This window comes from Streptomyces sp. NPDC014995 (genome assembly GCF_043080745.1).
In the GTDB taxonomy this organism is placed as follows: Bacteria; Actinomycetota; Actinomycetes; order Streptomycetales; family Streptomycetaceae; genus Streptomyces.
In genome coordinates this window covers 895,792-951,986 of the sequence record NZ_JBIBVX010000001.1, presented here as the reverse complement: position 1 = coordinate 951,986, position 56,195 = coordinate 895,792, and the positions used below count along the sequence as shown (strand labels likewise).

Below are 56,195 nucleotides of genomic sequence, written 5' to 3'. Positions count from 1 at the left end.
ACGAGCGCCGCCCCCGTCACCGCGACACGCCGCCGCCGTTCCACCACGCCCCGCCGCCGGATCGCCGGGTAGGGCGCGGGAGAAGGCTGGATGGTGTAAGCGTCGTCCGTCATCAGTTCCCTCACCAGTTCCTCGAAGTCCCGCTCGTCGTCTGCCTCGTGGTTCACTTTCCGCCTCCCCGCCCGGACACGGCGCGGCCCTCGCGGGCCAGCCCCGGGTACGTGCGAAGCTTCGCCAGCCCTTTCGAGGCCTGGCTCTTGACCGTGCCGGGCGAACAGCCGAGCACCTCGGCCACCTCCGCCTCGGAGAGGTCCTCCCAGTACCGCAGGACCACCACCGCCCGCTGCTTGGCGGGCAACAGGGCCAGCCCGGCGAGCAGGGAGCCGCGCTCCTCCACCTGCCCGACCGCCTCGTCGCGCCCCGGCGTCTCGGGCGGCGCCGCGGTCAGCGCCTCCCTGACCCGCCGCTTGCGGAACCGGTCGCTGTTGCAGCTGACCAGCATCCGCCGGACGTAGGCCTCGGGGCTGTCGCTGCGTGCGATCCGCCGCCATGACCGGTACGCCTTCGCCAGTGCCGTCTGCGTCAGGTCCTCCGCGTGATGGGCGTCGCCCGTGAGCAGATACGCGGTGCGGACCAGCCGTGACCACTGTGCCCTGACGAAATCCTGGAACTGGGCCTCAAGTTCGGCCTGCATCAAGCTCCCTCCTCGCCCTCCAGACCACCGGTCCGACGAAATCGGTTGCCCGGAAATCGTGGACGAGTTCGAATGGGGGCATGGAGCGGGAGTCGCAGGGTGATCGGCTGGAGGAGCGGGAGCGGGAGGGGGACGCGTGGGCCTGGCGGCCCGACGGTCCCGGTGTCCTGGCGCTGCCGTCCGGACGGCTGGTGCGCGGGCGCGGCCTGCGCCGTCCCCTGGACCCGGCGGCGCCCGCCCCCTCGTACGGCCTCTACCTCCTCGGCTCGCCGCCCCCGGACACCCCCTGGGAGGCGCGCTGGATCCGCTGGCCCGACTTCCGCCTGCCCCGCGACCGCGCGGACGCCCGCACGGCGCTCGTCGAGGCCTGGCGGCGGGCGGCGGACGAACGCCTGGAGATCGCCTGCGGCGGCGGACGCGGCCGTACGGGGACCGCGCTGGCGTGTCTGGCGGTGCTGGACGGCGTACCGGCGAAGGAGGCGGTCGCGTTCGTGCGCCGGCACTACGACCGGCACGCCGTGGAGACGCCCTGGCAGCGGCGCTACGTACGGGAGTTCACCCGTCAGGACCCCGACGCCGCAGGTCTCACAGACTGAGTGTCATCAGGAGGCGGTGCGCGCCGGGGCCGAAGTAGTCCTTGCGGGGGCCGTCGGGGTCGGGGACGAATCCCAGGGACCGGTAGAGCGCCACGGCCGAGTCGTTGCCCGGTTCCACGGAGAGCGAGACCGAGCGGACGCCGCGCACGCGGAGATGGCCCAGGATCTGCGTCATCAGCCGCCGGCCGAGGCCCTGCCCGCGCAGCTCCGGGGCGATGCCGAGGCTGAGGATCCAGCTCCGCTCCGCGTCCGGCGGGGTCGACAGCACATAGCCGCCCAGCTTCCCGCCGTCCTCCCCGCCGTCCTCCACCACGAACACGAAGTCCGGGAAGGAGGCGAGGAGCTGGCGCAGCACGAAGTAGGGGTACGGGTCGGAGGGGAAGGCCTCCGCGTCGAGCCGGACGATATGGGGGAGATCCTCCTCCGTGGCCGCCCTGATCCGTAAGCGCCTTTCTCCGGACATCTGGCGCACCGTCGAACCGGCGACCGACGGAAAACGATCTCCGGGAAGAGGAGTCATACCGTCCCCTTGTGAAGGATCGACAAAATGAATGGCTCGTGCGCTGGCTCCTGTGCGATATCCATACCTGATCGTCCATCATTGCCCGCTGCATCCGCGCCTTCAAGACCTCCTCGCCCTGCTAGGCTGAACCAATGACCTCGGGATCGCCCACAGCCGACGTAGAGAATGCCGATGTGCCCTGGGACGCCTTCGATCCCGACGAGTACATCAAGCGTAATTACCTCGAGATCCAGCCGGTGGACAGGGAGATCCTGTCCCGGGTGCGCGATCACTTCAGTGATCATTTCGAGGGGCGCGGTGGGCGCGTCGCCTCCGGTATCGACGTCGGTGCGGGGCCCAATCTCTATCCCGCCCTCGCCATGCTGCCCTGGTGCGACGAGATCACCCTGCTGGAGCGGTCCGCGAGCAACTTCACCTACCTCGGCAGTCAGCTCTCCGGCTACGACGCCCACTGGGACCAGTTCTGGGACGTCCTGCGCGAGAAGCCCGGATACGCCGGGATCGAAGAGCCCCGGGTGCGTTTCAAGAAAGCGGTCCAGCCCGTCGAGGGCAGCCTTTTCGAACTCTGCGGAAAGGAACCGGGCTGGGATCTCGGCACCATGTTCTTCGTCGCGGAATCCATCACCACCTCGTTCCGGGAATTCCGTCGCGGCGTGGGCTGTTTCATGAACGCCCTGAAGTCCGGAGCGCCCTTTGCCGCTGCGTTCATGGAGCATTCCGAGGGATATCGGGTCGGCTCCCAGGAATTCCCCGCCCGCGATATCGACGAGGGCGATGTGCGATCCGTGCTGAAGGATTACGCAGAGGGTGTGAAGATTCATCGCATGGCCAATCCGAAGCAGCTGGTGCGCACCGGATACACGGGAATGATCCTGGCCTGCGGGCGACGGAAAGACTGATGTCCGAGCCGTTCTTTTCCGTGGTGGCCTGTGCGAGGGGGAATGGGCATGCAGATCAAGCCGAGACAGAATCTGCTCGAAGTGTGGCAGGCCATCGCCCGCCATTCCTTCGACGGCGGTGAATGGGACTGGGGCGAGTCGGGCGGCCGCAGCAGCGTCGCCGACGCCGAGCGGCTGCTGTGCCTCCTGTACCCCGCCACCGAAATCACCGCGTTCCGTCTCGACGACCCCGACACCACCCAGCGGGACGTGGAGAGGTCACTGCGGAGCGCGGGCGACTCCAGCGAGATCCCCGGGAACCTCGTCAAGGTCCTCTCCGACTTCATGGAGCAGCACCGCGGCGAGGAGAGCCCCACCTTCGCCGGCGGCCACTACTTCGCCCCCGAGGACCCCGACCAGGAACTCTCCAAGGAGCAGCGGGAAGTGGGGGTGGTCGACTCCTACTCCATGTCGGTCACCCTGTGTCTCGCCACCCTCGGCTTCCTCAAGGTCTACCGGGGCAAGACCCAGCGGGCGAGCACCCTCGCCCGGATCGACCGGCTCCGGGAGGCCACCAGCGCCCGGCTGACCGCCGCCATGGTGAGCCTGCTGCGCTCCTTCACCGTCAACGTCGTCGACGTCTCCTCCGACCAGGGCCGGGCCCTCACCCGCCTCCTCGGCCAGGGCCGGCTCTCCGAACGCCAGGTCCTGCACCGCTTCCAGGAGCGCTTCAAGGCCCTGCGCGCCGTCATCAGCGAGAGCGTCACCCTCGGTCTCGACAGCGACGTCACCGACGAACTGCGCAACGAGAACCGCCTCTTCGAGTGCGGCTGGGCCTGGAGCCTGGTCAAGGGCGCCCCCGAGGTCGAGGTGGAGCCGCAGACCGCCGAGGGCATCGGCAAGCAGCCCGCGGGCATCGCCCACCCCACGCCCTACCTGTACTTCACCGTCGTCGCCCTCGACGGCATCCCCGACCTGTTCTCCGAGCGCACCCTCGTCCTCGGTCTGCTCACCGCCGAACAGCAGAAGCTCGCCGACGCGCTGCGGCTGCGCTGGGAGATCACCCAGCAGTACTGGTCGGCCATCGCCCGGTTCGGCGACGGCACCTGGCCGCTGGAGGAGATCCCCTGGCGCACCACCCTCCAGCAACTGGAGTCGGAGTACTTCTCCCTCTGCGTGGCCTCCATCCTCGTCCACGACCTGGTGCGCCGCCGCGCCACCGACGACGACCTCACCCGCACCGTCAGGGTCATGGAACGCCTCGCCGAACGCGGCCGGATCACCAGCGGCATGACCCGTGACGACCCGGCGATCGGCCTGCACGACCCCGGCGTCACCCTCCCCCTGCTGGGCAGCGAGGCCCTCGGCCCCGCCATGACGTGGACGATGGCGGACTTCTCCGCACAGCTGCTCAAGCGGACCATCCAACTGTGCGCGCTGTCGCGGAACATCACGTCCCAGGACCGGCTGCGGGGGCTCGCCGAGGACATCCTCGACCACCTCTGGCAGCGCCGCATCGGCGAGGGCGTGGGCGTCGGCCTGTGGGACGACGTGCACGCCGTCTACCCCGAAACACCCGCCCGCCGGGGCACGTTGTCCTGGAGCGTCACCGAGCGCGTCACCGAGTGCATGGTCGCCGCGCACGCCCTCTACGACCAGCCACCGATCCGCAGCGCCGAACTCTCCCAACTGGCAAGGGCGTTGATCAGCGAGTCGGCCCACCTCTTCGGCAAGGAGCAGATGGAACAGGCCGCCCCCGCCCCCAAGAGCCCCCAGGGCGAGGAGATCAAGGGAATCGAGGCCGACCTGCGCCGCGCCCGCCTCCTGGTCGACGAACAGCCCGGCACCGCCTACGCGCTGGCCCTCGGCGTCCTCACCCGGCTGGACACCCTCGCCCGCGCCCGGGGCGACTCCGGCTCCCAGGGGGTGTGAGACGTGCTCGTCTTCGCCGCCTCCGACAAGGGGGGCACCGGGCGCTCCGTCACCAGCGCCAACCTCGCCTACCACCGCGCGCTGGACGGGGACGACGTCTGCTACCTGGACTTCGACTTCGGCTCGCCCACCGCCGCCGCCGTGTTCGACCTGCCCGACGTGCTCTCCGAGGCCGAGGGCCGCGGCCTGCACTCGTACCTCAAGGGCAAGACCGGCGAGCCCCTCCGGGTCGACGTCTGGGCCCGCACCGAACACCCCCAACTGCGCAGCAGGCCCGGCGGATCCGGACGGCTGGTGCTGCTGCCCGGAGACCGCACCGGCGGCGAATTCGTCACCGACGAGGAGAACCTGCACCGGTGCGTGGACCTGGTGCTGCGACTGAAACGCGAATTCGACGTCATCATCGTCGACCTGAGCGCCGGACGCAGTTATGCGATGGACCTCGCGCTCGCCGCCACCTCACCGCGCGGCGGACTCGGACGCCTGAAAACCCGTTGGCTCGTCTATCACCGCTGGACCCGTCAGCACGTGATGGCGGCAGCCGAACTCGTGTACGGAAAACAGGGCATTGTGCAGGCCGGCGTCGCCATGGGCCACGACTCCGACACGCTTTCCGCCGCGATCCGCTTCGTCCGGGCCGCCGTACCGAATCTCGAGTCGCCCCTGTGGTCGCAGGTCTCGCCCGCGCAGTACGCGTGGATGCGGCAGTGCGACACCCAACTCGAGGAAATCGCGGCCGGCCGCGGTATCGGCAGGACCCGGGTGCTGTCGGCCATTCCACTGGAACCCGTCCTGCAGTGGCAGGAACGCCTCATCACCGACGAGGACGTGCACGACCGCCGGATCGCCCATGTCGAGACCTGGCAGAAGATGGGCGAACTCGCACAGCGCCTCACCGACGACAAGTACTGGGGGCAGCTGTGAGCGGACCGGGAACCGTCTTCCGGGAGACCAGCGCGCAGCCACGCACCGAATCCGTGCCCTTCTCCCATCTCTCCCTGGAACTGGGCCACTTGTACATGGAGGACTTCGTCGAGGGCCCCGACCGGCTGCGCCGCCACTTCGCCGCCGTACGGCCCTGGGTGGAGGCCGCCCGGGCCGGCGTCGGCCCGCTGCCGGCGGGCCGACGGCCCCGGATCAGCACCTGCTTCCTGATCGACGACTACTTCAGCCGCCTGTCCACCCCCGCCGAGCTGATACCCCCGCTGCTGGAGGCGGCCGCCGCGGCGGGCCTCACCATCGACTACCTGGCCCGTGAGTCCGGCTGCGCCGTCGCCGAGCCGAGCCGCCGGGACCGCGCCGAACTCGCCGAGTCCGTCCTGCACCGGCTGGTGGAGTCCCCGCCGCCCGGCAGCAACGGCTTCCGCCCGCCCGTCAGCCGCACCGGCTGGCTCACCAACGGCCGGCGCGCACCCACCCACCGCACCTCCGCCGCCCTGGACGCCACCGGCGTCGTCTGGGAACCGCCCAGCGAGACCGGCGCCCGCGGCCACTCCGTCTTCATGGACGTCGAGCTGTGGAGCGGACCCGAGGACGAGCGCACCTGGTCCTGCGCCTTCCTCGCCTCCGTGTGGCAGCTGGTCCGGCTCGGCCTGCTGCGCGACAACGGCCGCGCCGTGCTCACGCCCGCCCCGTGGGACGCCAAGGAGTTCCCCGCCGAGTGGGACGCCCTGCCGCCCGTCGTCCGCCTCAACCCGCTGGCGGCGCCCTTCACCGCGTACGCCACGTGCAGCATCCTCCCGGCCCGGTTCCTGCCCGTGGAGCACGCCGTCCGCGTCATCCTCGACCAGGTCCACGTCGAGGCCGAGGCGTTACGGCAGGTCGCCGAGCGCTCCGCCGGCGAGGGCCTACCCGTCCCCGCGGGCGTCGTGGACCGCACCTCCTACGTGTTCCCGCCGGGGCTGTGACATGGGCGCCCCGGAGACGGCCACCGACGCCCTCCTCGCCTGCGGGGAGGTCCGCACCTGCCTGCTGCCCACCCGGGACGCCGTGGACGAGCAGGCCGCCGAACGGCTGCTGCGGCTGCGCGCCGACGAACGCGTCCGGCTCTCCCGGCGCCCCAACCGGTACGCCGTCTCCCCGGACGTCCTCACCGGCGTCGACTGCCGCCTGCCCACCGGGGGAGGCCCCAAGGCCCGCGCGGTCGGCACGGTGACCGCCCGGGCGGCCCTCGTCGAGGGCCGGGTGCTCCAGGCCACCGCCTACTTCTCCGCCCCCGCCACCGGCCCGGACCGACGCCGGTCCTGGGGCTACTACCTGGTCCGGCCCGGTGTCCTGGTCCCGGTCGGCTCCGTGTCCCTGGAGGCGCTCGCCGAAGGCTTCCTGGCCGGCCATCAGCAGGACGAGCTGGACGTCGGCTCGATCGCCGAGGGCCAGCTGTCGCGCGTCTCGCGCCTGCTGCTGGACTCCTTCGACCCGCCGCTCACCACCCTCGACACCCGGCTGCGCTGGGCCGCGTCACCCGCCTCCGGCGGCACGGAGCCGCCCCTGCGCTTCACCGTCGCCGACGACGGCCTGCGCACTCTCGAACTGCGGCTGCCGCCCGGCACCGCACCGGCCGCGGCGGCCGCGCTGTGTGAGGACCTCGCCCTGCACGACTGGCTGCTGACCACCGTCGTCGACAAGCTCGACGGACTCCGGCTCGGCTCGGCGGACGGCAGGGCCGCCCTGAAGGTCCTGCGCCCGCTCGTCGACCACCTGCTGCACCTGTGGCTGCCCAAGGCCCGCGTCGAGCGGCCCCTGGAGCCCCTGTGGGACCTGCTGGAGAAGGAGCCGGGGTTCAGCCGCCAGTGGGAGACCCAGGTGCGGCGCGTCCGCGACCAGCTGCTCCTCCAGGCCATCCTCACCCAGCGCGACGCCCTCGGCGCCTCGCTGACGACGTCCTGACGACGTGCCCGACGAACACGTACGACATCGGTCCGCGCACAATCCCGACGGGGGGAGAAAGAGAGATGAGTGCACCGACGCGATCCAGCGGTGACAGCGCACGGCAGTTGACCCTGAAGCTCCTGGTCACGGTAGTGGTGGGCGGTGTCGTCTACGTCCTCACCAACGTCCTGCTGCGGGAGGAGGAGGGGCCGTGGGAGCTGCTGCTGTCGGCGCTGTGCGGCGGCACCGTGCTGATCGTGCAGTTCATGGCGTCCTTCGTGAACCAGCTCAGCGAACTGAAGGACGTGGTGGAGAAGCGCTTCGCCGACATAGGCGAGGCGACCAAGCTCTTCAACGAGGTGGAGAAGCTGCGCGGCGACGGGGTGCCCCGGCTCGCCGAGCACGCCACCAAGGTCGTCTCCATGGGGCCGGAGATCCTGCACGAGTTCGCGCACGAGGAGATCAACCGCCTCGCCAGTCAGATGGAGAAGCTGACCAAACTCAGCGCCGACTGCGCCGGGGAGAACCACGACTGGCTCATCAACCTCACCAAGGGCACCAGAAGCAGCATCGACGCCGTCAGCACCACCGTGGTCGACGACGGCTTCTGGAACAGTGAGCCGGCGGGCCGCTACATCACCGCCCAGCGCGAGGCGATCGACGACCGGCACGTCGCGGTCCGGCGGGTGTTCATCATGAAGGAGGGCCAGGACCGCGACTCACTCGCGGCCCTCGCCGCGATCTGCAAGGAGCAGGGAGAGATGGGCATCCAGGTCAGGGTGGTGCCCCAGGAGAAGATCGCCCGCCGGATCGGCCGGGGCAAGATGATCGACTTCATCCTGTTCGACCGGGCGATGTCCTACGAGATCAAGGCGGACCTGGACGGAGGCATCTCGTCGACCACGGTGAACGCCGGCCTGAGCGAGGTCCAGACCCTGATCCGCCGGTTCGGCATGATCTGGGAGGCCGCCAAGGACCCCAACGACGAGCCCGCTCTGAACGGCCTGCCGGACGGCGTGCCCGACGGCGTCCCCGTGCTCACCAACGGGACCGACCCGGACGCCGCGTGACACGTCCGGGCCGGGACGGGCCGGGACGGACACGGGTGCCCCGGCCGAGCGTCGCCGCCGGCAGCGCGGCCGTCCCGGCGATCAGGTCGTGGCCGCAGGCCGCTTCCCGGTCCGCCCGGCGAGCGACGCCTCGTCCCCGCGCCCGGCGGCGAGCAGCAGCAGCGGCGTCGCCAGCAGCAGCGCGCCCGCCAGGGCGATGGCGGTGCGGGCGCCGGTGAGGGCCGCCAGGACGCCCCACAGGGCCGTCAGGGCCGCGATGGAGCCCCTGTTGGAGACCGACCACGCCGACAGGGTGCGGGTGACCCGGTCCGCCGGGGTCAGCTCCAGCCGGCAGGTGGCGAGGACCGGGTTGTACACGCCCACGCACGTGATCAGCCCGAACTCGACGGCCATGACGAGCGCCAGCCCGCCGGCGCCCGGCCGGACGAAGGCCAGCCCGAGCGGCCAGCACGCGCGCAGCGTCCCCGACACCCGAAGGACCCGGCGCCGCCCGTACCGGGTGACCAGCCGCGGCGCCAGCCGGGAGCCGAGCAGACCGCCGGCGCAGGGCACGGCGAAGGCGAGGCCGTACTGCCAGGGCGCGAAGCCGAGCGGGCCCAGCATCAGGACGGCCAGCGGCGGGGACGCGGCCAGGATCAGACCGTTGACCAGGACCGTGTTGAGGAACAGGGGACGCAGGGTGCGGTGGGTGAGGAGATGGCGCCAGCCTTCCAGCAGGTCGCCGGCGCGGAGCCGGCCCGTCGCGGGCTCGCGCACCGGCCGCTGCTCCCGTCCGCCGACCGCGCGCAGGCCCGCCGCCGACAGCAGATAGCTGACCGCGTCCGCCACCACCGTCACCACCGGCCCGAACAGGCCGACCGCGGCCCCGCCCAGCGGCGGCCCGAGCATGGTGGCCGTCCAGGTCGTCGACTCCAGACGGCCGTTCGCCACCATCAGGTCCTCCGGCGGCACCAGCGCCTTCAGGAAGGCCCCGCTCGCCGCCGTGAACGTGATGTCGGCCGCGGCGACGACCACCGACACCAGCAGCAGCTGCCACAGCCCGAGCCCGCCGAGCGCGAACACCGCCGGCACGCTCAGCAGGGCGGCGCACCGCACCAGGTCCGCCGCGACCATCACCGGCCGCTTGCGCCGGAACTCCACCCACGGCCCCAGCGGCACCGCCAGCAGCGCCCCCACCGCGGGGCCCACGGCCGCCAGCGCCGCCACCTCGGCCGGCCCCGCGTGCAGCACGACCACCGCGATCAGCGGAAACGCGTCGAAGGCCAGCCGCGTCCCGAACGCACTGACCGCGTACGCCCCCCACAGCCACCCGAACGCCCGCCCCAGCGACCGCCTCGCCACCGCCCCTCCTCCCGGTTCCCGCCGCCCGGGGGAACCGGGCGATCGTAGTGGGTGCCGCACGCGGCCCCCTCCGCGTAGGCGAGAATGGCCCCATGAGCCTGTTCCGCGACGACGGCATCGTGCTGCGCACCCAGAAGCTGGGTGAAGCGGACCGGATCATCACGCTGCTCACCCGGGGCCACGGGCGCGTGCGGGCCGTGGCCAGGGGCGTACGGCGGACGAAGTCCAAGTTCGGCGCCCGGCTCGAACCCTTCTCCCACGTCGACGTGCAGTTCTTCGCGCGGGGGAGCGAGCTGGTCGGGCGCGGGCTGCCGCTGTGCACGCAGAGCGAGACCATCGCGCCGTACGGCGGCGGGATCGTCAGCGACTACGCCCGCTACACCGCGGGCACGGCCATGCTGGAGACCGCCGAGCGGTTCACCGACCACGAGGGCGAGCCGGCGGTGCAGCAGTACCTGCTGCTCGTCGGGGCGCTCCGGACCCTCGCCCGCGGCGAGCACGCGCCCCACCTCGTCCTCGACGCCTTCCTGCTGCGCTCCCTCGCCGTCAACGGCTACGCGCCCACCTTCGGCGACTGCGCGAAGTGCGGCATGCCCGGACCGAACCGCTTCTTCTCGGTGGCCTCCGGGGGCTCCGTGTGCGTCGACTGCCGGGTGCCCGGCAGCGTCGTACCCTCGCCGCAGACCCTGGAACTCCTCGGGGCACTGCTCACGGGAGACTGGGAGGCCGCGGACGCGTGCGAGGCGCGGTACGTCCGGGAGGGCAGCGGGCTGGTGTCCGCCTACCTGCACTGGCATCTGGAGCGCGGACTGCGCTCCCTTCGGTACGTCGAGAAGTAACACGTCGCAAAGGCGAGAAGGAGACGAGAGGCACATGGTCGTACGCGGGTTCCTGGGGCGGCAGCGTCGGGAGTACAGGGCACCGGAGCCGCACCCGTCCGGCGCCCGCGCGCCGAAGCTCCCCGGCGAACTGGTCCCCGACCACGTGGCGATCGTCATGGACGGCAACGGCCGCTGGGCCAAGGAGCGCGGGCTGCCGCGCACCGAGGGGCACAAGGTCGGCGCCGAGCGCGTCCTCGACGTGCTCCAGGGCGCGGTCGAGATCGGCGTGCGGAACATCTCCCTGTACGCCTTCTCCACCGAGAACTGGAAGCGCTCGCCCGACGAGGTGCGCTTCCTGATGAACTTCAACCGCGACTTCATCCGCAAGACCCGCGACCAGCTCGACGCGCTGGGCATCCGGGTGCGCTGGGTGGGCCGTATGCCCAAGCTGTGGAAGTCGGTCGCCAAGGAGCTCCAGATCGCCCAGGAGCAGACGAAGGACAACGACCTGCTCACGCTGTACTTCTGCATGAACTACGGCGGCCGCGCGGAGATCGCCGACGCGGCGCAGGCGCTGGCGGAGGACGTGAGGGCCGGGCGGCTGGACCCGTCGAAGGTGACGGAGAAGACGTTCGCGAAGTACCTGTACTACCCGGACATGCCGGACGTCGACCTCTTCCTGCGGCCCAGCGGCGAGCAGCGCACCTCCAACTACCTGCTCTGGCAGAGCGCCTACGCCGAGATGGTCTTCCAGGACGTCCTGTGGCCGGACTTCGACCGGCGCGACCTGTGGCGGGCGTGCGTGGAGTTCGCCTCGCGCGACCGGCGGTTCGGCGGGGCGATCCCCAACGAGGAGCTGCTGGCGATGGAGGGCGGGCAGGAGTGACTCGGCCCGCCCGGGGGCCGGGGGCTGCCGCCCCCGGGCCGTCGGCGCGGCTCACCCGCACGGCACCCGGCTCAGGCGCCGGGGGAGGCCGCCGCGCACTCCGCGCACGTGCCGAAGATCTCCACCGTGTGCGCCACGTTCACGAAGCCGTGCTCGGCGGCGATGGCCTCGGCCCACTTCTCCACGGCCGGGCCCTCGACCTCGACCGCCTTGCCGCAGGCGCGGCAGACGAGGTGGTGGTGGTGTTCGCCGGTAGAGCAGCGGCGGTAGACGGACTCGCCGTCCGAGGTGCGCAGGACGTCGACCTCGCCGGCGTCGGCGAGGGACTGGAGCGTGCGGTAGACGGTGGTCAGCCCGACGGAGTCGCCCTTGTGCTTGAGCATGTCGTGGAGTTCCTGAGCGCTGCGGAACTCGTCGACCTCGTCGAGTGCCGCCGCCACGGCGGCACGCTGCCGCGTGGCGCGGCCCTTCACGGGCGATCCAGCGGTCGTCACCGTTGCCTCCTCACGTCTGCGCTTGCCGGGCCATTGTGCCAGCCCGGACTGTGCGCGGTCAGACGCCGACCCCTTCGCCCGCCTTGCGCGTGGCCGGAATCGCACACTCCGCGGGGTCCCCGGAGGGATGCGCGGCGGCGAGCGCGCGGGCGCGCCGCCGGGCCAGCGGAGCCGCCAGCGCGGTGAGCGCGATGAACGCGGCGATGGTCAGCAGCACGATCGTCGCCCCGGGCGGGACGTCCTGGTAGTACGAGGTCACCGTGCCGCCGATGGTCACGGTGATGCCGATCGCCACCGCGATCGCGAAGGTCGCCGCGAAGCTGCGGCTGAGCTGCTGGGCCGCCGCCACCGGCACCACCATCAGCGCGGACACCAGCAGCAGGCCCACCACGCGCATCGCCACGGTCACCGTGACCGCCGCCGTGATGGCCGTCAGCAGGTTCAGGGCGCGCACCGGCAGCCCGGTGACGCGCGCGAACTCCTCGTCCTGGCTGACCGCGAACAGTTGCCGGCGCAGGCCCAGGGTGACGAGGACCACGAAGGCGGCGAGCACGCAGATCGCCGTCACGTCCGACTCCGACACCGTCGACAGCGAGCCGAAGAGGTACGAGTTCAGATTGGCGTTGGATCCCGTCGGCGCGAGGTTGATGAACATCACGCCGCCGGCCATGCCGCCGTAGAAGAGCATCGCGAGGGCGATGTCGCCGCGGGTCCTGCCGTACCAGCGGATCAGTTCCATCAGGACCGCGCCGATGACGGAGACGGCCGTCGCCATCCACACCGGGGACCAGGACAGCAGGAAGCCGAGGCCGACGCCGGTCATCGCGACGTGGCCGATGCCGTCGCCCATCAGGGCCTGGCGGCGCTGGACGAGGTAGATGCCGACGGCGGGGGCGGTGATGCCGACCAGGACGGCGGCGAGCAGGGCCCGCTGCATGAAGGCGTAGTCGAGGAAGTCCATCAGCTCAGCAGTCCCGTGCGGATCGGTTCGGCGCCCGCCGGTGCGTGCGGGTGTACGTGGTCGTGGCCGGGCAGCGCGTGCTGGCCGACCGCGCGCGGGGGCGGGCCGTCGTGCGTCACGCAGCCGTCGCGCAGGACGACCGCCCGGTCGATGAGGGGCTCCAGCGGGCCCAGTTCGTGCAGGACGAGCAGGACCGTGGCGCCCTGAGCCACCTGCTCGCGCAGGGTCCGCGCGAGGACCTCCTGGCTGGCCAGGTCGACGCCCGCCATCGGCTCGTCCATGATCAGCAGCTCGGGGTCGGCGGCGAGCGCACGGGCGATGAGCACCCGCTGGTGCTGGCCGCCGGAGAGGGCGTTGACGGAGTCCCTGGCCCGGTCGGCCATGCCGACGAGGTCCAGGGCGCGCCGTACGGCCTCGTGGTCGGCCTTGCGGAGGACGCCGAAACGGGTCCGGGACAGGCGCCCCGAGGAGACGACCTCGGTGACGGTCGCGGGGACGCCGCCGGCGGCGGTGGTGCGCTGCGGTACGTACCCCACGCGCCGCCAGTCCTTGAAGCGCCGGCGGTCCGTGCCGAACAGCTCGATCGTCCCGGCGGTGACCGGGACCTGGCCGATGACGCTGCGTACGGCCGTGGACTTGCCGGAGCCGTTCGCGCCGAGCAGCGCGACGACCTCACCGCGGTGCACGGTGAGGTCGATGCCGCGCAGGACGGGGCGCGAACCCAGCTCGGCGCGGACACCGCGCAGCGAAATGACGGGCTCGCCCTCAGCGTCCATGACGCCCTCCGTAACGATCACTTGGTTCCCAGGGCCGTCTGCAGAGCCTTGAGGTTGGCCTGCTGGACCGCGAAGTAGTCCTGGCCGCGGGACTTGTCCGTGATGCCCTCGATCGGGTCGAGGACGTCCGTCTTGAGCCCCGCGTCCTTGGCGATGGTCTTCGCGGTCTTGTCGCTGACGAGCGTCTCGTAGAACACGGTCGTGACGCCGTCGGCCTTGGCCATCTTCTCAAGGTCCTTGACGCGCGCGGCGCTCGGCTCCGACTCGGGGTCGAGGCCGCTGATGGCCTCCTCGGTCAGGCCGTAGCGCTCGGCGACGTAACCGAAGGCGGCGTGGGTGGTGATGAAGACCTTGGTCCTCGTGTTCGCCAGGCCGGTCCTGAACTGCGTGTCGAGGGCGGTGAGCTTGCTGACCAGGGCGGCGGTGTTCTTCTTGTAGTCGGCCGCGTGGTCCGGGTCGGCCTTCTCGAAGGCCGCGCCGACGCCCTTGGCGACCTCGGCGTACTTGACCGGGTCGAGCCAGACGTGGGGGTCGAGGCCCCCTTCCTCGTGACCGTGCTCGTCGGCGTGCTCCTCCTCGTGCTCGGCCGCGTGGCCGCCGACCTCGCTGCCGTGCTCCTCGAGCGAGGTGAGCTTCGCGGCGTCGATCTTCGTCTTGACGCCGGACTGGGCCACCGTGTCGTCGACGGCGGGCTGGAGCTCCTTGAGGTAGAGCACCGCGTCGGCCTCCTCGACCTGGACGCGCTGCTTGGCGCTGATCTCCAGGTCGTGGGGCTCCTGACCGGGCTGGGTGAGGCTGCTGACCTTCACGTGGTCGCCGCCTATCTGCTCGGCGAGGAAGGCCATCGGGTAGAACGACGCGACGACGTCGAACTTGTCCGAGTTGCCGGCCGCGGCGCTCTCGCCGGAGCAGGCGGTGAGGGCGGAGAGACCGAGGGCGGTGGCCGCCGCGACCGCGGTGCCCGGTATGAGTCGTCGTACGTTCATGACAGTCATTTTCAACAAATATGGAAACCGTTGTCAACAATGCCGGTCGTAGGGCATGGGTAGGGCCCGAGTAGGGCCCGAGGAGGGCCTGAGGCCGCTACCGATTTGGTCGAGGGGGAGGCCTCGCCGGTACGCTGAATCATTCGCTGGAAGCATCTCGCTTCGTCGCCCGTCGTCGTTATGAAGAGAGCACCGTGGCCGCCGACAAGATCGACACCATCGTCAGCCTGAGCAAGCGCCGTGGCTTCGTATTCCCCTGTAGTGAGATCTACGGCGGCCAGAAGGCCGCCTGGGACTACGGACCGCTGGGTGTCGAGCTCAAGGAGAACCTGAAGCGCCAGTGGTGGCGCTACATGGTGACGTCGCGCGAGGACGTGGTGGGCATCGACTCGTCCGTCATCCTGGCCCCCGAGGTCTGGGTCGCCTCCGGCCACGTCGCCACCTTCTCCGACCCGCTCACCGAGTGCACCTCCTGCCACAAGCGGTTCCGCGCGGACCACCTGGAGGAGGCCTACGAGGCCAAGCACCACCGCGCGCCGGAGAACGGCCTGGCGGACATCAACTGCCCCAACTGCGGCAACAAGGGCCAGTTCACCGAGCCCAAGCAGTTCTCGGGTCTGCTCTCCACCCACCTCGGCCCGACCCAGGACACCGGCTCCATCGCCTACCTGCGCCCCGAGACCGCCCAGGGCATCTTCACCAACTTCGCCCAGGTGCAGACCACTTCGCGCAAGAAGCCGCCGTTCGGCATCGCGCAGATGGGCAAGTCCTTCCGCAACGAGATCACGCCCGGCAACTTCATCTTCCGTACCCGTGAGTTCGAGCAGATGGAGATGGAGTTCTTCGTCAAGCCGGGCGAGGACGAGAAGTGGCAGGAGTACTGGATGGAGCAGCGCTGGAACTGGTACACCGGCCTGGGCCTGCGCGAGGAGAACATGCGGTGGTACGAGCACCCGAAGGAGAAGCTCTCCCACTACTCCAAGCGCACCGCCGACATCGAGTACCGCTTCCAGTTCGGCGGCAACGAGTGGGGTGAGCTGGAGGGCGTCGCCAACCGCACCGACTACGACCTCTCGGCCCACGCCAAGGCCTCCGGCCAGGACCTCCTCTACTTCGACCAGGAGGCCGGCGAGCGCTGGACGCCGTACGTCATCGAGCCGGCGGCCGGTGTCGGCCGCGCGATGCTCGCCTTCCTGCTCGACGCCTACGTCGAGGACGAGGCGCCCAACGCCAAGGGCAAGCTGGAGAAGCGCACGGTGCTGCGCCTCGACCACCGTCTGGCCCCGGTGAAGGTCGCGGTGCTCCCGCTGTCGAGGAACGCCGAGCTGTCCCCGAAGGCCAAGGGCCTCGCCCAGGCGCTGCGCCAGAACTGGAACATCGAGTTCGACGACGCCGGCGCGATCGGCCGCCGCTACCGGCGCCAGGACGAGATCGGCACGCCGTACTGCGTGACGGTCGACTTCGACACGCTCGAGGACAACGCGGTGACGGTGCGTGAGCGGGACTCGATGAAGCAGGAGCGTGTGTCGCTGGACCAGATCGAGGGCTACCTCGCCGGGCGGCTCATCGGCTGCTAGGCGCCGGCCGCGGCCGGTGTCCGCCTCGCCCGGGCGGATCTCCGGCCGCGGAGGCGTCGTGGTTGTTCGTGGTTGTGCGCGCGGTTCCCCGCACCCCTCATGGGGTGCGGGGAACTCGGCGTTTACGGGGCACGTCGGCGTGGACGGCCGGGCGCTCCGAGGGCCGGGCAACCCGCGAAGACCAAGGACGGCCGACCCGCGAAAACAAATGACGACTGACAGATATTGAAATCTGTCAGCTGTCCGTGTCAGGCTGGGCGCATGACGATGCCAACCCGATCCCTCGGAACCACCGGCCCCCAGGTCTCCGCCCTCGGCCTCGGCTGCATGGGCATGTCCGCGCTGTACGGCGACGCGGACCGGACCGAGTCGGTCGCCACCCTCCACGCGGCTCTGGAAGCCGGCGTGACCCTGCTGGACACCGGCGACTTCTACGGCATGGGCCACAACGAACTGCTGATCGGCGAAGCCCTGCGCACCGCCCCCGCGGCCCGCCGCGAGCAGGCGCTGGTCAGCGTGAAGTTCGGCGCCCTGCGCGACCCGGACGGCGCCTGGAGCGGCTACGACGGCCGTCCCGCCGCCGTGAAGAACTTCGCCGCCTACTCCCTCCAGCGCCTCGGCACCGACCACATCGACGTCTACCGCATCGCCCGCCTCGACCCGGCCGTCCCCGTCGAGGAGACGGTCGGCGCGATCGCCGAACTCGTCGAGAAGGGCTACGTCCGGCACATCGGCCTCAGCGAGGTCGGCGCCGAGACGATCCGCCGGGCCGCCGCGACCGCGCCGATCAGCGACCTCCAGATCGAGTACTCGCTCGTCTCGCGCGGTATCGAGGAGGAGATCCTGCCGACCACCCGCGAGCTGGGCATCGCCGTCACCGCGTACGGAGTCCTGTCCCGCGGCCTGATCTCCGGCCACTTCACCCCGGACCGGCAGCTCGCCGCGAACGACTTCCGCGCCCACTCGCCCCGCTTCCAGGGCGACAACCTCCGGCACAACCTGAACCTGGTGGAGGCGCTCAGGAAGATCGCCGAGCAGAAGGGCGTCTCGGTCGCGCAGATCGCCATCGCCTGGGTCCTCTCGCGCGGGGAGGACATCGTGCCGCTGGTCGGCGCGCGGACCCGGCAGCGCCTCACGGAATCCCTCGGCGCCCTCGACGTCACGCTGGACGCGGCCGACCTCGCCGCGATCGAGGAGGCGGTGCCGGCCGGTGCCGCCGCGGGCGAACGCTATCCGGCGGCCCAGATGGCGCACGTCGAGCGCTGATCCGTCCGCCGGGTACGGTCTTCCCCATGGCACCGACCAGCGAGATCCTGACCGCCGAGCGCATCCTCGAGGCGACCGAGGAAGTGCTGCGCCGCCACGGCCCCGCCAAGGCCACCGTGGTCGACGTGGCCCGCGCGCTCGGCGTCAGCCACGGCAGCGTCTACCGCCACTTCCGTACGAAGGCGGCGCTGCGGGAGGCGGTGACCAAGCGCTGGCTGGACCGTACGTCGGAGGCGCTCGCCGGCATCGTCTCCGACGAAGGGCGCGACCCGGAGACCCGGCTGCGCGCCTGGCTCGCGACCCTCTTCGACGCCAAGCGCCGCAAGGCCGGCGACGACCCCGAGCTGTTCGCGACGTACATGGTGCTCACGGGCGAGAACGTCGAGGCGGTCGGCGAGCACCTCGCCGACCTCACCGGCCAGCTGACCCGGATCGTCGAGGCGGGCGTGCGGGCGGGCGCCTTCACCACCACCGACCCGGCGGGTACGGCCCGCGCGGTGCTCCAGGCCACCAGCCGCTTCCACGATCCGTACTACGCGCCCAAGTGGCGACAGCCCGGGATCGAGGACGACTTCGCGGCGCTGGTGGACCTGGTTCTGCGGGGGATGCGGGCGGACTAGCCGTACCGTCACCGGCCGCGAGTGCGGCCCGGTCCTGCGCGGGCCGGTGCTGTGCGGGCCGGTGCTGTGCGGCCGGGTGCTGTACCGCCTGGTCCTGCGTGACCCGGTGCTGTGCGGCCAGGTCAGCGCCCTCGGTGTCGCGGACGCAGGGCGCCGAGCAGCTGGGTGAGCACCTTCAGGGCCGCCCGCCGGCGGGCCGGCTTGCGGGACCAGACGGCGGGGAGGACCACGCCGACGTAGACGGCGGCGAAGACGAGCAGGACGAACAGGGCGGGCGCGGCGGGCAGATGGGGCATCGGGAGCGTCATGTGGCTTCCTCCGGGAGCGGTGGCCGACTGGTCGGCACCGACGATCGCCCGCGCCGGCCGTGGTCTGGGCCGGTCCCGACTCACGGCGAACTCCCGACGGAAACCGCAGGTGGAGCCGTACGCTTCGGAGGAGTTCGCCGAACCGCGCCGAAGGGGTGGGGAGTCGGCGCCGCCACCGACGGGACCCGTCGCGGTTCCGCGCCGCGCTGCGGCGGCTCGTACGGGCGTACGGCGTGCCGCGGAAGGAGATCGCCACGACGTCTGCGCCGCACCGGCATGGACCTCTCCGCGGCCGTGCGCGCGTACTGGCGGCCGGGCGTGAGGACGTGAGGACGTGAGGAAGCGGGCCGTGCCGGCACACGGACCGCCGTGCCCCTGTCACCGGCTGCGCCTCCCCGCGCGGCCGGACGTCGTCGTCGCTACGGCCGGTCCGCCGGATCCACCGTCGCCTGGTGCGCCTCGGCGAGGTGCTCCTGCGCCTTCAGCCACGGCAGGAACTGCGCCCCCCTGCGCCACCCGCACGTGTCACATCTGATCGTGCGCTGCACTCCCGCGCGCCGCACCCGGACCACGTGTTCCCGTCCGTGCAGGTCCCAGCGGCTCACCTTGCTCGTGTCCATCCGCGGCACGATGCCTCCTGCTTCCGTCGACTCCGCCCGGGCAGCAAGGAGTGTGCAGCACGTCGAACATCGACAGGGGGCGGTGGACGGCGAGTTCGCCGACCCCGTGTCCTGTCTCGGACGACCCCGCGCGGCAGCCGCGGACTCGGCAGCCCGGTGACCACGACCCCGGCGATCCGTACGGCCGGCGTCGTCACCAGCGCGTCCCGCATGCCCGTCCCCGGTACCAGGGACAGGAACAGCGTGCCCCGCGTGGCCACGCCCAGCGCCGGGGACGCCTGTTGAGTGGTCACCATCACACCGCCGCCGACAGCTGCCCGGGCCGGCGGCACCTCGGACAGCACGATCCGCATCACGACGGGCAGTTGGAGCGCCTGGCCGACGCCGGCGACCGCCGCGCCCGGCGGCAGCTCGACGGCCCAGGTGCGGCCGGCCGCGCCAGAGGGCCACCACGAGGGCGACAGGAGTACCTGGGCGCCGTCGACGACGACTTTCCCCAGGTCCTGGCGGAGGTGCGTGGCGCGGTCCCCGAGGCGGGCCTCCCCACCGTTCTCGCGGCCGCCTTCGGGCGGAAGCCCGACCGCACACCCGTGGACCACGTACCGGCGCCCCGAGCCCGTCCGGCCCGGGCTCCGTCACCGGGCCGACGGCGCCGCGCTCGGCGGCCGTCCCCTCTCACTCCGGTCTCACGCCGTCCCGCCGGCGGGCGTGCCGCTCAGGCGCTGACGCCCGCCGCCGCCCGTACGTCCCTGGCCTCCAGCCGCTCCGCGGTCCGCCGCGCCGTCGACCGGGCCCACCGCCCAGTGGTGACCGCCCCCAGCACCAGCACAGCGAGCCCGCACCCGGCCAGGATCCACCAGCCGGGGACGGCGGCGGCGACGAAGGTGTCGCGGTAGGACGAGGAGCCGATGCCCGCCGCCAGGACCGCGCCGATCACCGCGACGCCGAGGGTCTGGCCCAGCTGACGGCTGGTGGAGGCGACGGCGGCGGCGACGCCGGCCTGGGTGCGGGGCATGCCCGAGACCGCCGTGTTGGTGATCGGCGCGTTCACGAAGCCGAAGCCGACGCCGAAGAGGACGTAGCCGAGGAAGAGCGTGACGTCGGAGGTCTCGGCGTCGAAGGCGGCGAACAGGACGCCGCTCAGCGTCATCGCGAGCCCGGCGACCAGCAGGGGCAGCCGCGGCCCCCGGCTGCCGACGAGCCGCCCGGACAGGGGGGCGCACAGGAAGGTCGGTACGGCCATCGGCAGCATCCACAGGCTCGCGTGGACGGCGTCGAGGCCCCGCACGTTCTGCAGGTACAGCGTGGACAGGAAGAGGAACCCGCCGAGCGCGGCGAACGCGCTGATCGCGATCACGGTGGCCCCGCTGAACGGCGCCGACCGGAAGAACCGCAGGTCGATCAGGGGTTCGTCGCGGCGCGGTTCGTACCACAGCAGGCCCAGCAGCGCGGCCAGCGCCATCGCCGCGAAGGGCCCGCTCGTCGTGAGCCCGGCCTCCGGCGCCTCGATGATCGCGTACGTCAGGGGGGCGAAGAGGGCGATGACCAGCAGCTGTCCGACGGGGTCGGGGCGGCGGGCCCTGGGCGCGCGCGACTCGGGGACGTAGCGCAGGGTCAGCAGGAGCGCGGCGAGACCGACGGGCAGGTTGACCCAGAAGATCGAGCGCCAGCCGACGGACTCCACCAGCAGGCCGCCCAACAGCGGGCCGGCGGCCATCGAGATGCCGACGACGGCGCCCCAGACGCCGATCGCGCGGGCGCGCTCGCGCGGGTCGGTGAAGGTGTTGGTGATGATCGACATGGCGACCGGGTTGAGCATGGAGCCGCCGACCGCCTGCACCGTCCGGGCCGCGATCAGCAGGTCCAGGTCCGGCGCGAGGGAGCACAGCAGGGAGCCGGCCGAGAACACGACCAGGCCCGCCATGAAGACCTTCCTGCGGCCGATGCGGTCGGCGGTGGAGCCCGCGAGCATCAGCAGCGCGGCCAGCACCAGTGTGTAGGCGTCGATCGTCCACTGGAGGCCGGAGGTGGTGGCGTGCAGGTCGCGCTGCATCGAGGGCAGCGCGACATTGAGGATGGTGGTGTCGATGCTCACGATCAGCAGGCTCATACAGCAGATCGCGAGGACGAGCAGACGTCGGCGATGGCTGAGCTCCGGCATGCGCTCCATCGTAGCCGCTGTCGATAGTGCGTCTAACTAATGACTGGGTCAAGGTCCTTGCCCGGTCACCCCTCGGCGTGCGTGACAATGGGGGAATGCCCACGACCGCGCCCACGAACAGGACGGCCCTGCGGATCGGCCCGCACGCCGTCCAGCCGCCCGTCGTCCTCGCCCCCATGGCCGGGATCACCAACGCGCCCTTCCGCACCCTGTGCCGGGAGTTCAGCGGCGGCAAGGGCCTGTTCGTGAGCGAGATGATCACCACCCGGGCGCTGGTCGAGCGCAACGACAAGACCATGCAGCTGATCCGCTTCGACGCGACCGAGCAGCCGCGCTCGATCCAGCTGTACGGCGTCGACCCGGCGACCGTCGGCAAGGCCGTCCGCATGATCGCGGAGGAGGACCTCGCCGACCACATCGACCTGAACTTCGGCTGCCCGGTCCCGAAGGTCACCCGCAAGGGCGGCGGCTCCGCCCTCCCGTACAAGCGCAACCTGCTGCGGGCGATCCTGCGCGAGGCCGTCAGCGGCGCCGGGGACCTCCCCGTCACCATGAAGATGCGCAAGGGCATCGACGACGACCACATCACCTACCTCGACGCCGGCCGCATCGCCGTCGAGGAGGGTGTCACCGCCATCGCGCTGCACGGCCGCACGGCCGCCCAGCACTACGGCGGCACCGCGGACTGGGACGCCATCGCCCGTCTGAAGGAGCACGTCCCGGAGATCCCGGTCCTCGGCAACGGCGACATCTGGTCGGCCGAGGACGCCCTGCGGATGGTGCGGGAGACCGGCTGCGACGGCGTCGTGGTCGGACGCGGCTGCCTGGGACGGCCGTGGCTGTTCGCGGACCTGGTGGCCGCCTTCGAGGGACGCGCCGAGGACCTCGCGCGGCCCGCCCTGCGCGAGGTCGCCGACGTCATGGTCCGGCACGCCACCCTGCTCGGTGAGTGGGCCGGCGACGAGTCCAAGGGCGTCGTCGACTTCCGCAAGCACGTCGCCTGGTACCTGAAGGGCTTCGCGGTCGGTTCCGAGATGCGCAAGCGGCTCGCGATCACCTCCTCCCTGGCGGAACTGCGCGCCGGACTCGACGAACTGGACCTCGGCCAGCCCTGGCCCGCCGGCGCCGACGGGCCCCGCGGCCGTACGTCCGGCAACAACCGGGTGGTGCTGCCGGACGGCTGGCTGAAGGACCCGTACGACTGCGCGGGCGTGAGCGAGGACGCGGAGCTGGACACCTCCGGCGGCTGACCCGTCGGGGCTCAGCCCTTGCTGGGGTGCGGGGTCGAGCCGTACGCCAGCAGGAAGCGGTCGCGGAAGGAGCTCATCTTCCACACCGGGGCGTTCTTCGCGGGCTTCAGCCCCTCCGTCCACTTCCAGCCGGCGATCTTGTCGAGGACCTTCGGATCCTTCGCGACGACGGAGACCGGCACGTCCCGGCTCGCGTTGTTGCCGCTGACGCGGGCGATGGGCTGGTGGTCGCCGAGGAAGACCAGGACGGTGTCGTCGGTGCCGTAGCGCTCCAGCCACTGGGTGAGGGCGGTCACCGAGTACTGGATCGACCTGCCGTACTCCTGGCGGGACTTCGCCGAGTCGTCGATGACGTCGGACGCGTCCTTCCCGGCCTTCCGGATGCCCTGGAAGACCGAGCCGTCGCCCAGCTCGTCCCAGCCGACCATCGTCGGGAGGGGCGCCCAGGGCTGGTGGCTGGAGGTCAGGATGATCTCCGACATCAGCGGCCGGTCGCGCTCCTTGCCGTGCTCCAGCCGCTGGAACGCCTCCAGGGCGTACTGGTCGGGCATGGTCGACCAGCTGAACTTCGGTCCCCGGTAGCCCATCCCGAAGGCGTCGTAGACCTTGTCGAGGCCGTAGAACTCGGCCTCCGGCCAGCCCTTCTGCACACCCGGCATGATGCCGACGGTGTCCCAGGCGCCGGTCTTCCGGAAGGCCTTGGTGAGGCTGAGGTGGTCGCTGGCCATGACGGTGCGGTAGCGCTGCTGGGTGTCGACCCACAGGCCGGACATGGTGGTGGAGTGGCCGAGCCAGCTGCTGCCGCCGAAGGTCGCCGAGGTCAGCCAGCCGCTCCGGGCCTGGAAGCCGGCCTTCGTCAGGGCCTGGGTGCGCGCGTCGAGGGTCCCGTTCACCCCCGGCGCCATCTCCGGGTCCTCGATGGCGCTGCGGCCGTAGCTCTCGATGAAGGCGAAGATCACGTCCTTGCCGCGCAGGTCGGGCACGAGCTGCGCGGGCGGGGTGTTGCCGAAGGTGTCGGTGCGGGCCTCCGCGGCGAACGCGGCCTCGTCCCTGAGGGTGTCCCGCACCCGCCTGGCCTCGGAGGTGAGCGTGCTCGCGACCCGGTCGGAGGCGACCGGCAGCCCGGCGTACTCCAGGCCGAGGACGGAGCAGGTGATCCACGCCGTGCCGGAGACCAGCGTGGCCCGGGTCGCCAGCTGGACGTCGCGCACCAGCAGGCCGGCCAGCCGGACCGTCGCCAGGGCCATGACCGTGCACAGCAGGGCCACGAGCAGCAGCACGCCGATCGTGGCGGCGATCGCCGTCGTGCGGCCCATCGAGTCGGCGACGTAGGACTGGGCGTCGTCGAGCAGCCCCCAGTCCAGGACGAGGTTGAAGTCCCGGCCCAGATACTCCACGAAGCCCATGTCGAGCAGGTTCAGCACGGTCAGCGCGCCGAGGGCCACCCCGGTCAGCGCCGCGACGACCAGCCGTGGCCGGCGGGGCAGCGCCAGCAGCACGGCCGCCCCGACGATCGCCTCCCCGGGCAGCCGCACGAACCGGTCGGGCTGGAGCGCGAAGAGCCGGTTCGGCAGCAGCATGGCCCCGAGCACCAGCACGACCGACAGCACGGTCGCCGTCCACCACAGCACCCGCGCGGCCCGCGGACCACGGGCGCGCCAGGCACGCCAGTGCGCGACCCGGTCCCGCACGGAGCGCGCGGCGGCCCGGGGCTCCGCGGCCTCCTCCACGGTGTCCGGGGCGTCCTCGGGTTCCTTCAGGCCGGGCGGGCCGGGCAGCTGACGCGAGCGAGTGAAGACGGGCACCCGAGGGTCCTTCCGTACGAAGCCGGGCGGATCGGTGGATCCGATGGGGCGAATCGGATCCACCGCCATGTCGTACGGCTTGCTCCCGGCCGGTGTTCACCCCGCTCGGCCAGGGGTCGGCAAACACCGCGCAAACGCCCGGCCAACCACCCGGCTACGCGCCGCCCACCGCCGTGAGCAGTGCCAACGGGGCCGCCGCCGAGCGGGATTCCCGTACGCACGCGTGAGGGTACGGCACCGGCTCGGCGTGCGTGTCACGGCCGTACCCCGCGAGGACCTCGGGCAGCCGGTGGCCGGTCGCGGTGGCCGCGTCGACCAGGCCGTGGGCGACCGTACGGGCCTCGTCGTGCAGGCCGTAGCGGGCCAGACCGAGCGTGATCAGCGCGTTGTCGTGCGGCCAGACCGAGCCGCGGTGGTACGACAGCGGGTGGTACGCCGGCTGCCCGGCCGCCAGCGTGCGCACGCCCCAGCCGGAGAAGAAGTCCGGCTGGAGGAGACGCCGGCCGACCAGTTCCCCGTACTCCTTGTCCAGCAGCCCCGACCAGAGCAGGTGGCCCGCGTCGGAGGCGAGCGCGTCGACCTGGCACCCCTGCCCGTCCAGGGCGAGGGCGGGGAAGGAGTGCTCCGGCATCCAGAAGTCCCGCTGGAAGCGGTCGCGCAGATCGGCGGCGGCCTGCTCCAGCAGGGCCGCGTAGGTCTCGTCCTCCCACACCGCGCGCGCCACCCACGCCGTGCGGCGCAGCGCGTCGTACGCGTAGCCCTGGGCCCCCGCCGCCATCACCGGGCCGCTCGGGCGGGTGCCGTCGGCCGAGCAGATGGCGCCGGGGGAGTCCTTCCAGTTCTGGTTGGCGAGGCCGCCCCGGTCGGCGCGGTAGACCAGGTAGCCGCGCGAGGTGAGCCCGCCGTGGTCGAGCATCCAGCCGACCGCCGCGCGGGCGTGGGGCTCCAGCCGGCGGGCGAGTGCCGCGTCGCCGGTCCGCTCGACGTACGCGCCGAGCAGGACCAGGAAGAGCGGGGTGGCGTCCACCGAGCCGTAGTAGCGGCCGTAGGGGACCTGGCCGAAGTGGGCGAGCTCGCCGTGCCGCACCTCGTGGACGATCTTGCCGGGCTGGGCGACGGACTCCGGGCCGGTCTCGGTGGCCTGGGTCGCGGCCAGCGCCGGGAGCGTGGCGGCGGCCAGGCGGGGGCGGTAGGGGAGGGCGAAGAGGGAGGTGAGCAGGGCGTCGCGGCCCAGCAGGGTCAGGAACCAGGGGGCGCCGGCCGCCGGGACGCGCAGTTCCTCGCCGTCCGGGCCGGTCGCCGGGACCTGGAGCACGGCCAGGTCCGCGAGGCCGCGCGCGCAGGCGGCGGCCAGCTCGGGCCAGCCGGTCGGGAAGGCCACGCCCTCCACGAACTCACCCTCCCGCGCCAGAAGGTGCTCGGTCGACGCGGCCGGGGAACTGGGCACCCGCAGGGCCCGCTTCTCGCCGTGCGGGCGGGCCATCACGCGCAGCGTCAGCTCCGCGGAACCGTGCGGTGCCAGCTCCACCGTCCACACCAGGCGGCGCGCGCCGGTGCCGGTCTCCTCGACGCCGTCCGGCGCGGGGTCGGCGGTCACCGTCGTGACGGACCGCCACTCGCCGCGCCGGTAGGTGAACTCCACGCCGTGGTCGAGCACCTGGCGGCGGCGGACGGCGCCGGTCTTGGCGTAGGTGCGGTGGTCGGAGCGGAGTTCGAACTGGTCGGTGAAGTCGGCGTCGACGGTGAGGGCCAGACGGACCGTCAGCGGCACCGGACGGTTGCTGACGACCCGCAGCAGCTCCACGAACGAGCCGTCACCTACGGCCTGTTCCCGGAAGAGCGTGCACGACGGCGGCTCGGTGCGGCCGCCGCGCGGGACGAGCACACAGCGTGTGGTGTCCCCGTCCGCGACCGGCGCGAGCACCTCGGGCACGGCCCCGTCGACCGTGAGCTGCCAGCGGCTGAGGTGCCGCGCGTCCCTGACGAACAGCCCGTCGGGCGAGCCGGCGCCGCGCACGCCGCTGATGTCCCCGCGGTCACCGACGGCGGCGAACGTCCCGCCGTACACGAGCAGATGATGCCGGTCCGTCATCCCCGGTCCCCTCCCTGGAGTGCGGTGTCGTCCGAGTCGTGCAGGTCGTCCGGGTGGCGCCGGTGGTGCCGGTGGTGCTTTATGTGCGGGTGGTGCGGCTCGTGGGGGTGGCGCAGGTCGTCCGGGTCGTCGTGCGGGGCGTCCCTGTCGTGCAGCAGGTCGAGCGCGAGCGCGGCCGTCCAGCCGAAGCCGGTCGCCCCGCAGGCCTCGCCGGTGTACGGGTCGACGTACTCGGCGAACTCCGAGGTGTCCGCGGCGTCCAGCACGGCCTGGCGCAGGGCGTCCGCCCGTGCCCGCTCGCCGTGCGCCCGCAGGCCCCGCTCCACCAGCCAGCTCGTGTTGAACCAGGCCGGGCCGCGCCAGTAGCGGTGCGGGTCGAAGGCCTCTGCGAGCAGGTCGTAGCTGGGGACCAGGCGGGTGGTGCCGCCCAGCCCGAAGTGCGGTCCGCGCAGGGTCCGTACGAGGGCGGCGGCGACCTCGGGCGGCAGGCCGGGCAGCAGCAGCGGGACCAGGCCGGAGACCCCCCGCTCGTGGATCGGCCCGGCGCCGCGCACGTCCCGGCAGAAGAACAGGCCCTCCGCCGGGTCCCACAGCCGGTCGACGAGCGCCGCCGTCAGCCGCTCCGCGCGCGCGTGCCGGGCCGTACCCGTGGCGCCCAGCTCCCGCGCGATGCGCGCCAGCGCGTGCTCGGAGGCGATGAGCAGGGCGTTGAAGGCGGGGTCCTCGACGGCGAAGTCACCCCCGTCGTCGGCGTACCCGCCGTCCCGGTAGTCCGCCGCCAGCCGCACGTACCGCCCGTAGTCCAGGTCCGTCGGCCGGTCCTCCGCGGCCCCGTGGTCGAGGTCGGCGCGGCGGAAGGAGCGGGCCGGGGCGGGGGTGATCCGGGAGAGCGGGGCGTCCCAGGAGGGGGCGTTGTCCATGCCCTGCTCCCACGGGTGGACGACCGACACCAGCCCGCCGCCGCCCAGGTCCCGCCGGTGCAGCAGGTAGCGGTGCCAGGCGGCCAGCCGGGGATGCACCTGGGCGAGGAAGCCGCGCGCCCGGGACAGTCCCGGGTCGGCGCAGTGCACCAGCCAGGCCGCCAGCGCGTGCACCGGTGGCTGCACGATGCCGGAGGTCTGTACGGTGCGCGGGGCGCCCGCAGCGCGCCCCGCGGTCGAGGAGCGCCAGAAGTCGGGGCTCGGGAAGTACGCGTCGAGCGGCACGGAGGGGTTGAAGACGATGTGCGGGATCCGCCCGTCGCCCCACTGGGCGTCCAGCAGCGTCTCCAGCTCCGTCTGGGCCCGGCGCGGCGAGACGTGCCGCAGCCCGATCGCGATGAAGGCCGAGTCCCAGGACCACTGGTGGGGGTACAGGCCGCGCGAGGGCACCGTCGACGATCCCGTCCAGTTGTCCTCGAGCACCTTCACCGCCCTGAGGTGCAGTGACCCCGTCGGCGTGGCGGGATCGTATACGGCGGTGCACTCCGCGGGGCGGGCGGTGAGCTGGGCGGTGCGATCCACTCGGGGCTCCCCGAAGAACGACGACGACGGCACGGTCGACCCGGTTCGGCAGTGGCTACCGTAGGGTTACGTCTATTTAACACGCAAAACCCAGCATGTAATGCAGGGTTGGGAAACACAAGGGGGTGCGCATGACCGGAAGGCCGGGGCGGACCGGCAGGGGCGGCGGTCAGGCCGGCGCCGGGGATCTGCTCGCACTGGTACGCACGGGGCGGGCGACGACACGCGGTGCCCTCCAGCAGGCCACCGGCCTCTCCCGCGCCACCGTCGGCCAGCGCCTGGACCGTCTCTTCCGCGCGGGCTGGCTGCGCGAGGGCGCCGGCGGACCGGTCGACTCCCCGCTGGGCGGGCGCCCGTCGATCACCCTGGAGTTCGACGACGCGCACGCGGTCGTCCTCGCCGCCGACCTCGACACCCGGCACGCGCGCGCGGCCGTGCTCTCCCTGACCGGCGAGCTCCTCGCCGAACACTCGGGCACGCTGGCCGTGGAGGACGGCCCGGACACCGTCCTCGGCGAGCTGGGCCGCTGGTTCGCCGAGCTCCTGGAGAAGGCCGGCCACGGCGCGGACGAGGTCTGCGGCATCGGCCTCGCCGTCCCCGGCCCGGTCGACAGCGAGACCGGCCGGGTCGTCCAGCCGCCGATCATGCCCGGCTGGGACGGTTACGACATACGCGGCCGCCTCGCCCGGGCGTTCACGGAACGCACCGGCGCGCCGCCGGTCCCGGTCCTCGTCGACAACGACGCCAACCTCATGGCGTACGGCGAACAGCGCACCGCCTACCCGGACTGCTCGGCGTTCGTGCTGGTGAAGGTGTCGACCGGGATCGGCGCGGGCGTGGTGGTCGACGGCACGATCTACCGGGGCGTCGACGGCGGCGCCGGCGACCTCGGGCACATCCGGGTCGGCACGGAGGCACTGTGCCGGTGCGGTTCCCGCGGCTGTCTCGCGGCCGTGGCGAGCGGTGGTGCCGTGGCCCGGAAGCTGGCCGGGGCGGGGGTCCCGGCGGCGTCCGGCTCGGATGTGCGGGACCTGCTCGCCGCCGGCCACCCGGAGGCGGCGGCGCTGGCCCGGGAGGCCGGACGCCAGGTGGGTGACGTGCTGGCGACGGTCGTGACGCTGCTCAACCCCGGGGTGCTGATGATCGCCGGGGACCTGGCCGGCACCCCCTTCCTCACCGGCGTGCGCGAGCTGCTCTACCAGCGGGCGCTGCCGCGCTCCACCGCCCGTCTCGAGGTGGTGACCTCGCGGCTGGGGGAGCGGGCGGGGCTGGTGGGGGCCGGAGCGCTGGTCGTGGAGCACCTGTACGCGCCGGAGCGGGTGGAGCAGCGGTTGCGGGCGCTGGGCGTGTGACGAGCCTGTTTCCCTCCCGAGTCGCGTCCGAATGGTGAAATCGGGCCGGTCGTGGAAGCGTGATTCTCACCACCCTTGATAGGGGTAGCGCTCAGATGAGCGGATCATGGGCGACTGCACTTCCTCAAGGGGTGGCACTCAGTGCCACCCCTTGATCGTTCATCGATCGAAATCAGACGGGCTGTAGCGCGCTCATGTGAGCGAAAAGGGAGCGCTCGTGAGGGCGATTGCGTTCAAGAAGTGAAAACACCAGCTGCTCAGCGCTTGCCAAGCCGTGACTTTCGATCTCCTGGCGGTCGATGGGTTACAGGCGCATGACGCGCAAGTGGACGTACCCAGACGCCTTCGATCTGGGTATGTTCCTCGCCGTCAGGGCAGCCACCGCGTCCTCGAGGAGTCGAGACCCGTGTCGGAAAACAAAGATCCCCACGTAGCTGAGCAGGCGGCGAGCGTTGAGGGTGTGAAGTTCGTTTACGACTTCACCGAGGGCAACAAGGACCTCAAGGACCTCCTCGGCGGCAAGGGCGCGAACCTCGCCGAGATGACCAACCTCGGCCTGCCGGTCCCTCCCGGCTTCACCATCACCACCGAGGCCTGCAAGGTCTACCTCGACAGCGGCGAGGAGCCGGCGGCACTGCGTGACGAGGTGAGTGCGCACCTCGTCGCCCTCGAAGAGAAGATGGGCAAGAAGCTCGGCCAGGCCGACAACCCCCTGCTCGTCTCCGTCCGCTCCGGCGCCAAGTTCTCGATGCCCGGCATGATGGACACCGTCCTGAACATCGGCCTGTCCGACAAGTCGGTCCAGGGTCTGGCCAAGCAGGCCGGCGACGACCGTTTCGCCTGGGACTCCTACCGCCGACTGATCCAGATGTTCGGCAAGACGGTCCTCGGCGTCGACGGCGACCTCTTCGAGGAGGCCCTGGAGGCGGCGAAGGCCGCCAAGAAGGTCACGGTCGACACCGAACTGGAGGCCGCGGACCTCAAGAAGCTGGTCACCAAGTTCAAGAAGATCGTCAAGACCGAGGCCGGCCGGGACTTCCCGCAGGACCCGCGCGAGCAGATGGACCTCGCCATCAAGGCCGTCTTCGACTCCTGGAACGGCGACCGCGCCAAGCTGTACCGGCGGCAGGAACGCATCCCGCACGACCTGGGCACGGCCGTGAACGTCTGCTCGATGGTCTTCGGCAACCTCGGCCCCGACTCCGGCACGGGCGTCGCCTTCACCAGGGACCCGGCCTCGGGCCACCAGGGCGTGTACGGCGACTACCTCCAGAACGCCCAGGGCGAGGACGTCGTCGCGGGCATCCGCAACACCGTCCCGCTCGCGGAACTGGAGCAGATCGACAAGAAGTCGTACGACCAGCTGATGCAGATCATGGAGACGCTGGAGAACCACTACAAGGACCTCTGCGACATCGAGTTCACGATCGAGCGCGGTCAGCTGTGGATGCTCCAGACCCGCGTCGGCAAGCGCACGGCCGGCGCCGCCTTCCGCATCGCCACGCAGCTCGTCGACCAGGGCCTGATCGACGAGACCGAGGCGCTCCAGCGGGTGAACGGCGCCCAGCTCGCCCAGCTGATGTTCCCGCGCTTCGACGAGCACGCGAAGACCGCGCAGGTCGGCCGGGGCATCGCCGCCTCGCCCGGCGCGGCGGTCGGCAAGGCGGTCTTCGACTCGTACACGGCCGTGAAGTGGTCGCGCTCGGGCGAGAAGGTCATCCTGGTCCGCCGTGAGACCAACCCCGACGACCTCGACGGCATGATCGCCGCCGAGGGCATCCTCACCAGCCGGGGCGGCAAGACCTCGCACGCCGCCGTCGTGGCCCGCGGCATGGGCAAGACCTGTGTCTGCGGCGCGGAGGAGCTGGAGGTCGACACCAAGCGCCGCCGTATGACGGTCCCCGGCGGCCACGTGGTGGAGGAGGGCGACCTCATCTCCATCGACGGCTCGACCGGCAAGGTCTACCTGGGCGAGGTCCCGGTGGTCCCCTCCCCGGTGGTGGAGTACTTCGAGGGCCGGATGCACGCGGGCGCCGACGACGCCGACGAACTGGTCGAGGCCGTCCACCGCATCATGGCCTTCGCGGACCGCAAGCGCCGGCTGCGGGTGCGGGCCAACGCCGACAACGCCGAGGACGCGCTGCGCGCCCGCCGCTTCGGCGCCCAGGGCATCGGCCTGTGCCGCACCGAGCACATGTTCCTCGGCGACCGCCGTGAGCTGGTCGAGCGCCTGATCCTCGCGGACACGGAGACCGAGCGGGAGGAGTCCCTGAAGGAGCTGCTCCCCCTCCAGAAGCAGGACTTCGTGGAGCTGTTCGAGGCGATGGACGGCCTCCCGGTGACGATCCGTCTGCTCGACCCGCCGCTTCACGAGTTCCTCCCCGACATCACGGAACTCTCGGTCCGCGTCGCCCTGGCGGAGTCCCGGCAGGAGCCGCACGAGAACGAGCTGCGGCTGCTCCAGGCGGTGCACCGCCTGCACGAGCAGAACCCCATGCTGGGCCTGCGCGGCGTACGGCTCGGTCTGGTGATCCCCGGCCTGTTCACGATGCAGGTCCGTGCCATCGCCGAGGCGGCGGCCGAGCGCAGGAACGCCAAGGGCGACCCGCGCGCCGAGATCATGATCCCGCTCGTCGGCACGGTCCAGGAGCTGGAGATCGTCCGCGAGGAGGCCGACGAGGTCGTCGCGGAGGTCGAGGCGGCGACGGGCACGGAGCTGAAGCTGGCGATCGGCACGATGATCGAGCTGCCGAGGGCCGCGCTGACCGCCGGTCAGATCGCCGAGGCGGCGGAGTTCTTCTCCTTCGGCACGAACGACCTGACGCAGACGGTGTGGGGCTTCAGCCGGGACGACGTGGAGGCCTCCTTCTTCACCGCGTACCTGGAGAAGGGCATCTTCGGCGTCTCCCCGTTCGAGACGATCGACAAGGACGGCGTCGGTTCGCTGGTGAAGGCCGCGGCCGAGGCGGGCCGCCGGACCCGCCCCGACCTGAAGCTCGGCGTGTGCGGTGAGCACGGCGGTGACCCGGAGTCCGTGCACTTCTTCCACGAGGTCGGTCTGGACTACGTCTCCTGCTCGCCGTTCCGGATCCCGGTGGCACGGCTGGAGGCGGGACGGGCCGCCACGCAGTCCGAGGGCAGCGACCACCGCTGAACCTCACTGATCAGCGGTGACCGCGGATCGTCACGTGATCGACGGTCACCCCTGATCACCCTTCGACCCCGGAGCCGCCGCGGTCCCCGACCCTCAGTACCGATCGCGGCGGCTCCGGCACGCAAGGAGAGGGCGACACCCTGTGCGGGGGTGTCGCCCTCTCGCGCGTGATCGGTGGTTCAGGGCGCCGCCCCTTCGCCCGCCGTCACTCGCAGCCCGTCCCGTCCCCGTCCCGGTCGAGGTGACGGCCGTAGCCCGGGTCGCCCGCGTGGACGGGTGCGGCGCCCGCCGCGCGGGCGGCGTCGCAGTTGTCGTAGTAGGCGCTGTCGTCCGAGTCGCTGCCCGAGGTGTCCGTGGTGTCGGAGCCGCTGTCCGCCGCCGCGGTGACCGTCTTCGTGACGGTCACCGTTTCCGTGGCGGTCACCGTCTTCGCCGGTTCCGGGGTCGCCGTCTCGGTCGCGGTGGCCGTGGTCGTCACGGTCACCGTGGGCCGGGGGGTGGCGGAGGCCGGCTTGGCGTCGGTCGTGGGCTTCTCGCCGTCGGCGGCGCCGATGCCGACGCCGAGGAAGAGGGCGAGCGCGAGGGCGGGCAGGACGTAGCGCTTCCGGGCCCACCTGGGCGCGGGCGAAGTGGTGTACGGGTTGCTCATGGTGTCCCCCCAGGGCGCTGTGGCGTGAGGAGACGACGGTAGGGCCGCAGGCTCGGGGGTGGAGAGGGAGTGGCCGTTTCGTGATGGTTCTGTGTGCGGCAGGGTCGGGTCACCAGCCTTCCGCCCCCTCTCCCAGTCGTCGGTGCCACCAGGGGGCCTCGGCCTCCGTCCGGGGGTCCGGCAGCGTGCGGAGGCGGTAGCGGTGGTCCAGGGGGCGTAGCGTGCGGGCCAGTTCGGCGCGGGCCCCCGGCGGGAGGAGGGGCAGGACCTCCGCCAGCGTGTCGCGGGCGGTGCGGACGTCGTCCAGGCCGCAGCCCGGGCAGGCGGGGCATACCGACGTGCGGGGGTAGAGGGGGCGGCGGCCGGGCTGCGCAAGGAACTCGCGGTAGCGGTGCAGGGCGCGTGCCGTGGCGCCGGGGAAGAGGTAGTGGCCGTCTCGTTCGTGTTCCGCGCGGTGGATGGCCAGGCCGGTGCGCGGGGACAGGCCGGGGATGTGTTCCGGCGGGGGCACGGTCCGGGTGCGGGGGATGGGGGTGCGGGGGGCGCGTCGCAGGGCGCCGGGCCGGTTACGCGGCATGTGCCTTTCGGCGGGTGGTGTTCTCGGGCATGGGGTTCATCATGCCCGACGCGGCGGGTCAGGGGCGGCCCCCGGCCGAGCGCGGGTGCCGCCCCGTCCCTCTCTCAGAGCGGTACCGCCACCCCCGTGAACGTCGTCTCCGGCGTCTGCGGGCTCGTGAAGCGGGCGTTGACCAGGTAGAGGCGGCTGCCGTAGCGGGCCGCCGTGGTGGGGACGTCGAAGTGGGGGGACGTGATCGTGCGGGTCAGGGTGGCGGTGGTCGCCGTCCTGTCGAGATCCCAGACGGTGACCTTGTTCAGGCGGTTCTGTACGACGTACAGGGTGCGTCCGATGCGGACCAGACCGTCGCCGTTGGTCACGTCGGTGGCGCCGGCGAGCGTGATCCTGGTGGCGTGGCCGGTCTCGAGGCTCACGTTGTACAACTGGCCCGCGTTGACGACGATCAGGCCGCGGCCGTCGGGGGTGGCGACGAGGCCGTTGGCGCTGTTGGTTCCGGCGGGCGCCTGCACCCACTCACCGGTGAGGCGGAGCGAGCGGACCTCACCGGTGCGGCCGCGCGGGACGCCGTGCAGGACGTCGTCGCGGGAGTCGGTGAACCAGGCCCGGTCCCGGTGCAGGACGACGTCGTTGATGAACGGGGCGGTCTCCCGGGTGAGCCGGTAGGTCGTGAGCAGCTTGCCCGAGCGGGAGTCGATGATCTTCGCGGTCCCGCCGGCGCCGCCGCAGACGTACAGCAGGCCGTCGTCGTCCAGCTTCAGGCCTATGGACGCGAGGCCGGTGCCGCCCTCGTGGAGCACCTTGCCCTCGCCGGTGCGCAGGTCGGTGCGGTAGATGCCGCCGTTGGCGCGGGAGCCCAGGTAGGCGTACGGCCTGCTGCCGATGGTGATGCCCTCGGGGAGCCAGCCGTCGGGGAGGGGGAAGACCGTTGGCCAGGTCGCCGTGCCGGACCGGGACCCGGCCTGCGCGGGGGCTGTCGTGGCGGCCAGGGTCAGGGCGGCCAGGGCGCTGCCGAGGACGGTTCGGCGGGACGGGTCGGGGGTCATGTCGGTGCCTCCGGGGGTGGGGTCGGGCGGCGTACTCGTCATGGTCGACTCTGCTTCCATTGTGTCCTTCGTCGGCGAGTAACGAGCCGCCGCCCGACCGTGTTCCTCCGCTTGCCTGTCAGGTTCCTTTCAAAATGGCTGTCGGGTTCCCGTCGGACGGCGTCGCCCTCGCCACCGACGTCCCTACGCCCGGAACGGGCCCCTCACCTCGTACGTGATCCCGCCCGACGAGCTGCCCGACGTGCCGCGCTGGCTGGAGAAGTACAGGCGGGTGCCGTCGGGGGAGAAGGCCGGGCCGGTGATCTCCGAGCCCGACTGGCCGTCGATCCGGAGGAAGGGGGCGATCACGTCGTCCGGGGTGATCACGCAGATGTCCATGGTGCCGCCGTCCTCCGCGACGAACAGGTCCCCGGAGGAGGAGCCGGTGATGTTGTCGACTCCGGTGAGGGGGGCCGTGCCGGAGGTGACCAGGGAGTCGTCGTACGCCAGCTCGTAGGTGTTGGCCGTGAGGTTGACCTGCCAGACGCGGTTGTCGCCCTTCGTCGTGAACCAGACCGTGTCGTCGGCGTAGTGGCAGCCTTCGCCCCCGTTGAAGGACTTCGAGCCCGACACCTGGGTGCGGGTGGTGGTGGGGGAGCCGTCCGGGTCCGGGACGTTCGCCCAGGTGAAGGAGCCCGAGGTGGCGGTTCCCGCCACCATGACCTGGAGGGTGCCGGAGGACAGGTCGCCCCAGGTCGTCGGCACGAAGCGGTAGAAGCGGCCGTTCGTCTCGTCCTCGGTCAGGTAGATCACCTTGCGTACCGGGTCGGCGGCCGCCGCCTCGTGCTTGAAGCGGCCCATCGCGTCGCGGCGCACCGCCGCCTTCACACCCCAGGGGTCCGTCTCGTAGACGTGGCCCAGGGAGACCTCCTCGCAGGACAGCCAGGTGTTCCACGGCGTCCTGCCGCCCGCGCAGTTGGTGCGGGTGCCGGAGAGGACGCGGTAGGCCGACGTCACCGTGCCCGTCGACGAGAACCGCACCGCGCTCGCGCCGCCGCCCGGGCTGATCTCCGAGTTGGAGACGTAGATCCAGCCGGTGCCGTCCGCGTAACAGGCGCCGCCGTCGGGGGCGTCGTGCCAGGTGTACGAGGTGCCGGGCACCGTCTGCCCGGAGCGGGCGATGATCCGGCTGGTGAAGCCGCTCGGGAGCCGGATGCCGTTGGCGTCCGGTGCGCCGGGCGCCCCGTACGGGCCGGTGCCGGGCTGGGCCGGCGCGGCGTACGCGGCGCCGCGCCACAGGGTTCCGCCGAGCACGGCGGAGGACCCGCCGATGACGGCCGCACGCAGGAGGGTACGACGTTCCACGCTCACTCCCAGGGGGTGTCGTGACCGCCCGCCGCCGGTCGGCCGCGGGGTCGTGCGGTCAGCGAGGCTAGAAGGACCGGGTGGCCGTGTCGTGGACGCGCCGTAACGGGGGAGTGCGGGCCGGGTGGCCGGATCTTCCGGACCGGGCGGCCCGGCGCTCTACGCTGAGGGAAACTGCGGAGGGAGTACGGCCATGTCCGGCTGGAGCGCGCACGACATCCCCGACCAGGGCGGCCGCACCGCCGTCGTCACCGGCGCCAACAGCGGCCTCGGCTACGTCACCGCGCGGGAGCTGGCCCGTAAGGGCGCCCAGGTTGTCCTCGCCTGTCGGAGTGAGGCGCGCGGGAAGGCGGCGGTCGAGCGGCTGGCCGGTGAAGTGCCCGGCGCGGACGTGGAGTTGCGACCGCTGGACCTGGGCGACCTCGGCTCCGTACGGGAGTTCGCGGCCGGGCTGCGCCACGAGCGGCTCGACCTGCTGGTCAACAACGCGGGCGTGATGGCGCTGCCGTACGGCACGACCGCCGACGGGTTCGAGACGCAGTTCGGTGTGAACCACCTGGGGCACTTCGCCCTCACCGGGCTGCTGCTGCCCGCGCTGCTCGCCACGCCCGGCGCCCGGGTGGTGACCGTCTCCAGCATGTTCCACGTCCTCGGGAACATCGACCTGCACGACCTCAACAGCGAACGCCGCTACCGCCGTTGGGTCGCCTACGCCCGCTCCAAGACCGCCAACCTGCTCTTCACTCACGAGCTGGCCCACCGGCTGGCGGCGGCCGGGACCGATGTGGTCGCGGCCGCCGCCCAGCCCGGATACGCGGCGACCAACCTCCAGACGGCCGGGGTGCGCGCGGAGGGGCGCCGGGTCGCCGAACGACTCGTGGAGCTGGGCAACCGCGTCGTCGCCCAGTCCGCCGAGGCCGGCGCGCTGCCCACCCTGTACGCCGCGACCGCGGCCGGCGTGCGCCCCGACTCCTTCACCGGCCCGTCCCTCGCGATGTGGCGGGGGGCGCCCGCCCCGTCCTGGCGGGCGCCGTGGACGGTCGACGACCGTGCGGGCGAACTGCTGTGGGCGGAGTCGGAACGGCTCACCGGGGTGTCGTACGGGGGCATGGCGGCGTAACCGCCGGGTGGCCCGAAGGGTCCTCAGCGCGGCGAGTGCCCCTGCGCGTACTCGTCCGTGTAGCCCTGCGTGAAGCCCTCTGTGTACCGGTCCGGGTATCCCGGGGCGTACTCCTCCGCGTACCTGCGGGCGAAGTCCTCCGGCATCGGCCTGGTGTCCAGGTAGAACCACTCGGCCGTCGGGCCGGGGTTGGCGGAGGGTGCCTGGGCGGTCGGGCGGCGGGGCAGTCGGGTGGACGGGCGGGTCGACGGACTGGAGCCGCCGGCCGTCGCCCGCGCTCCCCCGGCCGCTCCCCCGGCCGGATCCCCGTCCGCATGCCCGGCCGGGTCCCCGTCCGCATGCCTGCCCTGGTCCCCGGCCGGTTGCTTCGCCGGGCCCGGCATCAGCAGTTCCACCCGCAGGCCCTTGCCGCGTTGCTGGGCGACGAACTCCTCCACCTGGCTGCGGCAGGCGTGGTCGAGGTGGGTCACACCGGTGAGGTCCAGTCGGATACGGGGCTTCCCGGCCTCGGCGGCGGACTCCAGGGCCTCGATGACCTGGGGCAGGCGCAGGAAGGTCGCGTTCCCGGCCATCACCACCTTCGCGGTGTCGTCCTCGATGTGCTGCCGGATGACGGTCTGCGACATCCGGACGGCGGCGAGGACGATGCCGGCCGCGAGGCCGATGAGCACACCTTCCAGCAGCGCCGTCGCCACGATGACCAGCGTGGTGAGGGTCATGACCACGAACTCGCCCCGGTCCTGCCGCCACATCTTCGGGAACTCCTCGGGCGCGAAGAGCTTCCAGCCGCTGTGGATGAGCACGCCCGCGAGGACCGAGATCGGGATCAGGGCCAGCACCTGGGGCAGCAGCAGCGCGAAGGCCAGCAGCCACAGGCCGTGCAGCGTGCGCGAGAGCCGGGTCTTGGCGCCCGCCTGGACGTTCGCCGAGCTGCGGGCGACCACCGCCGTGATGGGCAGCGCGCCGAGCAGTCCGGCGACGGTGTTGCCGGCGCCCTGGGCGATCAGTTCGGGGTTGTAGCGGGTGCGCGGACCGTCGTGCATACGGTCCACCGCGGCCGCCGTGAACAGGGACTCGGCGGAGGCGATCACGGTGAAGGTCAGGATCGCGGTGATGATGCCGGCGTCCGCGAGTCCCGCGAACTGCTCCGGGCCGGGCACGTCGACGGAGGCGAGCAGGTTGCCCACCTGGAGGGTCTTCACCTCCACGCCGGGCAGTGCGGCGACCGCGATGCCGATGCCCACCGCCACCAGGGCCGCCGGGACCTTCCGGATCGGGCCGGGCACCTTCTTCCACAGGAAGCTCAGGACGACGGTGACGATGCCGAGACCGGCCGCGATCAGCGTCTGCGGGTCGCTCACCGTGTCGGCGAGCAGGCCGGGGATGCCGGCCATGTTCTCGATCGGGGTGCCGGGGGCCTTGGCGTCGGCCGCCGGGTACGCCTGGCTGAACATCAGCGGCAGGCCGATGCCCGCGAGCATGCCCTGGACGACGGCCAGCGAGATCGCCTGGAAGAACCGGCCGAGCCGCACCAGGCCGAGGACGATCTGGAGGAGTCCGGAGAAGAGCACGATCACGCCGAGCATGGCCACGCCGTGCTCCAGGACGGTCTCCGCGACCAGCGCGGCGAGACCGGCGGCCGGGCCGCTGACCTGGAGGGTGCTGCCGCGGGCCGCGCCCACCACCAGACCGCCGATGACACCCGAGATGATGCCCAGCTCGGCGGGGACCCCGGAGGCGACGGCCACGCCGATGCACAGGGGCAGCGCGACCAGGAAGACGACGAGGGACGCGGTGATCTCGGTGGCCAGGTCGCCCTTCGGCACCCGCGCGGCGGCTGACGTGCCGAACCCGGGCGCCTTGCCGAACGTGGGGGCCTTGCCGAACCTGGGGGCCCGACCGGGCTTGCGGACCCCACCGGGCTTTGGGGCCGTGGCCTCGGACTCCGGGGTACCGGATCCCGCCGTCTCGAACCCCGCAGTCCGGAACCCCACCGCCTGGGAGTCCGCCGTCCGCATGCCCGTCGTCTCGGGTTCCGTCGACAGGAAGTCCTGCGGGGCGGTGGGGGCCTGTGGCGGCCGGGGCGGGAACGGGATCCCGCCGGCCTCCCGGAAGGTGCGTCCCGTGGCCTCCGGTCCCGCGCCCCGGCCCCGGGCGTGCCGGGCGTGCGCGCCGCTCATGCCGCGTGCACCCGGAACAGGCCGTCCTCGTCCAGCTCGTGCACCTGGCCGGTGTCCACCTCGTAGTACCAGCCGTGCAGCCGCAGCCGTCCCTCGTCGAGGCGGCGCCGGGCGGCCGGATAACTGCGCAGCACGTCAAGCTGGTTGACGACGTTCAGCTGGGCGATGTCCGGCAGGCGCGGATCCTCGATGACGCCGTCCAGGACGGGGGCCAGCCTCGGCCGGGCCAGTTGCAGCCAGGCGTCCACACCGGGCAGGGCGGACAGGTCGTCACCGGACTTCAGGGCGCCCATCGCACCGCAGTGGGAATGACCACACACCACGATGTCCTGAACGCCGAGCACCTCCAGTGCGTACTCGATGGTGGCCGCCTCGCCCGAGGCGCCCTGTCGGCCGTGCGGCGGGACGATATTGCCCGCATTGCGCAGCTCGAATATCTCACCGGGCCGTGCGCCCGTGATCAGGGCGGGTATCACCCGTGAGTCCGAGCAGGTGATGAACAATGCCTCGGGATATTGGCCTTCGGCCAGCCTCCGGTATTCGCCGCTTTCGAAGTCCACCCGTCGCTTGAACGAGCGGGCGCGGTCCAGCAATGCCTTCACGGTTCCTCCCGGTGGGGGTTTTCCAGACCGGATCAGTGCAGGTCAGGGCCTGGCCGGAGGGGAGTTCCGACCAGGCCTGCACCACCGTAGAGGAGCGTCTGCCAGGCGAAGGTTAGGGGAAGACTAAAACGCCGACAGAATGCGGACAGTTTTCGTCCCGTGCTGAGCCGCTGATCACATCGGGCGGGATCCGCGCGACGTTTTTCGACCGTTCTTGTAGCGTGTTCGGTCCACGGAACACGCGAATTCGGTTCACGGGAGAGACGGAACCCATGGGCGTACGAGTCCTGCTCATCGAGGACGATCAGACGATCGCCGAACCGCTCGTCGAGGGTCTCGGGCACTTCGGACTGGCGGTGCATCACGTCGCCAGCGGCGGCGAGGGGTTGAGGGGGCCGTACGGCGATGTCGTCCTGCTCGACCTCGGGTTGCCGGACATGGACGGCATCGACGTCTGCCGGGGCATCCGGCAGACCTCCGACGTCCCCATCATCATCCTCAGCGCCCGGGGCGAGGAGGCCGACCGGGTGCTGGGCCTGGAGCTGGGCGCCGACGACTACCTGGCGAAACCGTTCAGCATGCGGGAGCTGGTCGCCCGGGTGCGGGCGGTGACGCGGCGGACCCGGCGAGCGGCACCGGCGGAGACTGAAGGGGCGGTGCCGGGAGGGGACTTCGCGGGGGCCCGGCCGTTCGGCGGCGAGGCCTTCACCTCCTCCGTTCCGCACCCTTCCGTCCCGCACCCCTCCGTCGAGAACGAGGCCTCCGCCCCGCACCCCTCCGCCCCGCACCCCTCCGTCACCACCCCCGGCGCCGCCGCTGCCTTCGGCGCCTCACCACCCCCCGCCCCCTACGACCCCGTCCCCCCGCCGCCCGAGGCCGGGCCCGCCGCCGTGGGTCCCCTGGTCGTCGACCGGCGGACCCGGCAGGTGTGGGTGGGGGAGGAGACGGTGGTGCTGACGCCCAAGGAGTTCGAACTGCTCGCGCTGCTCACCGAGGATCCGGGGGCCGTGTACTCACGGCAGCAGATCCTGGACCGGGTGTGGGACCCGCACTACGAGGGGCCGACGAAGACGCTCGACGTCCATGTGGCCACCCTGCGGCGGAAGCTGGGCAACCCGGCGTGGATCCAGACGCTGCGCGGGGTGGGGTTCCGGCTGGCGGTGCACACCACCCCGCCGGGCACGCCGTCGACGTACCCGGCGGCGCACCCGCCCTCCTCGCACGCGCCACCGGACCACGACGCCACGGGTTCCCACCCGGCGGCCTGTCGATGACCCGTCGGCTGCTGCTCAGTTACCTCACGCTCGCCGCGCTGGTGCTGCTCTGTCTGGAGATCCCGCTGGGCTTCGTCTACTCGCGGGGCGAACGCGAGCGGGTGACCAACGCGGCGAAGGACGAGGCGGAGTCGGTGTCGGCGTTCGCCTCGCTGTCCATCTCGGCGGGCCGGGCCGCACAGGACCTGCCCGAGCGGGCCGCGCACTGCGCCGAGCGCATCGGCGGCAAGGTGCTGATCGTGGACGCCTCCGGCGCGCTGCTGGCCAGTTCGCACCCGCTGTCGGAGCGTGAGGAGCGCCGTCTCGCGTCCTGGCCGGGGATCGCGGCCGCGTTGCGGGGGACCGCCACGGCGGATGTGCGCACCTCGACCATCGGCGGGGTGGAGTACCTGGCGGTGGCCGCCCCCGTACGGCAGGGCGCCGAGGAACAGGGGGCCGTCCGGATCACCGTACCGACCAGGATGGTGCACGAACGCGTCCGCCACGTCTGGTTGCTGCTGGCGCTCGGTGGGCTCGCGACGCTCACCGCGGTCGCCGTCGTGGGCTTCGCCATCGCCCGCTGGACGGGGCGTCCGATCCGCGAACTGGAGCGGGCCACCCACGAGTTGGCCGTCGGCGGCACCGCCGTCCCAGTGGCGATCACCAAGGGCCCGCCGGAGGTGCGCAGCCTGGCCGCCACCTTCAACCGCACCGCCGCCCGCCTGGAACACCTGCTGGCCTCCCAGCGCGCCTTCGCCGGCGAGGCCTCGCACCAGCTGAAGACCCCGCTCGCGGCGCTGCGGCTGCGGCTGGAGAACCTGGAGAACGACATCGCCCTGCACGCCCGGGGCGGTCTCACCGCCGCGCTGACCGAGACGGACCGGCTGGCCCGGATGGTCGAGGGGCTGCTCGCGATGGCCCGGCTCGACGAGAGCGCCGCCGAGCGGGAGCGGGTCGACCTGGACCGGGTGTGCGCGGAACGCCACCAGGCCTGGACGCCGCTGTTCGCCCGGCACGGCGTCCGCCTCGCGTTCGCCGGGGACCACGCGGGCGAGGTGCTGGCGCTGCCCGGGGCGGTCGAGCAGATCCTCGACAACCTGCTCTCCAACGCCCTGCGCGTCTCACCCCCCGGCTCCACGGTGTTCGTGGACCCGCGCCGTCACACCCCCCACGAACGCCGCTTCCCGCACCGCCCGACCGGGCCGGCGCGGGTCGAGCTGCACGTCATGGACGAGGGCCCCGGTATGACCGAGGAGCAGCGCCGCCGGGCCTTCGACCGCTTCTGGCGCGCCCCGGACGCCCCCAAGGGCGGTACCGGCCTGGGCCTCGCCCTGGTGCAGCGGCTCGCCCACGCGAGCGGCGGCGAGGCGGTCCTGCGGCAGGCGCCGCGCGGGGGCCTCGACGCGGTGGTCCGGTTCCCGGCCGCGGACCGGACCGGCCCGGGCGCGGCCTCCGCACGGTCGGCGAGACCGCTGGAGACCGCGACACCGGGCCGGCGGTAGAGGACCGGGCCGTCAGGCCGTCCGTACCTCGTAGGTGGCGATGCGTACCGACTCGTCGTCCAGGCACTGCCCGCTCGCCAGGTCGAAGCGCTGCTTGAGCAGGGGCGAGGCGACGAACGGACGGCCCTGGTGGGTGCCGGTCAGGCCGCGGGAGAGGACGGCCGCGCCGCAGAAGGGGTCGCGGTTGTCGATGGCGTACAGGGTGCCCGCCCGGTCGCGGAACAGGGCGACCTGGCGGCCGTCCGGCAGCAGGGCGGCCACGCCCCGGCCGGGGACGAGGTGGCTCAGGTCGCAGACGGTGAACCAGTCGTCCGCTCCGGATTCCAGCTTCAGCTGGACCTTCAGGTCGGTCGTCTCGGGTGCCAGGGTCATCGCTGGGCGCTTCCTTCCAGGACGTCTTCCGTGGGTCGCATGCCGATGGAGAGCAGCGGCAGGTCGGGCTTGATCTGGTCGCGCTCGGGGACGAAGCCGACGACCGGGTCGGGGGTGTCCGGCGCGTTCACGAAGGACACGAACCGGGCCAGCTTCTCGGGGTCGTTGATGGTCTCCGCCCACTCGTCGCGGTAGTGCGCGACGTGTGCCGCCATCAGGGACTCCAGCTCCTCGCAGATGCCGAGGGAGTCCTCCACCACGACGTCCCGTACGTGGTCCAGGCCGCCCGGGATCCGCTCCAGCCAGGTCGAGGTGCGCTCCAGGCGGTCGGCGGTGCGGATGTAGAACATCAGGAACCGGTCGATCAGGCGGATCAGTTCGGCGTCGGACAGGTCCTGGGCCAGCAGGTCCGCGTGGCGCGGGGTTGCGCCGCCGTTGCCGCCGACGTACAGGTTCCAGCCGTTGGCGGTGGCGATGACGCCGAAGTCCTTCGACTGGGCCTCCGCGCACTCGCGCTGGCAGCCGGAGACCGCCGACTTGAGCTTGTGCGGGGAGCGCAGGCCCCGGTAGCGCAGCTCCAGGTCGATCGCCATGCGGACCGAGTCCTGGACGCCGTAGCGGCACCAGGTCTGGCCGACGCAGGACTTCACCGTGCGCAGGGCCTTGCCGTAGGCGTGGCCGGACTCGAAGCCGGCGTCCACCAGACGGGCCCAGATCAGCGGGAGCTGCTCGACGCGCGCGCCGAACATGTCGATCCGCTGGCCGCCGGTGATCTTCGTGTAGAGGCCGAAGTCGCGGGCGATCTCGCCGATCACGATCAGGCCCTCGGGGGTGATCTCGCCGCCGGGGATGCGCGGGACGACCGAGTACGAGCCGTTCTTCTGGAGGTTGGCGAGGAAGTGGTCGTTGCTGTCCTGGAGGGCCGCCTGCTCGCCGTCCAGGACGTAGCCGCTCGCACCGATGGTGGGCGCCAGGGACGCGATGATCGACCCGACCGTCGGCTTGCAGATCTCGCAGCCGTCGCCGCCCCGGGCGCCCTCGCGGCCGTAGCGGTCGAGGAGGTCCTGGTAGGTGTTGATGCGCAGGGCGAGGACGATCTCGTACAGCTCCTCGCGGGTCTGCGAGAAGCAGCCGCACAGGCCCTTGTCGACCTCGACGCCGCTGGCCTCCAGCTCGGCGGTGACCAGCTGGCCGAGGACCTTGACGCACGAGCCGCAGCCGGTACCGGCCTTGGTGCACTTCTTGACCTCGGGCACGGTCGTGCACTGGTGGTCGGTGACCGCGCCGCGGATCGTGCCCTTGGAGACGTTGTGGCAGGAGCAGATGATCGCGTCGTCGGGCAGGGCCGACGGGCCGAGCTGGGCCGGGGCTCCGGCGCCGGCGGGCAGCACCAGCGCCTCCGGCGAGATCGGCGGGACCGAGCCGGTGAAGGCGCGCAGCGTGCCGTACGCCTCCGCGTCGCCGACCAGGATGCCGCCGAGCAGCGTGCCGTCGCGGCCGATGACCAGCTTCTTGTACAGGCCCGAGCGGGAGTCGGAGTAGACGACGTCGAGGCAGTCCTCGGTGGCGCCGTGCGCGTCGCCGAAGGAGGCCACGTCCACGCCGAGCAGCTTCAGCTTGGTGGACAGGTCGGCGCCGGTGAAGGACGCCTCGTCGGCGGCGATCGTCGCGGCGGCCGTCTCGGCCTGCTCGTAACCGGGCGCGACCAGGCCGTACACCCGGCCGTCGGCGGCCAGCGCGCACTCGCCGATCGCGAAGACGTGCGGGTCGGCGACCGTACGGCACTGCTCGTCGACGCTGATGCCGCCGCGCTCGCCGACCGTCAGACCGCAGTCGCGGGCCAGCTGGTCGCGGGGGCGGACACCGGCGGAGAACACCACCAGGTCGGTGGCGAGTTCGGAGCCGTCGGACAGCTTCATGCCGGTGACCGCGCCGTCCTCGCCGACCACGATCTCCTGGGTGCCCACGCCGGTGTGGACGGCCAGGCCCATGTCCTCGATGGTGCGCAGCAGCGCGGCGCCGCCGCCCTCGTCGACCTGGACGGGCATCAGCCGGGGCGCGAACTCCACGATGTGGGCGTTGAGTCCGAGACCCTTCAGCGCGCCCGCGGCCTCCAGACCGAGCAGACCGCCGCCGACCACGGCGCCCGTCGTGGCGCGGGTCTTCGCGTACTCCTCTATCGCGAGCAGGTCCTCGATCGTGCGGTAGACGAAGCAGCCCTCGGCGTCCTTGCCCGGGACGGGCGGGACGAACGGGTAGGAGCCGGTGGCCAGGACCAGGACGTCGTAGTCGACGGTCAGGCCGGAGCGGGCGGTCACCCTGCGGGCGTCCCGGTCGATCGTCTCGGCTGGGTCACCGATGTGCAGCTCGATGCCGTGGTCCTTGATGAACTCCATGTCGGTCATGGAGAGGTCCTCGGGAGTCTTGCCCGAGAAGTACGAGGTGAGCTGGACGCGGTCGTACGCCGGGCGCGGCTCCTCGCACAGCACGACCACGCGGTGCGTGGCGGTCAGGCCGCGCTCGGCGAGCGCTTCGAGGAAGCGCTGGCCGACCATGCCGTGGCCGACGAGCACGATCGTGGGGGTGGCCCCCAGGGTGGCGGTCATCAGGAGCCTCCATCGTTGGTGAGCAGGTGGAGCAGGGGCCCGCCGTCGGACGGGAGCGGCTCTGCTCCCTCCCAGGCGCGCGCGAGCGCGCCGACGGTGCCGAGTTCGCCGACGAGCACGCCGCCGACCAGGCGGTCGTCGCGGACGACGACCTTGCGGTAGGTGCCGCGGGTGGCGTCGGCGAGCTGCACGACGTCGTCGCCGGGGCGGGCCTCGGTCTCGCCGAACGCGGCGAGGTCGAAGGCGCTGTGTCCGTGGAGCGTGAGGCGGGTCAGGGCGCGGGTGCCGGTGTAGCGGGCGCCGGTGTTCCCGGTCAGCGACTCGGCCAGCACGTCCGCCTGGTCGAGGGCGGGGGCGGCAAGGCCGTAGACGTTCCCGTCGTGCTGGGCGCAGTCGCCGATCGCCCGGACGTGCGGGTCGGAGGTGCGCAGTTCGTCGTCGACGAGGACGCCCTTGCCGACGGCGAGCCCGGCGGCCTTGGCGAGACCGGCGCGCGGGTGGACCCCGCAGGCCAGCACCACCAGGTCGGCGTCGAGGGCGTACCCGTCGGCCATCTCCACCGAGCGGACCGCGCCGCCGACGCAGCGCACGTCCCGCACCCGGCACTCGGTGTGCACCTCGACGCCGAGGTCCTTCAGGTGCCGCAGGACGAGCCGGGAGGCGCCCGGGTCGAGCTGGCGTTCCATGAGCCGCTCGGCCTGCTGGGCGAGGACGACCTGCGCGCCGCGTACGGCGAGCGCGCGGGCCGCGGAGACCCCGAGGAGCCCGCCGCCGATCACGACGGCCCGCACTCCCGGCCGGACCGCCTTGGACAGGCCCAGGCAGTCGTCCATGGTGCGGAAGGCGTGGACGCCCTCCGGCAGTACGTGGTCGGGCGTGAACAGGCCGCGCAGCGGCGGCAGCACCGGGTTGGAGCCGGTGGCCAGCACCAGCGTGTCGTATGCGATCTCCGAGCCGTCGGCGCAGGCCACGGTCCGCCGGTCACGGTCGATGCCGGTGACCCGGGCCCGGACCAGCTCGGCGGGCGCGGGCAGCGCGATCACCTCGGGGGCGTACCGTCCCGCCAGCACCTCGGCGAGCAGGACCCGGTTGTACGGGACGTGCTCCTCCTCGCCGATCAGTACCGCGGGCGTGCCGAGCTCACCGAGCCGCCGGGCGAGACGTACGCCCGCGAGGCCGGCGCCGATCACCACCACACGCGAATTCGAGGTCATGCGATCGAGCGTGCGGTGCGGAGGTTTCCCGGCCGCATCACGGTTGTTTCCCGCGAGGAACGCTGCCCTCAGCGGGGGAGGCGGGGAGGTGTGAGGGTTCTCGGGCGGCGGTGGGGGCCGGGGGTGAGGTGCTGGGCGCGCGGGCGGCGGCACGGCTCGCGAACCTCAGAAGAGGCTCAGGTCGATGGACGGGGCATGTATCCGGTCCCGTAGGGTCGCGTCCGTGTCCGACATATCCCTGACCATGGTGGTCGTCCTCTGTCTCGCGGCCCTCGCGGCCGGCTGGATCGACGCCGTGGTCGGCGGCGGCGGGCTGCTGTTGCTCCCGGCGCTGCTGCTCGGCCTGCCGGCCGGCACCCCGGCCGCGCACGCGCTCGGCACCAACAAGGCGGTGGCGATCGTCGGCACGGCCGGGGCGGCGGTGACCTACGCCCGCAAGGCGCCGGTCGACGTGGGCGTGGCCGTCCGGATCGGGCTCGCGGCGCTCGCCGGATCGTCGGCGGGGGCCTTCTTCGCGGCCGGGATGAGCACCGACGTCCTCAAGCCGGTGATCATGGTGGTGCTGCTCGGTGTGGCCGCCTTCGTCATCCTGCGCCCCGCCTTCGGCACCGCCCCCGCGACCGGCCCGGCGGGTCCCCGCCGAGTCCTCGCCGCGATCGGCCTCGCGGGCCTCGGCATCGGCTTCTACGACGGTCTCGTCGGCCCCGGCACCGGCACCTTCCTCGTCCTCGCCCTGACCGCCGTCCTCCACCTCGACCTGGTGACCGCCTCCGCCACCGCCAAGATCGTCAACTGCTGTACGAACGCGGGCGCCCTCGCGATGTTCGCCTGGCAGGGGGCCGTGCTGTGGCAACTGGCCGTGCCGATGGCCGCGTTCAACCTGGCGGGGGGCACGCTGGGCGCGCGTACGGCCCTGAAGAAGGGGAGCGGGTTCGTGCGGGTGGTGTTGCTGACCGTGGTGTTCGCGCTGGTGGGGAACCTGGCGTACGAGCAGTGGGTGGCCTGACCGGAGGGCACGCGTGGTGCGGGTGGCGCGGAGACCGGGGGTCACGCGTGCTGCGGGTGGCGCGGTGACCGGGAATCCGCCGGTCAGCGCGCGCGACTTCCCGTGAGGTGTGCGAAGACCACCACGTTCCCCTGGTATCCGGTCGCCGGTGAATACCCCCCGCCGCAGGTGATGACCCGCAACTCCGGCCGCCTCGCCGCCCCGTACACCTTCTCGTCGGGGAAGCCGCGCGTGTCGTACACCTCGACCGCGTCCACGGTGAAGACCGCGACCCCGCCGTCCCGCCGGTCCACCTCGATCGTGGCGCCCCGCCTCAGCGCGCCCAGTTCGTAGAAGACGGCGGGGCCGTCGGCGTTGTCCACGTGGCCGGCGACGATCGCGGTGCCGGTCTCGCCGGGGGTGGTGCCGGCCTCGTACCAGCCGGCGAGGTTCTCGCGGTCGGCGGGCGGGGCGTCGAGGCTGCCGGACTTCGTCAGTCCCAGGCCGGTCAGGGGCGCGTCGACCCGGATCGACGGGATGCGGATGCGCTCGGGCGGGGAGGGCGGCAGCGCGGGCGCGGAGCGCGGGTCGGGGTGGCCCGGTCGGGCCTGGGCCGCGGACGGCTGCGGCGGGGCCTGCGTGCCGGCGCCGCTGTGCAGCAGCCAGGCACCCGAGCAGAGGGCGGTCACGGTGACGGCGGCTATGACGGTGTTGCCGACCCTGCGCATCAGAGGAACCCCTCTCGTGAGGCATACGACCCATCCCGGGCATCCGGCCGGTGCCAGGCGTCCACGGCATCCGAGTGAGCGAGGCACCCGAGTGTCCGAGGCGTCCGACGTCTCCCGGGCGTCCGACGTCTCCCGGATGTCCGACGAGGTGCCCGGGCATCCGGAGGACCCCTCGCTGAGCGGAACCCCCCGTGCCCCCCTCCGGGCCGCGAGGGGCGTCGGACCCGGAGGGGGAGGGGACATGCGGTACCGGTGGACGGACAGCGGAGGGTGTCCGTCAGATCCCGTCGCCTCTCGCCCGGCGATGCAGGAGCCAGGTACCGCCCGCGGCGGCGACGGCGAGAGCCGCCACACCGGCCGCGGTCTGCACGGGATCGGGGCCCAGGGCGCCGCCGACCCCCGTCTTCACGCTTCCTCGCGGAGGCACCTGCTGCCGCGCGGGGCTCAGCGTCACCACCAGGTCCCCGGTGACCTTCCGCCCGTCCGCGGCGCACTGCGCGACGATCTCGTACGTTCCCGGCTGCGCGCTCGGCGGCACCCGGAACTGCCCGATCGCCTCGCCCTTGTGCGCACTCGGCGCCAGCGTGAAGCGCCCGGCGCCCACCGCGCCGGCGTCGCCGGCCGCCGACCCGGTGTCCCCGCACGCCGCCGTGGTGACGGTGACCCGGTCGCCGGGCACCGCGCCGGAGGGGGACACCTCCAGGCTGCCGGTGCCCCCGCCGGTGCCGTACGCGGGGGCGGCGAGTCCGGCCGCGGCGGCGACGGCGAACGCGGTGCCGGTCAGCAGTCGGGCGGCGGTACGTCGCATCGGTGCTCCTCCGGGCTCGTCGAGGGGGCACGGCCCGCGGCACCTCCGTGTGCCGCCGCGTCGGTCGCGTCCCCGCCCTTCCGAGGTAAGTGGCAGCGACGCGAGCGCGCTTCCTGAGGACACGTCAGAAAGGGGATGAACGGGTGTCGGAGCACGGCCCGAAAGGGGCGCCGGGGCGGACGTTTCAGCAGGTCATCACCGTATGAACGGGGCCCGGGGGAAAAGCGGCGGAAGGAGGTGTGAACGGGTGACCGCCCTCACCGCGCCGGTCCGCCGCGCTCCCGCCAGTCCCCGCCCTCGATCGGCTTCCCCCGCGCCCGCAGCCCCGCGGCCACTGCCGGCGCGGCGACGTACACCCACGCCCGCACCGACCGCCCGTCGCCGCCCCGGACCACCTCCCGCGCCACCCGTTCGTACAGGTTGCGCGGGTCGCCCGGCCGGTACTCCTCCAGCCGGTCCAGCTCGGCGAGCAGGTGCCCGTACGTCTCCGGGAGCGCCGTGACGAGGTCCCCGGTGACGGCCCCGCCGGGCTCCTCCACGGCGTACGGATAACCGGGGCCGTCGTACAGCACCGCGTCCCGCAGCCGGGCGGGCTCCTCGGCGCGGGTGCGGCCGTGCAGGAAGACGCCGTGGTTGACCTCGCCGGGGCGCAGGGTGCCGTAGACGAAGAAGGGCAGTTCCGGAACGATCACGGAAACGATTCTCTCCCCTCACCGGTCCCGCACGTGACGCTATGGACATGACATGTCATGCCCTCTTAAATCTCAGGACCACGTCAGTGCCACCCCCCTCGCGCCCCCCACGGCGCCCTACCGAGGAGACCGATGAGCCGGATACGGCAGCACGCCCGAGGTCCCCGTCTCGCCACCACCGGCATCGCCGCCACCACGGCCACCCTCCTGGCCGCCGCCGTACTCACCCCCGCCGCCGACGCGGCCGGCAGGCCCAGCCGGGCCACCGCGATCGACAACGCGGCCTCGGTCCTGGCCGAGCGGGCCGAGAGCCTCGGGCTGACCGCCGCCCAGGGCACCAGCGTCCGGGACGTCATCGTCGACAACGACGGAACCCAGCACGTCCGCTACGACCGCACCTACCGGAAACTCCCCGTCCTCGGCGGCGACTTCGTGGTCCACCTCGCGCCCGACGGCACCTACCGCAGCGCGAACCGGGCGACCAGGAGCGAGATATCGCTCGCCACCGTGACCCCGGTTCTCTCCGCCCCGAAGGCCGCCGACGTCGCCGCGAACGCCCTGCGCGCCGCACACCTCGGCGAGACCCTGAAGAAGGTCACCGCCAAGCCCCGCCTGGTCGTCGACGCCCTGCACGGCGCGCCCAGGCTGGCCTGGCAGACGGACGTCGCGGCCCTGGACCCCGCGGGCAACCCGGCCGCGCGCGCCGTGCTGACCGACGCCCGCACCGGCGCCCAGATCGACGCCTGGGACACCCTGGAGACCGCGACGGGCGACGGGCAGTCCCTGTACGGCGGCACCGTCCCGCTGGAGACGACCCTCTCGGGCTCCACCTACCAGCTCAAGGACGCCACCCGCGGCAACACCTACACCGGCGACGCGGCCAACAGGACCGACCTGTGCGTCTTCGGCATCTGCGTCAGCCGCGCCCCGTCGACCGTCTTCACGGACGCCGACAACCACTGGGGCACCGGCGCGGCCGGCGACCGCGCGACGGCCGCCGTGGACGCCCAGTACGGCACGGACGTGACCTGGGACTACTACAAGAACGTCCACGGCCGCAACGGCATCGGCAACGACGGCAAGGGCTCCTACAGCCGCGTCCACTACGGCAACAACTACAACAACGCCTTCTGGGACGACAGTTGCTTCTGCATGACCTACGGCGACGGTGACGGCACCCAGCTCGGCCCGCTGGTGTCGCTGGACGTGGCCGGCCACGAGATGACCCACGGCGTGACCTCGAAGACGGCCAACCTGACCTACTCGGGCGAGTCCGGCGGTCTGAACGAGGCGACCTCCGACATCTTCGGCACGCTGGTGGAGTTCCACGCGAACAACGCCTCCGACGCCGGCGACTACCTGATCGGCGAGAAGATCGTCCGCTCCGGGTTCGGCCGGGACGCCCTGCGCTACATGGACAAGCCCTCCAAGGACGGCGCCTCCGCCGACTACTGGAGCAGCGCGGTGGGCGGCCTCGACGTCCACTACTCCTCGGGCGTCGCCAACCACTTCGCGTACCTCCTGGCGGAGGGCAGCGGCACCAGGACCGTCAACGGCGTCACCTACAACTCGCCGACGTACGACGGCTCCACGGTGACGGGCATCGGCCGGGACAAGCTCGGGAAGATCTGGTACCGCGCCCTGACGGTCTACATGACGTCCTCCACCGACTACGCGGGCGCCCGCACGGCCACCCTGAACGCGGCCCGCGACCTCTACGGCGCCGGCAGCACCGAGTACGACGCGGTGGCGGCGGCCTGGAGCGCGGTCAACGTCAACTGAGCGCAGGCAGGGAGAGGCACCCGGCGGACCGGACATCGACGGACACGTGCATCCCGACGATCAGGGAGCGGGTACGCGCGGCGCGGCGCTCCATGCAGGGACGTGGACCCCCCGGTCAGGAAGGGCGAACAGGGCCGGTGTCCCCCCGTGGGGCACCGGCCCTGTACGCGGCTCTCCGCGGCGGGGCCACGCGGCCGGCACCGCCGGCCGTCTACGGCTCCACCGCCTCCACCGGCTCCACCCGCACCGCGCACACCTTGAACTCGGGCATGCGCGAGGTCGGGTCCAGCGCCGGGTTGGTCAGGGTGTTGGCACGGCCCTCGCCCGGCCAGTGGAAGGGCATGAAGACGGTGTCGGGGCGGATGCCGGTGGTGATCCGGGCCGGCGCCACCGCCCGGCCGCGCCGGGAGACGACGGCCACCGGGTCGCCCTCGGCCGCGCCGACCCGGGCGGCGAGCCGGGGGTGCAGTTCGACGAACGGGCCGGGCGCGGCGGCGTTCAGCTCGTCCACGCGCCGGGTCTGGGCGCCGGACTGGTACTGGGCGACGACCCGGCCGGTGGTGAGCAGGACGGGGTACTCGTCGTCCGGCTCCTCGGCGACCGGCCGGTGCGAGACGGGCACGAAGCGCGCCCGGCCGTCCGGCGTGGCGAACCGGTCGAGGAAGAGGCGGGGCGTGCCGGGGTGCACGGACGGAACGTCGTGGTCCTCGTCGCGCGCCGGGTCGTCGCCGCCCGCGTCCAGCGAGGCGTCCTCGCAGTCGGCGGCGTCACCGGTACCGTCCACGCCGCCTGTCCCGTCCGCGGCGCCGGCACCGTCCGTGCCGCCGCTCCCGTCCGTGTCGCCCGTCCCGTCGGCCGCCGGGCACGGCCAGAACACGCCGTTCTCCTCCACCAGCCGCCGGTAGGTGATCCCGGAGTAGTCGGCGGGCCCGCCCGCGCTGGCCCGGCGCAGCTCCTCGAAGACCTCCTCGGGGTCGGTCGGGAAGCCCTTCTCCACGCCCAGCCGGGCGGCCAGCTCGTGCAGGACCTCCAGGTCGCTGCGCACACCCTCGGGCGGGGTGATCGCCTGCCGCCTCAGCAGCACGCGCCCCTCCAGGTTGGTCGTGGTCCCGGTCTCCTCCGCCCACTGGGTGACCGGCAGGACCACGTCCGCGAGGGCGGCGGTCTCCGACAGCACGACGTCACACACGGCGAGGAAGTCGAGTGACCTGAGCCGCTCCTCGATGTGCGCGGCGCGCGGCGCGGACACCACCGGGTTCGACGCCATCAGCAGCAGGGAGCGGATGTCCGTCCCCAGGGCGTCCAGCAGCTCGTAGGCGCTGCGGCCCGGCCCGGGGAGCGAGGAGGGGTCGACGCCCCACACCTCGGCCACGTGCCGCCGCGCCGCCGGGTCGTCCAGCTTGCGGTAACCGGGCAACTGGTCGGCCTTCTGGCCGTGCTCGCGCCCGCCCTGCCCGTTGCCCTGCCCGGTCAGGCAGCCGTACCCGGACCGCGGGCGTCCGGCGCGTCCGGTGGCCAGGCACAGGTTGATCCAGGCACCCACGGTGTCGGTGCCCTTGGACTGCTGCTCGGGTCCGCGGGCCGTCAGCACCATCGCGGACTCCGGCTCGCAGAACAGCCGAACGGTCTCCCGCAGCTGGGGAACGGACACCCCCGTGATCCGTTCCACGTACTCCGGCCAGTGGGCCATCGCGGCCGCCCGGGCGTCCTCCCAGCCGACGGTCCGTTCCCGGACGTACTCCTCGTCGACCCGCCCCTCGGCGACGACCAGGTGCAGCAGCCCGAGGGCGAGGGCGAGGTCCGTCCCCGGCCGGGGCATCAGGTGGAGGTCGGCCTGCTCCGCGGTCTTGGTGCGGCGCGGGTCTATGACGATCAGCGTGCCGCCGTTCTCGCGCAGTTCGTTGAAGAAGCGCAGCGACGGCGGCATGGTCTCCGCGAGGTTGGACCCGACGAGGATCACGCACCCGGTCCTCGGGATGTCCTCCAGCGGGAAGGGCAGCCCCCGGTCCAGGCCGAAGGCCTTGATTCCGCCCGCCGCCGCGGACGACATGCAGAAGCGGCCGTTGTAGTCGATCTGCGAGGTGCCGAGCACGATCCGGGCGAACTTGCCGAGCGTGTACGCCTTCTCGTTCGTCAGCCCGCCGCCGCCGAACACGCCGAGGGCGTCGGGACCGTACTCCGTACGGATCCTCCCCAGCTCGCCGGCGATCCGGTCGAGTGCCTCGTCCCAGGTGGCGGGCACGAGCGTGTCACCGGAGCGCACCAGCGGAGAGGTCAGCCGCACCGCCGACGACAGCACCGCCGGGGCCGTACGGCCCTTGCCGCAGAGCGCGCCCCGGTTCACCGGGAAGTCGGCGCGCTCGACCACCTCGACGCCCCCCTGTGGGAGGGGCGACAGATTCATCCCGCACTGCAGGGCGCAGTAGGGACAGTGGGTGGGCGTCGAGGTGGTCTGCATGCGTTTCAGCGTGCTTCGGCCGTGTTACGCGTCGTGCGGTGTCCTGTTACGGCGGTGTGCTGGTGACCTCCCCGACGGCATCCGCCGGGCGTGAGGCACGAAGGAACATGGGATGGGAGCGGCCACCGCCGTTCCCGTCCCCGGCGCCGTGCGGGGTGTGCGGCGGTCAGTCGATCAGCACGCGTACGCGTGGTACGGCTCGTCGCCCGGCTCCGGACCGATGGTCGCGGTCGCGCCGGGGGAGATCCGGACGCACGACGGTCCCCACCCGTCGACCTCCACGCCGGCGAAGAACACATGACCGGGCGTCCTGGAACGTCCGTATCGATCCGTTCGGCTATTCGGCCGTGGCCAACGCCCGCGCCACGCCGGGCTCCTTCGGCCCGAGGAACCGCGGATCCGGCTCGAACACCGCGTCCAGCGCCGCCTTGCCGGCCGCGAAGATCTCCCGGGCACCCCCGTAGTACCAGGTCGCGTCGTGCACGGCGGCCACGCCGACACCGTACGACTCCACCCCCGCCTCCCGGCACAGGGCGACCGCCCGGCGGATGTGGAAGTCCTGGCTGATGAGGACGGCGCGGTCCACGCCGAAGATCTTCTTCGCCCGCACACAGGAGTCCCAGGTGTCGAAGCCCGCGTAGTCACTGACGATCCGCGCGTCCGGGACGCCGTGCTTCGTCAGATACGTCCGCATCGCGTCGGGCTCGTCGTAGTCCTCCCGGCTGTTGTCCCCGGTGACGAGCACGACCTCGACCCGCCCCTCCCGGTACAGCTCGGCCGCCGCGTCCAGCCGGTGCGCGAGATACGGCGACGGCTCGCCGTCCCACAGACCCGCACCGAAGACGACGGCCACCTCGGTGCGCGGCGCGTCGGCCGTCGTGCCCAGCCGGTCGGCCGTCGACACGTACAGCCAGGTGGCGGGGGCCAGCCCGAGCACACACCCGGCCATCACGCCCTGCACCAGCCGCCGCCACCCCGCACGGGTGCGCGGCAGCCTCGGTCGACGGATGTTCATGCGGTGTCCCCCCGGTCCGGTGCCCTCCGGCCCGGGAAGACGCGCCACGGACCGATCCGGTTCGCCGCCCCCGGCGTCACCCCCGTCACACGAGATGACCCGTACAACCCGTACAAGCCGGACCTCACACCGCCCCCGCCCGCGCGGTGAACGCCCGGAAAATACTCGTGACGGTCGCGCAACGGGGGTGCAACCTCGCGCCGTCAGGATCGGTACATGACGGCGTCGCCCTCCCAGTACGACGAGTCCGACCCCCGCCCCGGCAGCCCGCTGCCCGGTGGCGCCCACCTCGACAGTACGGCGCACATCATGAACCGGATCAGCACCCAGCTCGCCAGCCAGCTCAGCCTCGTCTCGCTCGGCGGCCGCCGGCGCCCCGGCCCGCCCGCGCTGGTCGTCGTCGCCCACGGCAGCCGCGACCCGCGCGCCCTGAACACCGTCCGTACGCTCCTCGACCGGGTCCGCGAACTGCGCCCGGGCCTGCCCGTCCACCTCGGTCACATCGAGCTGAACGAGCCCCTCCTCAGCGACACGCTCGCCGGCCTCGAGGCCCGCGGCACCGCGGCGGCCGTCCTCGTGCCGCTCCTGCTCAGCCGCGGCTACCACGTCAAGCGGGACATCCCGGAGATGGCGGACGCCGTGGCGGTGCACACCCGCGTGGCGGCCCCGCTCGGCCCCCACCCCCTCCTCGTGGACACCCTGCACGCCCGCCTCGTCGAGGCCGGCTGGCGA

At 72.4% G+C, this 56,195-nt stretch carries 49 protein-coding genes and 1 pseudogene (2 of these 50 only partly in view); 21 read left to right on the top strand and 29 right to left on the bottom strand.

Going from position 1 to position 56,195, the window contains the following annotated elements; all coding sequences use genetic code 11:
• Positions 1–167 carry the 5' portion of a hypothetical protein gene (locus tag ACF1A1_RS04245; RefSeq protein WP_391645250.1) on the bottom strand. Its footprint begins 733 nt before the window's first position, so the window shows 167 of its 900 coding nt (coding positions 1–167); the start codon lies at positions 165–167; the stop codon falls past the left edge of the window.
• Positions 164–694, bottom strand: coding sequence for a SigE family RNA polymerase sigma factor (locus tag ACF1A1_RS04240; RefSeq protein ID WP_391645248.1), 531 nt, complete (start codon positions 692–694; stop codon positions 164–166). The genes ACF1A1_RS04245 and ACF1A1_RS04240 overlap by 4 nt, the downstream gene beginning before the upstream one ends.
• An 80-nt stretch (positions 695–774) precedes the next feature.
• Here ACF1A1_RS04240 and ACF1A1_RS04235 point away from each other — a divergent pair, with 80 nt between their 5' ends.
• The gene (locus ACF1A1_RS04235; protein ID WP_391645246.1) at positions 775–1,290 is read left to right on the top strand and encodes a protein phosphatase; all 516 of its coding nucleotides are present in this window, start codon (positions 775–777) and stop codon (positions 1,288–1,290) included.
• Here ACF1A1_RS04235 and ACF1A1_RS04230 read toward each other — a convergent pair.
• Positions 1,280–1,753: a GNAT family N-acetyltransferase gene (locus tag ACF1A1_RS04230; protein WP_391645244.1), complete on the bottom strand. Its 474-nt coding sequence runs from the start codon at positions 1,751–1,753 to the stop codon at positions 1,280–1,282. The genes ACF1A1_RS04235 and ACF1A1_RS04230 overlap by 11 nt on opposite strands.
• Positions 1,754–1,944: 191 nt before the next feature.
• On the opposite strand from ACF1A1_RS04230, the gene ACF1A1_RS04225 reads away from it, so the two are divergent.
• The 6 genes from ACF1A1_RS04225 (at position 1,945) to ACF1A1_RS04200 (ending at position 8,561) form a co-directional block, all read left to right on the top strand.
• Positions 1,945–2,712 (top strand): SCO2525 family SAM-dependent methyltransferase, encoded by a 768-nt coding sequence (locus ACF1A1_RS04225; RefSeq protein ID WP_391645242.1) that lies wholly within the window; start codon positions 1,945–1,947, stop codon positions 2,710–2,712.
• A 48-nt stretch (positions 2,713–2,760) separates the two neighbouring features.
• Complete coding sequence (locus ACF1A1_RS04220) at positions 2,761–4,623, top strand: SCO2524 family protein (RefSeq protein ID WP_391645240.1); 1,863 nt, start codon at positions 2,761–2,763, stop codon at positions 4,621–4,623.
• Positions 4,624–4,626: 3 nt separating this feature from the next.
• Positions 4,627–5,547 carry an SCO2523 family variant P-loop protein gene (locus ACF1A1_RS04215; RefSeq protein WP_391645238.1) on the top strand — a complete coding sequence of 307 codons (921 nt, stop codon included), beginning with the start codon at positions 4,627–4,629 and terminating at the stop codon, positions 5,545–5,547.
• Positions 5,544–6,530 carry an SCO2522 family protein gene (locus ACF1A1_RS04210; protein ID WP_391645236.1) on the top strand — a complete coding sequence of 329 codons (987 nt, stop codon included), beginning with the start codon at positions 5,544–5,546 and terminating at the stop codon, positions 6,528–6,530. Before ACF1A1_RS04215 ends, ACF1A1_RS04210 begins: the two co-directional genes overlap by 4 nt.
• 1 nt (position 6,531) lies before the next feature.
• The gene (locus ACF1A1_RS04205) at positions 6,532–7,509 is read left to right on the top strand and encodes an SCO2521 family protein (RefSeq protein WP_391645234.1); all 978 of its coding nucleotides are present in this window, start codon (positions 6,532–6,534) and stop codon (positions 7,507–7,509) included.
• A 65-nt stretch (positions 7,510–7,574) separates the two neighbouring features.
• Positions 7,575–8,561 carry a hypothetical protein gene (locus ACF1A1_RS04200; protein WP_391645232.1) on the top strand — a complete coding sequence of 329 codons (987 nt, stop codon included), beginning with the start codon at positions 7,575–7,577 and terminating at the stop codon, positions 8,559–8,561.
• Between the two features lie 81 nt (positions 8,562–8,642).
• Here the strand turns inward: ACF1A1_RS04200 and ACF1A1_RS04195 are convergent, their stop codons facing one another.
• Positions 8,643–9,902, bottom strand: a complete 1,260-nt coding sequence (locus ACF1A1_RS04195; protein WP_391645230.1) for an MFS transporter — start codon at positions 9,900–9,902, stop codon at positions 8,643–8,645.
• Between the two features lie 92 nt (positions 9,903–9,994).
• Here ACF1A1_RS04195 and recO point away from each other — a divergent pair, with 92 nt between their 5' ends.
• Together recO and ACF1A1_RS04185 are read left to right on the top strand one after the other, a co-directional pair.
• Complete coding sequence (recO, locus tag ACF1A1_RS04190) at positions 9,995–10,741, top strand: DNA repair protein RecO (RefSeq protein ID WP_391645228.1); 747 nt, start codon at positions 9,995–9,997, stop codon at positions 10,739–10,741.
• Between the two features lie 34 nt (positions 10,742–10,775).
• On the top strand, positions 10,776–11,609 hold the full coding sequence (locus ACF1A1_RS04185) for an isoprenyl transferase (RefSeq protein WP_391645226.1): 834 nt from the start codon (positions 10,776–10,778) through the stop codon (positions 11,607–11,609).
• Positions 11,610–11,680: 71 nt separating this feature from the next.
• Here the strand turns inward: ACF1A1_RS04185 and ACF1A1_RS04180 are convergent, their stop codons facing one another.
• Genes ACF1A1_RS04180 through ACF1A1_RS04165 form a run of 4 tightly spaced genes read right to left on the bottom strand, consistent with a single transcriptional unit; the run spans position 11,681 to position 14,826 of the window.
• Positions 11,681–12,103 (bottom strand): Fur family transcriptional regulator, encoded by a 423-nt coding sequence (locus tag ACF1A1_RS04180; protein ID WP_391645224.1) that lies wholly within the window; start codon positions 12,101–12,103, stop codon positions 11,681–11,683.
• 58 nt (positions 12,104–12,161) lie between these two features.
• Complete coding sequence (locus ACF1A1_RS04175; RefSeq protein WP_391645222.1) at positions 12,162–13,064, bottom strand: metal ABC transporter permease; 903 nt, start codon at positions 13,062–13,064, stop codon at positions 12,162–12,164.
• A complete protein-coding gene (locus ACF1A1_RS04170) occupies positions 13,064–13,840 on the bottom strand; it encodes a metal ABC transporter ATP-binding protein (protein ID WP_391645220.1) in 777 nt (258 codons plus the stop codon). The genes ACF1A1_RS04175 and ACF1A1_RS04170 overlap by 1 nt, the downstream gene beginning before the upstream one ends.
• Before the next feature lie 17 nt (positions 13,841–13,857).
• Positions 13,858–14,826 (bottom strand): metal ABC transporter substrate-binding protein, encoded by a 969-nt coding sequence (locus ACF1A1_RS04165; RefSeq protein WP_391645218.1) that lies wholly within the window; start codon positions 14,824–14,826, stop codon positions 13,858–13,860.
• A gap of 194 nt (positions 14,827–15,020) precedes the next feature.
• Here ACF1A1_RS04165 and ACF1A1_RS04160 point away from each other — a divergent pair, with 194 nt between their 5' ends.
• From ACF1A1_RS04160 to ACF1A1_RS04150, 3 genes are all read left to right on the top strand, one after another.
• The gene (locus ACF1A1_RS04160; RefSeq protein ID WP_391645216.1) at positions 15,021–16,403 is read left to right on the top strand and encodes a glycine--tRNA ligase; all 1,383 of its coding nucleotides are present in this window, start codon (positions 15,021–15,023) and stop codon (positions 16,401–16,403) included.
• Between the two features lie 261 nt (positions 16,404–16,664).
• The gene (locus ACF1A1_RS04155; protein ID WP_391645214.1) at positions 16,665–17,669 is read left to right on the top strand and encodes an aldo/keto reductase; all 1,005 of its coding nucleotides are present in this window, start codon (positions 16,665–16,667) and stop codon (positions 17,667–17,669) included.
• Positions 17,670–17,695: 26 nt separating this feature from the next.
• Positions 17,696–18,289: a TetR family transcriptional regulator gene (locus ACF1A1_RS04150; RefSeq protein ID WP_391645212.1), complete on the top strand. Its 594-nt coding sequence runs from the start codon at positions 17,696–17,698 to the stop codon at positions 18,287–18,289.
• 122 nt (positions 18,290–18,411) lie between these two features.
• On the opposite strand, the gene ACF1A1_RS04145 is transcribed toward ACF1A1_RS04150, so the two are convergent.
• The 4 genes and pseudogenes from ACF1A1_RS04145 to ACF1A1_RS04130 all read right to left on the bottom strand — a co-directional run bounded on the left by ACF1A1_RS04145 (position 18,412) and on the right by ACF1A1_RS04130 (position 21,378).
• Positions 18,412–18,597 carry a hypothetical protein gene (locus ACF1A1_RS04145; RefSeq protein ID WP_391645210.1) on the bottom strand — a complete coding sequence of 62 codons (186 nt, stop codon included), beginning with the start codon at positions 18,595–18,597 and terminating at the stop codon, positions 18,412–18,414.
• 419 nt (positions 18,598–19,016) lie between these two features.
• Complete coding sequence (locus tag ACF1A1_RS04140; protein WP_391645208.1) at positions 19,017–19,226, bottom strand: hypothetical protein; 210 nt, start codon at positions 19,224–19,226, stop codon at positions 19,017–19,019.
• A gap of 113 nt (positions 19,227–19,339) precedes the next feature.
• Positions 19,340–19,673: pseudogene (locus ACF1A1_RS04135) on the bottom strand (MFS transporter); the annotation flags it as partial.
• A gap of 259 nt (positions 19,674–19,932) precedes the next feature.
• The gene (locus tag ACF1A1_RS04130; RefSeq protein ID WP_391645206.1) at positions 19,933–21,378 is read right to left on the bottom strand and encodes an MFS transporter; all 1,446 of its coding nucleotides are present in this window, start codon (positions 21,376–21,378) and stop codon (positions 19,933–19,935) included.
• Positions 21,379–21,473: 95 nt separating this feature from the next.
• Between ACF1A1_RS04130 and dusB the strand changes: the two genes are divergently transcribed.
• Positions 21,474–22,628 (top strand): tRNA dihydrouridine synthase DusB, encoded by a 1,155-nt coding sequence (gene dusB / locus ACF1A1_RS04125; RefSeq protein ID WP_391645204.1) that lies wholly within the window; start codon positions 21,474–21,476, stop codon positions 22,626–22,628.
• 11 nt (positions 22,629–22,639) lie between these two features.
• Here dusB and ACF1A1_RS04120 read toward each other — a convergent pair whose 3' ends face one another.
• From ACF1A1_RS04120 to ACF1A1_RS04110, 3 genes are all read right to left on the bottom strand, one after another.
• Positions 22,640–24,433 (bottom strand): CDP-alcohol phosphatidyltransferase, encoded by a 1,794-nt coding sequence (locus ACF1A1_RS04120; protein WP_391645202.1) that lies wholly within the window; start codon positions 24,431–24,433, stop codon positions 22,640–22,642.
• 154 nt (positions 24,434–24,587) lie between these two features.
• On the bottom strand, positions 24,588–26,525 hold the full coding sequence (locus ACF1A1_RS04115) for a glycogen debranching N-terminal domain-containing protein (protein ID WP_391645200.1): 1,938 nt from the start codon (positions 26,523–26,525) through the stop codon (positions 24,588–24,590).
• On the bottom strand, positions 26,522–28,027 hold the full coding sequence (locus ACF1A1_RS04110; protein ID WP_391645198.1) for a trehalase family glycosidase: 1,506 nt from the start codon (positions 28,025–28,027) through the stop codon (positions 26,522–26,524). Before ACF1A1_RS04110 ends, ACF1A1_RS04115 begins: the two co-directional genes overlap by 4 nt.
• A gap of 131 nt (positions 28,028–28,158) precedes the next feature.
• On the opposite strand from ACF1A1_RS04110, the gene ACF1A1_RS04105 reads away from it, so the two are divergent.
• The gene (locus ACF1A1_RS04105) at positions 28,159–29,379 is read left to right on the top strand and encodes an ROK family protein (protein ID WP_391645196.1); all 1,221 of its coding nucleotides are present in this window, start codon (positions 28,159–28,161) and stop codon (positions 29,377–29,379) included.
• Between the two features lie 406 nt (positions 29,380–29,785).
• The gene (ppdK, locus tag ACF1A1_RS04100) at positions 29,786–32,533 is read left to right on the top strand and encodes a pyruvate, phosphate dikinase (protein WP_391645194.1); all 2,748 of its coding nucleotides are present in this window, start codon (positions 29,786–29,788) and stop codon (positions 32,531–32,533) included.
• 205 nt (positions 32,534–32,738) lie between these two features.
• On the opposite strand, the gene ACF1A1_RS04095 is transcribed toward ppdK, so the two are convergent.
• The 4 genes from ACF1A1_RS04095 to ACF1A1_RS04080 form a co-directional block, all read right to left on the bottom strand.
• Positions 32,739–33,182 carry an excalibur calcium-binding domain-containing protein gene (locus tag ACF1A1_RS04095; RefSeq protein WP_391645192.1) on the bottom strand — a complete coding sequence of 148 codons (444 nt, stop codon included), beginning with the start codon at positions 33,180–33,182 and terminating at the stop codon, positions 32,739–32,741.
• Between the two features lie 109 nt (positions 33,183–33,291).
• Positions 33,292–33,759 (bottom strand): hypothetical protein, encoded by a 468-nt coding sequence (locus ACF1A1_RS04090; RefSeq protein WP_391645190.1) that lies wholly within the window; start codon positions 33,757–33,759, stop codon positions 33,292–33,294.
• A 104-nt stretch (positions 33,760–33,863) separates the two neighbouring features.
• Positions 33,864–34,802: an SMP-30/gluconolactonase/LRE family protein gene (locus ACF1A1_RS04085; protein ID WP_391645334.1), complete on the bottom strand. Its 939-nt coding sequence runs from the start codon at positions 34,800–34,802 to the stop codon at positions 33,864–33,866.
• Positions 34,803–34,985: 183 nt separating this feature from the next.
• Positions 34,986–36,146 carry an alkaline phosphatase PhoX gene (locus ACF1A1_RS04080; RefSeq protein WP_391645188.1) on the bottom strand — a complete coding sequence of 387 codons (1,161 nt, stop codon included), beginning with the start codon at positions 36,144–36,146 and terminating at the stop codon, positions 34,986–34,988.
• A 193-nt stretch (positions 36,147–36,339) separates the two neighbouring features.
• Here ACF1A1_RS04080 and ACF1A1_RS04075 point away from each other — a divergent pair, with 193 nt between their 5' ends.
• Positions 36,340–37,266 carry an oxidoreductase gene (locus ACF1A1_RS04075; RefSeq protein WP_391645187.1) on the top strand — a complete coding sequence of 309 codons (927 nt, stop codon included), beginning with the start codon at positions 36,340–36,342 and terminating at the stop codon, positions 37,264–37,266.
• Positions 37,267–37,289: 23 nt separating this feature from the next.
• Here the strand turns inward: ACF1A1_RS04075 and ACF1A1_RS04070 are convergent, their stop codons facing one another.
• Positions 37,290–39,446 carry a SulP family inorganic anion transporter gene (locus ACF1A1_RS04070; RefSeq protein ID WP_391645185.1) on the bottom strand — a complete coding sequence of 719 codons (2,157 nt, stop codon included), beginning with the start codon at positions 39,444–39,446 and terminating at the stop codon, positions 37,290–37,292.
• Positions 39,443–40,048: a carbonic anhydrase gene (locus tag ACF1A1_RS04065; RefSeq protein ID WP_391645183.1), complete on the bottom strand. Its 606-nt coding sequence runs from the start codon at positions 40,046–40,048 to the stop codon at positions 39,443–39,445. Before ACF1A1_RS04065 ends, ACF1A1_RS04070 begins: the two co-directional genes overlap by 4 nt.
• Before the next feature lie 272 nt (positions 40,049–40,320).
• Between ACF1A1_RS04065 and ACF1A1_RS04060 the strand changes: the two genes are divergently transcribed.
• Positions 40,321–41,322: a response regulator transcription factor gene (locus ACF1A1_RS04060; protein WP_391645181.1), complete on the top strand. Its 1,002-nt coding sequence runs from the start codon at positions 40,321–40,323 to the stop codon at positions 41,320–41,322.
• Positions 41,319–42,803: an ATP-binding protein gene (locus tag ACF1A1_RS04055; protein ID WP_391645179.1), complete on the top strand. Its 1,485-nt coding sequence runs from the start codon at positions 41,319–41,321 to the stop codon at positions 42,801–42,803. The genes ACF1A1_RS04060 and ACF1A1_RS04055 overlap by 4 nt, the downstream gene beginning before the upstream one ends.
• Positions 42,804–42,815: 12 nt before the next feature.
• Here ACF1A1_RS04055 and nirD read toward each other — a convergent pair whose 3' ends face one another.
• The 3 genes from nirD to ACF1A1_RS04040 are packed head-to-tail and all read right to left on the bottom strand — an operon-like array spanning position 42,816 to position 46,995.
• Entirely contained in the window at positions 42,816–43,175 is a 360-nt protein-coding gene (nirD, locus tag ACF1A1_RS04050) for a nitrite reductase small subunit NirD (RefSeq protein ID WP_391645177.1), read from the bottom strand.
• Complete coding sequence (gene nirB, locus ACF1A1_RS04045) at positions 43,172–45,781, bottom strand: nitrite reductase large subunit NirB (RefSeq protein ID WP_391645175.1); 2,610 nt, start codon at positions 45,779–45,781, stop codon at positions 43,172–43,174. Before nirB ends, nirD begins: the two co-directional genes overlap by 4 nt.
• Positions 45,781–46,995, bottom strand: a complete 1,215-nt coding sequence (locus ACF1A1_RS04040) for an NAD(P)/FAD-dependent oxidoreductase (RefSeq protein ID WP_391645173.1) — start codon at positions 46,993–46,995, stop codon at positions 45,781–45,783. Before ACF1A1_RS04040 ends, nirB begins: the two co-directional genes overlap by 1 nt.
• A 223-nt stretch (positions 46,996–47,218) precedes the next feature.
• On the opposite strand from ACF1A1_RS04040, the gene ACF1A1_RS04035 reads away from it, so the two are divergent.
• Entirely contained in the window at positions 47,219–48,001 is a 783-nt protein-coding gene (locus ACF1A1_RS04035; protein ID WP_391645171.1) for a sulfite exporter TauE/SafE family protein, read from the top strand.
• Between the two features lie 83 nt (positions 48,002–48,084).
• Here the strand turns inward: ACF1A1_RS04035 and ACF1A1_RS04030 are convergent, their stop codons facing one another.
• The 3 genes from ACF1A1_RS04030 to ACF1A1_RS04020 all read right to left on the bottom strand — a co-directional run bounded on the left by ACF1A1_RS04030 (position 48,085) and on the right by ACF1A1_RS04020 (position 50,208).
• Positions 48,085–48,708 (bottom strand): class F sortase, encoded by a 624-nt coding sequence (locus ACF1A1_RS04030; RefSeq protein WP_391645169.1) that lies wholly within the window; start codon positions 48,706–48,708, stop codon positions 48,085–48,087.
• A gap of 277 nt (positions 48,709–48,985) precedes the next feature.
• A complete protein-coding gene (locus tag ACF1A1_RS04025; RefSeq protein WP_391645167.1) occupies positions 48,986–49,516 on the bottom strand; it encodes a hypothetical protein in 531 nt (176 codons plus the stop codon).
• A gap of 257 nt (positions 49,517–49,773) precedes the next feature.
• Positions 49,774–50,208, bottom strand: coding sequence for a gamma-glutamylcyclotransferase family protein (locus ACF1A1_RS04020; protein WP_391645165.1), 435 nt, complete (start codon positions 50,206–50,208; stop codon positions 49,774–49,776).
• A gap of 132 nt (positions 50,209–50,340) precedes the next feature.
• Here ACF1A1_RS04020 and ACF1A1_RS04015 point away from each other — a divergent pair, with 132 nt between their 5' ends.
• Complete coding sequence (locus ACF1A1_RS04015) at positions 50,341–51,990, top strand: M4 family metallopeptidase (protein ID WP_391645163.1); 1,650 nt, start codon at positions 50,341–50,343, stop codon at positions 51,988–51,990.
• A gap of 211 nt (positions 51,991–52,201) precedes the next feature.
• On the opposite strand, the gene ACF1A1_RS04010 is transcribed toward ACF1A1_RS04015, so the two are convergent.
• The gene (locus ACF1A1_RS04010) at positions 52,202–54,448 is read right to left on the bottom strand and encodes a molybdopterin oxidoreductase family protein (RefSeq protein WP_391645161.1); all 2,247 of its coding nucleotides are present in this window, start codon (positions 54,446–54,448) and stop codon (positions 52,202–52,204) included.
• 337 nt (positions 54,449–54,785) lie between these two features.
• The gene (locus tag ACF1A1_RS04005; protein ID WP_391645159.1) at positions 54,786–55,463 is read right to left on the bottom strand and encodes a vancomycin high temperature exclusion protein; all 678 of its coding nucleotides are present in this window, start codon (positions 55,461–55,463) and stop codon (positions 54,786–54,788) included.
• 216 nt (positions 55,464–55,679) lie between these two features.
• On the opposite strand from ACF1A1_RS04005, the gene ACF1A1_RS04000 reads away from it, so the two are divergent.
• Positions 55,680–56,195 carry the 5' portion of a sirohydrochlorin chelatase gene (locus ACF1A1_RS04000; RefSeq protein ID WP_391645157.1) on the top strand. It continues 393 nt past the right edge of the window, so the window shows 516 of its 909 coding nt (coding positions 1–516); it begins with the start codon at positions 55,680–55,682; its stop codon lies off the right edge, out of view.

What these genes read in the sequence shown, in the direction of transcription:
- ACF1A1_RS04170 (WP_391645220.1), bottom strand. Translation starts at nt 13,840, where the DNA reads ATGGACGCTGAGGGCGAGCCCGTCATTTCGCTGCGCGGTGTCCGCGCC.
- ACF1A1_RS04090 (WP_391645190.1), bottom strand. Translation starts at nt 33,759, where the DNA reads ATGCCGCGTAACCGGCCCGGCGCCCTGCGACGCGCCCCCCGCACCCCC.
- ACF1A1_RS04115 (WP_391645200.1), bottom strand. Translation starts at nt 26,525, where the DNA reads ATGACGGACCGGCATCATCTGCTCGTGTACGGCGGGACGTTCGCCGCC.
- ACF1A1_RS04075 (WP_391645187.1), top strand. Translation starts at nt 36,340, where the DNA reads ATGTCCGGCTGGAGCGCGCACGACATCCCCGACCAGGGCGGCCGCACC.
- ACF1A1_RS04150 (WP_391645212.1), top strand. Translation starts at nt 17,696, where the DNA reads ATGGCACCGACCAGCGAGATCCTGACCGCCGAGCGCATCCTCGAGGCG.
- dusB (WP_391645204.1), top strand. Translation starts at nt 21,474, where the DNA reads ATGCCCACGACCGCGCCCACGAACAGGACGGCCCTGCGGATCGGCCCG.
- ACF1A1_RS04165 (WP_391645218.1), bottom strand. Translation starts at nt 14,826, where the DNA reads ATGAACGTACGACGACTCATACCGGGCACCGCGGTCGCGGCGGCCACC.
- ACF1A1_RS04185 (WP_391645226.1), top strand. Translation starts at nt 10,776, where the DNA reads ATGGTCGTACGCGGGTTCCTGGGGCGGCAGCGTCGGGAGTACAGGGCA.
- ACF1A1_RS04015 (WP_391645163.1), top strand. Translation starts at nt 50,341, where the DNA reads ATGAGCCGGATACGGCAGCACGCCCGAGGTCCCCGTCTCGCCACCACC.
- ACF1A1_RS04145 (WP_391645210.1), bottom strand. Translation starts at nt 18,597, where the DNA reads ATGACGCTCCCGATGCCCCATCTGCCCGCCGCGCCCGCCCTGTTCGTC.
- ACF1A1_RS04030 (WP_391645169.1), bottom strand. Translation starts at nt 48,708, where the DNA reads ATGCGCAGGGTCGGCAACACCGTCATAGCCGCCGTCACCGTGACCGCC.
- ACF1A1_RS04095 (WP_391645192.1), bottom strand. Translation starts at nt 33,182, where the DNA reads ATGAGCAACCCGTACACCACTTCGCCCGCGCCCAGGTGGGCCCGGAAG.
- ACF1A1_RS04235 (WP_391645246.1), top strand. Translation starts at nt 775, where the DNA reads ATGGAGCGGGAGTCGCAGGGTGATCGGCTGGAGGAGCGGGAGCGGGAG.
- ACF1A1_RS04200 (WP_391645232.1), top strand. Translation starts at nt 7,575, where the DNA reads ATGAGTGCACCGACGCGATCCAGCGGTGACAGCGCACGGCAGTTGACC.
- ACF1A1_RS04005 (WP_391645159.1), bottom strand. Translation starts at nt 55,463, where the DNA reads ATGAACATCCGTCGACCGAGGCTGCCGCGCACCCGTGCGGGGTGGCGG.
- ACF1A1_RS04240 (WP_391645248.1), bottom strand. Translation starts at nt 694, where the DNA reads ATGCAGGCCGAACTTGAGGCCCAGTTCCAGGATTTCGTCAGGGCACAG.
- ACF1A1_RS04220 (WP_391645240.1), top strand. Translation starts at nt 2,761, where the DNA reads ATGCAGATCAAGCCGAGACAGAATCTGCTCGAAGTGTGGCAGGCCATC.
- ACF1A1_RS04130 (WP_391645206.1), bottom strand. Translation starts at nt 21,378, where the DNA reads ATGCCGGAGCTCAGCCATCGCCGACGTCTGCTCGTCCTCGCGATCTGC.
- ACF1A1_RS04230 (WP_391645244.1), bottom strand. Translation starts at nt 1,753, where the DNA reads ATGTCCGGAGAAAGGCGCTTACGGATCAGGGCGGCCACGGAGGAGGAT.
- nirB (WP_391645175.1), bottom strand. Translation starts at nt 45,781, where the DNA reads ATGACCGCCACCCTGGGGGCCACCCCCACGATCGTGCTCGTCGGCCAC.
- ACF1A1_RS04105 (WP_391645196.1), top strand. Translation starts at nt 28,159, where the DNA reads ATGACCGGAAGGCCGGGGCGGACCGGCAGGGGCGGCGGTCAGGCCGGC.
- ACF1A1_RS04205 (WP_391645234.1), top strand. Translation starts at nt 6,532, where the DNA reads ATGGGCGCCCCGGAGACGGCCACCGACGCCCTCCTCGCCTGCGGGGAG.
- ACF1A1_RS04155 (WP_391645214.1), top strand. Translation starts at nt 16,665, where the DNA reads ATGACGATGCCAACCCGATCCCTCGGAACCACCGGCCCCCAGGTCTCC.
- ACF1A1_RS04085 (WP_391645334.1), bottom strand. Translation starts at nt 34,802, where the DNA reads ATGACCCCCGACCCGTCCCGCCGAACCGTCCTCGGCAGCGCCCTGGCC.
- ACF1A1_RS04055 (WP_391645179.1), top strand. Translation starts at nt 41,319, where the DNA reads ATGACCCGTCGGCTGCTGCTCAGTTACCTCACGCTCGCCGCGCTGGTG.
- ACF1A1_RS04010 (WP_391645161.1), bottom strand. Translation starts at nt 54,448, where the DNA reads ATGCAGACCACCTCGACGCCCACCCACTGTCCCTACTGCGCCCTGCAG.
- ACF1A1_RS04225 (WP_391645242.1), top strand. Translation starts at nt 1,945, where the DNA reads ATGACCTCGGGATCGCCCACAGCCGACGTAGAGAATGCCGATGTGCCC.
- nirD (WP_391645177.1), bottom strand. Translation starts at nt 43,175, where the DNA reads ATGACCCTGGCACCCGAGACGACCGACCTGAAGGTCCAGCTGAAGCTG.
- recO (WP_391645228.1), top strand. Translation starts at nt 9,995, where the DNA reads ATGAGCCTGTTCCGCGACGACGGCATCGTGCTGCGCACCCAGAAGCTG.
- ACF1A1_RS04060 (WP_391645181.1), top strand. Translation starts at nt 40,321, where the DNA reads ATGGGCGTACGAGTCCTGCTCATCGAGGACGATCAGACGATCGCCGAA.
- ACF1A1_RS04025 (WP_391645167.1), bottom strand. Translation starts at nt 49,516, where the DNA reads ATGCGACGTACCGCCGCCCGACTGCTGACCGGCACCGCGTTCGCCGTC.
- ACF1A1_RS04040 (WP_391645173.1), bottom strand. Translation starts at nt 46,995, where the DNA reads ATGACCTCGAATTCGCGTGTGGTGGTGATCGGCGCCGGCCTCGCGGGC.
- ACF1A1_RS04070 (WP_391645185.1), bottom strand. Translation starts at nt 39,446, where the DNA reads ATGAGCGGCGCGCACGCCCGGCACGCCCGGGGCCGGGGCGCGGGACCG.
- ACF1A1_RS04175 (WP_391645222.1), bottom strand. Translation starts at nt 13,064, where the DNA reads ATGGACTTCCTCGACTACGCCTTCATGCAGCGGGCCCTGCTCGCCGCC.